Annotated in this window: 58 protein-coding genes, 2 tRNA genes, 1 other RNA gene and 1 pseudogene; 23 read left to right on the top strand and 39 right to left on the bottom strand. The window is 71.0% G+C overall.

Annotated elements, in window-relative coordinates:
• The first annotated feature begins 142 nt into the window (after window positions 1-142).
• Window positions 143-817, top strand: coding sequence for a Crp/Fnr family transcriptional regulator (locus ACWCXH_RS25430; protein ID WP_030240972.1), 675 nt, complete (start codon window positions 143-145; stop codon window positions 815-817).
• 65 nt (window positions 818-882) lie between these two features.
• Here ACWCXH_RS25430 and ACWCXH_RS25425 read toward each other — a convergent pair whose 3' ends face one another.
• The 5 genes from ACWCXH_RS25425 to ACWCXH_RS25405 form a co-directional block, all read right to left on the bottom strand.
• Entirely contained in the window at window positions 883-1,716 is an 834-nt protein-coding gene (locus ACWCXH_RS25425) for an MBL fold metallo-hydrolase (protein WP_449803783.1), read from the bottom strand.
• Complete coding sequence (locus ACWCXH_RS25420; protein ID WP_449803782.1) at window positions 1,713-1,886, bottom strand: hypothetical protein; 174 nt, start codon at window positions 1,884-1,886, stop codon at window positions 1,713-1,715. Before ACWCXH_RS25420 ends, ACWCXH_RS25425 begins: the two co-directional genes overlap by 4 nt.
• A gap of 84 nt (window positions 1,887-1,970) precedes the next feature.
• Window positions 1,971-2,834: an NUDIX hydrolase gene (locus ACWCXH_RS25415; protein WP_449803781.1), complete on the bottom strand. Its 864-nt coding sequence runs from the start codon at window positions 2,832-2,834 to the stop codon at window positions 1,971-1,973.
• A 71-nt stretch (window positions 2,835-2,905) separates the two neighbouring features.
• Entirely contained in the window at window positions 2,906-3,373 is a 468-nt protein-coding gene (locus ACWCXH_RS25410) for a RidA family protein (RefSeq protein WP_449803780.1), read from the bottom strand.
• The gene (locus ACWCXH_RS25405) at window positions 3,370-3,528 is read right to left on the bottom strand and encodes a DUF4177 domain-containing protein (protein WP_195911064.1); all 159 of its coding nucleotides are present in this window, start codon (window positions 3,526-3,528) and stop codon (window positions 3,370-3,372) included. The genes ACWCXH_RS25410 and ACWCXH_RS25405 overlap by 4 nt, the downstream gene beginning before the upstream one ends.
• Window positions 3,529-3,738: 210 nt before the next feature.
• Here ACWCXH_RS25405 and ACWCXH_RS25400 point away from each other — a divergent pair, with 210 nt between their 5' ends.
• Both ACWCXH_RS25400 and ACWCXH_RS25395 read left to right on the top strand, forming a co-directional pair.
• Complete coding sequence (locus ACWCXH_RS25400) at window positions 3,739-4,866, top strand: ArsA-related P-loop ATPase (protein WP_449803779.1); 1,128 nt, start codon at window positions 3,739-3,741, stop codon at window positions 4,864-4,866.
• Window positions 4,867-4,871: 5 nt separating this feature from the next.
• A complete protein-coding gene (locus ACWCXH_RS25395) occupies window positions 4,872-6,095 on the top strand; it encodes an ArsA family ATPase (RefSeq protein ID WP_449803822.1) in 1,224 nt (407 codons plus the stop codon).
• Between the two features lie 187 nt (window positions 6,096-6,282).
• Here the strand turns inward: ACWCXH_RS25395 and ACWCXH_RS25390 are convergent, their stop codons facing one another.
• Window positions 6,283-6,606, bottom strand: coding sequence for a WhiB family transcriptional regulator (locus ACWCXH_RS25390; RefSeq protein WP_195911063.1), 324 nt, complete (start codon window positions 6,604-6,606; stop codon window positions 6,283-6,285).
• Window positions 6,607-7,032: 426 nt separating this feature from the next.
• Here ACWCXH_RS25390 and ACWCXH_RS25385 point away from each other — a divergent pair, with 426 nt between their 5' ends.
• Complete coding sequence (locus ACWCXH_RS25385) at window positions 7,033-9,384, top strand: transglycosylase domain-containing protein (RefSeq protein ID WP_449803778.1); 2,352 nt, start codon at window positions 7,033-7,035, stop codon at window positions 9,382-9,384.
• A gap of 120 nt (window positions 9,385-9,504) precedes the next feature.
• Here ACWCXH_RS25385 and ACWCXH_RS25380 read toward each other — a convergent pair whose 3' ends face one another.
• Window positions 9,505-9,960, bottom strand: a complete 456-nt coding sequence (locus ACWCXH_RS25380; RefSeq protein ID WP_449803777.1) for a GatB/YqeY domain-containing protein — start codon at window positions 9,958-9,960, stop codon at window positions 9,505-9,507.
• Between the two features lie 90 nt (window positions 9,961-10,050).
• On the opposite strand from ACWCXH_RS25380, the gene ACWCXH_RS25375 reads away from it, so the two are divergent.
• The 3 genes from ACWCXH_RS25375 to ACWCXH_RS25365 all read left to right on the top strand — a co-directional run bounded on the left by ACWCXH_RS25375 (window position 10,051) and on the right by ACWCXH_RS25365 (window position 11,874).
• The gene (locus ACWCXH_RS25375; RefSeq protein WP_449803776.1) at window positions 10,051-10,731 is read left to right on the top strand and encodes a CGNR zinc finger domain-containing protein; all 681 of its coding nucleotides are present in this window, start codon (window positions 10,051-10,053) and stop codon (window positions 10,729-10,731) included.
• A gap of 24 nt (window positions 10,732-10,755) precedes the next feature.
• Window positions 10,756-11,700, top strand: a complete 945-nt coding sequence (locus ACWCXH_RS25370; protein WP_449803775.1) for a metallophosphoesterase — start codon at window positions 10,756-10,758, stop codon at window positions 11,698-11,700.
• A 100-nt stretch (window positions 11,701-11,800) separates the two neighbouring features.
• Window positions 11,801-11,874 (top strand) — tRNA-Pro (locus tag ACWCXH_RS25365).
• Between the two features lie 131 nt (window positions 11,875-12,005).
• Here ACWCXH_RS25365 and ACWCXH_RS25360 read toward each other — a convergent pair.
• The 11 genes from ACWCXH_RS25360 to ACWCXH_RS25310 form a co-directional block, all read right to left on the bottom strand.
• A complete protein-coding gene (locus ACWCXH_RS25360; RefSeq protein ID WP_449803774.1) occupies window positions 12,006-13,544 on the bottom strand; it encodes a LacI family DNA-binding transcriptional regulator in 1,539 nt (512 codons plus the stop codon).
• A gap of 15 nt (window positions 13,545-13,559) precedes the next feature.
• Window positions 13,560-13,922 carry a helix-turn-helix domain-containing protein gene (locus ACWCXH_RS25355; protein WP_449803773.1) on the bottom strand — a complete coding sequence of 121 codons (363 nt, stop codon included), beginning with the start codon at window positions 13,920-13,922 and terminating at the stop codon, window positions 13,560-13,562.
• Window positions 13,919-14,926 (bottom strand): AAA family ATPase, encoded by a 1,008-nt coding sequence (locus tag ACWCXH_RS25350; RefSeq protein ID WP_449803772.1) that lies wholly within the window; start codon window positions 14,924-14,926, stop codon window positions 13,919-13,921. Before ACWCXH_RS25350 ends, ACWCXH_RS25355 begins: the two co-directional genes overlap by 4 nt.
• A complete protein-coding gene (locus tag ACWCXH_RS25345) occupies window positions 14,923-15,816 on the bottom strand; it encodes a bifunctional DNA primase/polymerase (RefSeq protein WP_449803771.1) in 894 nt (297 codons plus the stop codon). The genes ACWCXH_RS25350 and ACWCXH_RS25345 overlap by 4 nt, the downstream gene beginning before the upstream one ends.
• Before the next feature lie 149 nt (window positions 15,817-15,965).
• Window positions 15,966-16,148, bottom strand: a complete 183-nt coding sequence (locus tag ACWCXH_RS25340) for a hypothetical protein (RefSeq protein ID WP_380444171.1) — start codon at window positions 16,146-16,148, stop codon at window positions 15,966-15,968.
• Between the two features lie 24 nt (window positions 16,149-16,172).
• The gene (locus ACWCXH_RS25335) at window positions 16,173-16,424 is read right to left on the bottom strand and encodes a hypothetical protein (RefSeq protein WP_449803770.1); all 252 of its coding nucleotides are present in this window, start codon (window positions 16,422-16,424) and stop codon (window positions 16,173-16,175) included.
• Window positions 16,425-16,560: 136 nt separating this feature from the next.
• Entirely contained in the window at window positions 16,561-18,762 is a 2,202-nt protein-coding gene (locus ACWCXH_RS25330) for a cell division protein FtsK (RefSeq protein WP_449803769.1), read from the bottom strand.
• 88 nt (window positions 18,763-18,850) lie between these two features.
• Window positions 18,851-19,183, bottom strand: a complete 333-nt coding sequence (locus ACWCXH_RS25325; RefSeq protein ID WP_449803768.1) for a hypothetical protein — start codon at window positions 19,181-19,183, stop codon at window positions 18,851-18,853.
• Window positions 19,184-19,203: 20 nt separating this feature from the next.
• The gene (locus tag ACWCXH_RS25320; RefSeq protein WP_449803767.1) at window positions 19,204-20,493 is read right to left on the bottom strand and encodes a hypothetical protein; all 1,290 of its coding nucleotides are present in this window, start codon (window positions 20,491-20,493) and stop codon (window positions 19,204-19,206) included.
• On the bottom strand, window positions 20,490-20,789 hold the full coding sequence (locus ACWCXH_RS25315) for a hypothetical protein (protein ID WP_449803766.1): 300 nt from the start codon (window positions 20,787-20,789) through the stop codon (window positions 20,490-20,492). The genes ACWCXH_RS25320 and ACWCXH_RS25315 overlap by 4 nt, the downstream gene beginning before the upstream one ends.
• An 85-nt stretch (window positions 20,790-20,874) precedes the next feature.
• Window positions 20,875-21,249, bottom strand: a complete 375-nt coding sequence (locus ACWCXH_RS25310) for a hypothetical protein (protein ID WP_449803765.1) — start codon at window positions 21,247-21,249, stop codon at window positions 20,875-20,877.
• Window positions 21,250-21,432: 183 nt separating this feature from the next.
• On the opposite strand from ACWCXH_RS25310, the gene ACWCXH_RS25305 reads away from it, so the two are divergent.
• Together ACWCXH_RS25305 and ACWCXH_RS25300 are read left to right on the top strand one after the other, a co-directional pair.
• The gene (locus tag ACWCXH_RS25305; RefSeq protein WP_449803764.1) at window positions 21,433-22,221 is read left to right on the top strand and encodes a GntR family transcriptional regulator; all 789 of its coding nucleotides are present in this window, start codon (window positions 21,433-21,435) and stop codon (window positions 22,219-22,221) included.
• A 5-nt stretch (window positions 22,222-22,226) separates the two neighbouring features.
• Window positions 22,227-22,985 (top strand): glycosyltransferase family 2 protein, encoded by a 759-nt coding sequence (locus ACWCXH_RS25300; RefSeq protein ID WP_449803763.1) that lies wholly within the window; start codon window positions 22,227-22,229, stop codon window positions 22,983-22,985.
• A 163-nt stretch (window positions 22,986-23,148) separates the two neighbouring features.
• Here the strand turns inward: ACWCXH_RS25300 and ACWCXH_RS25295 are convergent, their stop codons facing one another.
• The 4 genes from ACWCXH_RS25295 to ACWCXH_RS25280 all read right to left on the bottom strand — a co-directional run bounded on the left by ACWCXH_RS25295 (window position 23,149) and on the right by ACWCXH_RS25280 (window position 25,084).
• Window positions 23,149-23,565, bottom strand: coding sequence for a hypothetical protein (locus tag ACWCXH_RS25295; protein ID WP_449803762.1), 417 nt, complete (start codon window positions 23,563-23,565; stop codon window positions 23,149-23,151).
• Window positions 23,562-23,975: an ATP-binding protein gene (locus ACWCXH_RS25290; RefSeq protein ID WP_449803761.1), complete on the bottom strand. Its 414-nt coding sequence runs from the start codon at window positions 23,973-23,975 to the stop codon at window positions 23,562-23,564. The genes ACWCXH_RS25295 and ACWCXH_RS25290 overlap by 4 nt, the downstream gene beginning before the upstream one ends.
• Window positions 23,972-24,682, bottom strand: coding sequence for a GntR family transcriptional regulator (locus ACWCXH_RS25285; RefSeq protein WP_449803760.1), 711 nt, complete (start codon window positions 24,680-24,682; stop codon window positions 23,972-23,974). The genes ACWCXH_RS25290 and ACWCXH_RS25285 overlap by 4 nt, the downstream gene beginning before the upstream one ends.
• A gap of 102 nt (window positions 24,683-24,784) precedes the next feature.
• On the bottom strand, window positions 24,785-25,084 hold the full coding sequence (locus tag ACWCXH_RS25280; RefSeq protein ID WP_449803759.1) for a hypothetical protein: 300 nt from the start codon (window positions 25,082-25,084) through the stop codon (window positions 24,785-24,787).
• 80 nt (window positions 25,085-25,164) lie between these two features.
• On the opposite strand from ACWCXH_RS25280, the gene ACWCXH_RS25275 reads away from it, so the two are divergent.
• The 5 genes from ACWCXH_RS25275 to ACWCXH_RS25255 all read left to right on the top strand — a co-directional run bounded on the left by ACWCXH_RS25275 (window position 25,165) and on the right by ACWCXH_RS25255 (window position 30,605).
• Window positions 25,165-25,920, top strand: coding sequence for a GntR family transcriptional regulator (locus ACWCXH_RS25275; RefSeq protein ID WP_449803758.1), 756 nt, complete (start codon window positions 25,165-25,167; stop codon window positions 25,918-25,920).
• Window positions 25,921-26,189: 269 nt separating this feature from the next.
• Complete coding sequence (locus ACWCXH_RS25270) at window positions 26,190-26,759, top strand: hypothetical protein (RefSeq protein WP_449803757.1); 570 nt, start codon at window positions 26,190-26,192, stop codon at window positions 26,757-26,759.
• Window positions 26,760-27,069: 310 nt separating this feature from the next.
• The gene (locus ACWCXH_RS25265) at window positions 27,070-28,212 is read left to right on the top strand and encodes a hypothetical protein (RefSeq protein ID WP_449803756.1); all 1,143 of its coding nucleotides are present in this window, start codon (window positions 27,070-27,072) and stop codon (window positions 28,210-28,212) included.
• Entirely contained in the window at window positions 28,209-29,945 is a 1,737-nt protein-coding gene (locus ACWCXH_RS25260; protein WP_449803755.1) for an Hsp70 family protein, read from the top strand. The genes ACWCXH_RS25265 and ACWCXH_RS25260 overlap by 4 nt, the downstream gene beginning before the upstream one ends.
• A 27-nt stretch (window positions 29,946-29,972) precedes the next feature.
• Window positions 29,973-30,605, top strand: coding sequence for a hypothetical protein (locus tag ACWCXH_RS25255; RefSeq protein ID WP_449803754.1), 633 nt, complete (start codon window positions 29,973-29,975; stop codon window positions 30,603-30,605).
• Between the two features lie 348 nt (window positions 30,606-30,953).
• On the opposite strand, the pseudogene ACWCXH_RS25250 reads toward ACWCXH_RS25255, so the two are convergent.
• A pseudogene (locus tag ACWCXH_RS25250) lies at window positions 30,954-31,232 on the bottom strand (N-acetyltransferase family protein); the annotation flags it as partial.
• A gap of 245 nt (window positions 31,233-31,477) precedes the next feature.
• On the opposite strand from ACWCXH_RS25250, the gene ACWCXH_RS25245 reads away from it, so the two are divergent.
• Complete coding sequence (locus ACWCXH_RS25245) at window positions 31,478-31,900, top strand: hypothetical protein (RefSeq protein WP_449803753.1); 423 nt, start codon at window positions 31,478-31,480, stop codon at window positions 31,898-31,900.
• Between the two features lie 249 nt (window positions 31,901-32,149).
• Here the strand turns inward: ACWCXH_RS25245 and ACWCXH_RS25240 are convergent, their stop codons facing one another.
• Together ACWCXH_RS25240 and ACWCXH_RS25235 are read right to left on the bottom strand one after the other, a co-directional pair.
• Window positions 32,150-34,576, bottom strand: a complete 2,427-nt coding sequence (locus tag ACWCXH_RS25240; RefSeq protein ID WP_449803752.1) for a PKD domain-containing protein — start codon at window positions 34,574-34,576, stop codon at window positions 32,150-32,152.
• Window positions 34,577-34,764: 188 nt separating this feature from the next.
• Complete coding sequence (locus ACWCXH_RS25235; protein ID WP_449803751.1) at window positions 34,765-37,476, bottom strand: ATP-binding protein; 2,712 nt, start codon at window positions 37,474-37,476, stop codon at window positions 34,765-34,767.
• 154 nt (window positions 37,477-37,630) lie between these two features.
• On the opposite strand from ACWCXH_RS25235, the gene ACWCXH_RS25230 reads away from it, so the two are divergent.
• Both ACWCXH_RS25230 and ACWCXH_RS25225 read left to right on the top strand, forming a co-directional pair.
• Window positions 37,631-38,008, top strand: coding sequence for a nuclear transport factor 2 family protein (locus ACWCXH_RS25230; RefSeq protein ID WP_449803750.1), 378 nt, complete (start codon window positions 37,631-37,633; stop codon window positions 38,006-38,008).
• Between the two features lie 209 nt (window positions 38,009-38,217).
• Window positions 38,218-40,059, top strand: a complete 1,842-nt coding sequence (locus ACWCXH_RS25225) for a S9 family peptidase (RefSeq protein WP_449803749.1) — start codon at window positions 38,218-38,220, stop codon at window positions 40,057-40,059.
• Between the two features lie 621 nt (window positions 40,060-40,680).
• Here the strand turns inward: ACWCXH_RS25225 and ACWCXH_RS25220 are convergent.
• From ACWCXH_RS25220 to ffs, 10 genes are all read right to left on the bottom strand, one after another.
• On the bottom strand, window positions 40,681-41,472 hold the full coding sequence (locus ACWCXH_RS25220; RefSeq protein WP_449803748.1) for an SURF1 family protein: 792 nt from the start codon (window positions 41,470-41,472) through the stop codon (window positions 40,681-40,683).
• Window positions 41,473-41,554: 82 nt separating this feature from the next.
• The gene (locus ACWCXH_RS25215) at window positions 41,555-42,811 is read right to left on the bottom strand and encodes a hypothetical protein (RefSeq protein WP_449803747.1); all 1,257 of its coding nucleotides are present in this window, start codon (window positions 42,809-42,811) and stop codon (window positions 41,555-41,557) included.
• Window positions 42,804-43,349 (bottom strand): SigE family RNA polymerase sigma factor, encoded by a 546-nt coding sequence (locus ACWCXH_RS25210; protein WP_449803746.1) that lies wholly within the window; start codon window positions 43,347-43,349, stop codon window positions 42,804-42,806. Before ACWCXH_RS25210 ends, ACWCXH_RS25215 begins: the two co-directional genes overlap by 8 nt.
• Before the next feature lie 322 nt (window positions 43,350-43,671).
• Window positions 43,672-44,742, bottom strand: coding sequence for an aspartate-semialdehyde dehydrogenase (locus ACWCXH_RS25205; protein WP_449803745.1), 1,071 nt, complete (start codon window positions 44,740-44,742; stop codon window positions 43,672-43,674).
• A complete protein-coding gene (locus ACWCXH_RS25200; RefSeq protein ID WP_449803744.1) occupies window positions 44,739-46,019 on the bottom strand; it encodes an aspartate kinase in 1,281 nt (426 codons plus the stop codon). The genes ACWCXH_RS25205 and ACWCXH_RS25200 overlap by 4 nt, the downstream gene beginning before the upstream one ends.
• A gap of 341 nt (window positions 46,020-46,360) precedes the next feature.
• Window positions 46,361-47,107 (bottom strand): DUF5063 domain-containing protein, encoded by a 747-nt coding sequence (locus ACWCXH_RS25195; protein WP_449803743.1) that lies wholly within the window; start codon window positions 47,105-47,107, stop codon window positions 46,361-46,363.
• Window positions 47,100-47,699, bottom strand: a complete 600-nt coding sequence (gene recR, locus ACWCXH_RS25190; protein WP_449803742.1) for a recombination mediator RecR — start codon at window positions 47,697-47,699, stop codon at window positions 47,100-47,102. The genes ACWCXH_RS25195 and recR overlap by 8 nt, the downstream gene beginning before the upstream one ends.
• A gap of 234 nt (window positions 47,700-47,933) precedes the next feature.
• Entirely contained in the window at window positions 47,934-48,275 is a 342-nt protein-coding gene (locus ACWCXH_RS25185) for a YbaB/EbfC family nucleoid-associated protein (RefSeq protein ID WP_449803741.1), read from the bottom strand.
• A gap of 78 nt (window positions 48,276-48,353) precedes the next feature.
• Entirely contained in the window at window positions 48,354-50,501 is a 2,148-nt protein-coding gene (locus tag ACWCXH_RS25180) for a DNA polymerase III subunit gamma and tau (protein WP_449803740.1), read from the bottom strand.
• A gap of 83 nt (window positions 50,502-50,584) precedes the next feature.
• Window positions 50,585-50,681, bottom strand: an RNA gene (ffs, locus tag ACWCXH_RS25175) — signal recognition particle sRNA small type.
• Window positions 50,682-50,789: 108 nt separating this feature from the next.
• Here ffs and ACWCXH_RS25170 point away from each other — a divergent pair.
• The 5 genes from ACWCXH_RS25170 (at window position 50,790) to ACWCXH_RS25150 (ending at window position 52,778) form a co-directional block, all read left to right on the top strand.
• Window positions 50,790-50,874, top strand: a tRNA-Ser gene (locus tag ACWCXH_RS25170).
• 232 nt (window positions 50,875-51,106) lie between these two features.
• Window positions 51,107-51,550 (top strand): ATP-binding protein, encoded by a 444-nt coding sequence (locus tag ACWCXH_RS25165; RefSeq protein ID WP_449803739.1) that lies wholly within the window; start codon window positions 51,107-51,109, stop codon window positions 51,548-51,550.
• Between the two features lie 121 nt (window positions 51,551-51,671).
• Complete coding sequence (locus ACWCXH_RS25160; protein ID WP_449803738.1) at window positions 51,672-52,028, top strand: winged helix-turn-helix domain-containing protein; 357 nt, start codon at window positions 51,672-51,674, stop codon at window positions 52,026-52,028.
• Between the two features lie 92 nt (window positions 52,029-52,120).
• Window positions 52,121-52,534 (top strand): STAS domain-containing protein, encoded by a 414-nt coding sequence (locus tag ACWCXH_RS25155; protein WP_449786975.1) that lies wholly within the window; start codon window positions 52,121-52,123, stop codon window positions 52,532-52,534.
• Window positions 52,535-52,544: 10 nt separating this feature from the next.
• Window positions 52,545-52,778: a DUF6296 family protein gene (locus ACWCXH_RS25150; protein ID WP_449803737.1), complete on the top strand. Its 234-nt coding sequence runs from the start codon at window positions 52,545-52,547 to the stop codon at window positions 52,776-52,778.
• Window positions 52,779-52,877: 99 nt separating this feature from the next.
• On the opposite strand, the gene ACWCXH_RS25145 is transcribed toward ACWCXH_RS25150, so the two are convergent.
• On the bottom strand, window positions 52,878-53,303 hold the full coding sequence (locus tag ACWCXH_RS25145; RefSeq protein ID WP_449803736.1) for a CBS domain-containing protein: 426 nt from the start codon (window positions 53,301-53,303) through the stop codon (window positions 52,878-52,880).
• 302 nt (window positions 53,304-53,605) lie between these two features.
• Here ACWCXH_RS25145 and ACWCXH_RS25140 point away from each other — a divergent pair, with 302 nt between their 5' ends.
• Window positions 53,606-54,007, top strand: coding sequence for a DUF5994 family protein (locus ACWCXH_RS25140; RefSeq protein WP_449786974.1), 402 nt, complete (start codon window positions 53,606-53,608; stop codon window positions 54,005-54,007).
• A gap of 83 nt (window positions 54,008-54,090) precedes the next feature.
• Here ACWCXH_RS25140 and ACWCXH_RS25135 read toward each other — a convergent pair whose 3' ends face one another.
• The 3 genes from ACWCXH_RS25135 to ACWCXH_RS25125 form a co-directional block, all read right to left on the bottom strand.
• Window positions 54,091-54,393, bottom strand: a complete 303-nt coding sequence (locus ACWCXH_RS25135) for a hypothetical protein (RefSeq protein WP_449803735.1) — start codon at window positions 54,391-54,393, stop codon at window positions 54,091-54,093.
• A 148-nt stretch (window positions 54,394-54,541) separates the two neighbouring features.
• Entirely contained in the window at window positions 54,542-54,790 is a 249-nt protein-coding gene (locus ACWCXH_RS25130; protein WP_449803734.1) for a hypothetical protein, read from the bottom strand.
• Between the two features lie 55 nt (window positions 54,791-54,845).
• Window positions 54,846-55,051, bottom strand: a 206-nt coding sequence (locus ACWCXH_RS25125) for a DUF5994 family protein (RefSeq protein WP_449803733.1), incomplete at its 5' end; no start/stop codon positions are given.

The raw sequence follows: 55,051 nt of genomic DNA, 5'->3' as shown, positions 1-55,051 counted from the left end.
CGAATGGCCCCGCGAACCACACCTCGGTGTACCCCCTCCTCATATGATCGGAGCGACATGCGCCATGCTTGGTGATGCAGAACACTGAACGGAACTTGCGCCGGACGGCCCACCCGCCAACCGGCCGAGAAGGAGGAAGCACGTGGACGACGTTCTGCGGCGCGCCGCACTCTTCGCGGCACTCGACGACGAACAGGCCGGCGAGCTGCGCGCTTCCATGACCGAGGTCACCCTCGCCCGTGGTGAGTCGCTGTTCCACGAGGGCGACCCGGGCGACCGGCTGTACGTCGTCGCCGAGGGCAAGGTCAAGCTGCACCGCGCCTCGCCGGACGGGCGCGAGAACATGCTCGCCGTCCTCGGCCCCAGCGAGATGATCGGCGAGCTGTCGCTGTTCGACCCGGGCCCGCGCACCGCGACCGCCAGCGCGCTGACCGAGGTCAAGCTGCTCGGCCTCGGCCACGGCGACCTCCAGCCCTGGCTGCACGCCCGTCCCGAGGTCTCCATCGCGCTGCTGCGGGCCATCGCCCGCCGCCTGCGCCGGACCAACGACGTGATGTCCGACCTGGTCTTCTCCGACGTGCCCGGGCGCGTCGCCAAGGCCCTGCTCGACCTCTCCCGCCGCTTCGGCGTGCAGTCCGAGGAGGGCATCCACGTCGCCCACGATCTCACCCAGGAGGAGCTCGCCCAGCTGGTCGGCGCCTCCCGCGAGACGGTCAACAAGGCGCTCGCCGACTTCGCCGGCCGCGGCTGGCTGAAGCTGGAGGCGCGTGCCGTCGTCCTGATGGACGTCGAGCGGCTTTCGCGCCGCTCGCGCTGACGCTCCGAGCGTTCCGAAGGGCCCGTCCTCCGCACCGGAGGGCGGGCCCTTCGGCGCTCCGAGGGTCAGCCCAGGTCCGGGATCAGCCCGTGCTCCTCCAGGTACTCCAGCTGCGCCCGCACCGACAGTTCGGCGGCCGGCCACAGCGAGCGGTCCACGTCCGCGTACACCCGGGCCACCACCTCGGCCGCGGTCCGGCAGCCCGCCTCGACCGCCGTCTCCACCTGGGCGAGCCGGGTGGCCCGGTGGGCCAGGTAGTAGTCGACGGCGCCCAGCGCGTCCGCGAGCACCGGCCCGTGACCGGGCAGCACGGTCCGCACGCCGTGCTCGGAGGCCATCGTGTGCAGGCGGCGCAGCGAGTCCAGGTAGTCGCCGAGGCGGCCGTCCGGGTGGGCGACCATCGTGGTGCCGCGGCCGAGGACGGTGTCGCCGGTGAGAATCGCGCCGTCGGCGGGCAGGTGGAAGGTCAGCGAGTCCGAGGTGTGCCCGGGGGTGCCGACCACCCGCAGGTCCAGTCCGCCCACGTCCAGGCGCCGCCCGTGCACCAGGCCCTCGGAGCCGAGCCGGTGCGCCGGGTCCAGCGCCAGGACCTTGCTGCCGGTGAGCTCGGCGAAACGGGCCGCGCCCTCGGAGTGGTCCGGGTGGCCGTGGGTGAGCAGGGTGAACGCCACGCGCTTGCCCTGCTGTTCGGCGAGGTCGATCACCCGGCGCAGGTGGCCCTCGTGCAGCGGGCCCGGGTCGATCACCGCCGCGAGGTCCGAGCCGGGCTCGGAGAGCAGCCAGGTGTTGGTGCCGTCCAGCGTCATCGGCGACGGGTTCGGCGCCAGCACGCACAGTGCCCGCGGGGTGGCCTCGCCGCCGACCTCGGCGGCGGGGTCACCCGGGAGGAGTCCGCTCACCGGCTGCCCTCGCCGTCGCGGTGCAGGGCGCGCAGCGGCAGCACCCGGACGAGGGCCCGCTGGGCCACCTCGACGAACGGGACCGGCTCGTCGCAGGCCGGGGTGCGCGGGATCAGGCGGCGGGCGGGCATCTCGGGTGCCGTCCGGCGAGCCACGTCGTTGTGGGTCATCGGGCGTCGGTCCTTTCTCTGCGGTGAGGCTCGGGTCTTTTGTGAGACCCGGGTCTGCGGTGGGGCTCAGGTCTGCGGTGGGGCTCAGGTCTCGGGGAAGTCCCCGTCGATGGTCAGCTCGTCATACCCGGGCCATCGAACGGTCATGCGGTCGCCGCGGACTTCGGCCCGGCCCAGGACCGGGTCCAGCGTGCGCCGCCCGGCTGCGGTCAGCGCGTCGTCGGCGGTCCGCACCGACGACAGCTCGCGCAGCACCGTGACGGTCGGCGGCAGCATGCCGAACCGGCCCTCGTCGTAGCCGCGGACGGCTTCGGCGGGCGCCATCCAGGCCACCCGGTCCGCCTCGCCGACCTCCAGGGCGGCGCGCTGGCCGGACGGCAGGGCGGCGACGAAGAACCAGGTGTCGTACCGGCGCTCCTCGAACTCCGGGGTGATCCACCGGGCCCAGCCGCCCAGCAGGTCGCTGCGCAGCACCAGGCCGTGGGCGCGGAGGAAGTCGGCGAAGGACAGTTCGTGCGCCTCCAGCGCGGCCCGCTCGGCGCTCCAGTCGCGCGGCTCGGCGATGCTCCGCGCGTCCGGGCCAGCCAGCAGCACGCCGGCCTCCTCGAAGGTCTCGCGGACGGCCGCGCAGACCACCGCCTGCGCCGTCCGGGCGTCCACGCCGAGGCGCCGCGCCCACTCCTGCGGGCCGGGCCCGGCCCAGGCCGGCTCGGCCTCGGCGTCCCGCGGGTCCACCCCGCCGCCCGGGTAGGCGTACATGCCGGCGGCGAAGGCCATCGAGGTGCGCCGGCGCAGCAGGTAGGCCTCCGGCCCGGTGGCGGCGTCGCGCAGCAGCACCACCGTCGCGGCGGGCTTGGCCGCCGGCGGGGTCACCGCGCCGGAGTCGACCGCCCGGATCCGGGCGGGCCAGCCGGGCGGCATCGGGAGCGTCGTGGCTCGATGGTCCATGCCCGGATGCTAAGCGCACGAAGGCGGGGTTGGACAGGCCCGACCCCGCCTCGTGATCACGACCGGAGCGGTCAGGCGCTCTTGACCCGCACCTGCAGCTCGACCTCGACCGGGGCGTCCAGCGGAAGCACCGCGACACCGACCGCGCTGCGGGCGTGCACGCCGGCCTCGCCCAGCACCTTGCCGAGCAGCTCGCTGGCGCCGTTGATCACGGCCGGCTGGCCGGTGAAGTCGGGGGCGGAGGCGACGAAGCCGACGACCTTGACGACCCGCTCGATCAGGTCGAGGTCGCCGATCACCGACTTGATGGCGGCCAGGGCGTTCAGTGCGCAGGTCCGCGCGAGCTCCTTGGCCTCCTCCGGGGACACCTCGGCGCCGACCTTGCCCGTGCTCGGCAGCTTGCCGTCGACGACCGGCAGCTGGCCGGAGGTGAACACGAACTCGCCCGCGCGCAGGGCCGGCACGTACGCGGCGACCGGCGCGGCCACCGGCGGCAGGCTCAGCCCCAGGTCGGCGAGCTTGGACTCGACCTTGCTCATGCGTTCTTCTCCCGCTTGAAGTAGGCCACCAGGGTCTCCGGGTTGGGGCCCTGCACGACCTGGACCAGCTCCCAGCCGTCCTCGCCGAAGTTGTCCAGGATCTGCTTGGTGGCGTGCACCAGCAGGGGCGCCGTCATGTATTCCCACTTGGTCATGGCCAGACTCTAGACGAGCCGCCGCGGCGATCGGCCCCGCCGGCGGACCGGCGTGTGAGGTGGCCCACAAAGGGGGCATGATTCAGGCCCGGTCCCCCCAGTGCTCCGGGCATCCGGCGCGCTCCCTGGTTACTCTCGCGAGAGGGCAACCGGAGAGCGGGCCGGCCGACGGAGCGGCCCCCGGCCCTCGGAGACGGACGGAGACGGAGCGTGGCACGCACCCCCGGCCAGGCGGCCCGGCGCGACCCCGACTGGGAGGGCGTCCGGCTGCACGTGGTCAGCGGCAAGGGCGGCACCGGGAAGACCACGCTGGCCGCCGCGCTGGCGCTGGCCCTCGCCGCCGAGGGCGGCCGGGTGCTGCTGATCGAGGTGGAGGGCCGGCAGGGCATCGCCGAGCTGTTCGGGATCGCCGCGCTGCCGTACGAGGAGCGCCGGATCGCCTCGGTCTCCCGGAGCCAGCTCGGCCTGCCGGCGAGCGCCGACGGTCCCGGCGGCGGCTCGACGGGCGGCAGCTCGACGGGCAGCGGCTCGACGGGCGGCAGCGGCGAGGTCTTCGCGCTGGCCATCGACACCGAGCAGGCACTGCTCGAGTACCTGGAGATGTTCTACAAGCTCGGCCGGGCCGGCAAGGCGCTGCAGAAGGTCGGCTTCGTCGACTTCGCGACCACCGTCGCCCCCGGCGTCCGGGACGTCCTGCTCACCGGCAAGGCCTGCGAGGCCTCCCGCCGCAAGGGCCCGGACGGCCGCCGCAGCTACGACGCGATCGTGATGGACGCGCCGCCGACCGGCCGCATCACCCGTTTCCTGAACGTCAACTCCGAGGTGGCCGGACTGGCCAGGATCGGGCCGATACATACCCAGGCGCAGGCCGTGATGCGGGTGCTGAAGTCGCCTGAGACCGCGGTGCACCTGGTCACCCTGCTGGAGGAGATGCCGGTGCAGGAGACGGTCGACGGCTTCGCCGAGCTGCGCGAGGCCGGTCTCCCGGTCGGTGGCGTGATGATCAACATGGTCCGGCCGCCGCTGCTGGACGCGGCCGCGGTCGCCGCGGTGGACGGGGACCACCGCGAGGAGGTGGCCCTGGCCCTCGGCGAGGCCGGGCTCGGGGGGCGCTCGCGCAAGCCGGACACCGTCCGGGCCGCGGTGGACCCGCTGCTCGACCCGCTCCTGGAACAGGCCAGGGAGCACGCCGAGCGGGTCGAGCTGGAGCGCGAGCAGCGCGCCGACCTCCAGCAGCTGAAGCTCCCCACCTACGAACTCCCGCTGCTGGGCGAGGGCGTGGACCTCGGCGGGTTGTACCGGCTGGCGAGCGAACTCAAGCGGCAGGGGGCGGCGTGAACGCGATGGGCGACGACAACGGGGTGCGCGGCACGGGCAGCCGGCTCGCGGTGGACGCGCTGATCGACGACCCGAAGACCAGGATCATCGTCTGCTGCGGCTCGGGCGGGGTCGGCAAGACCACCACCGCCGCGGCGATCGGGCTGCGCGCCGCCGAACGCGGGCGCAAGGTCGTCGTCCTGACCATCGACCCGGCCCGCCGGCTCGCCCAGTCCATGGGCCTGACCGAGCTCGACAACACGCCTCGCGTGGTCAAGGGGGTCACGGCCATGGAAGGGGCGCCGCTCTGCGGCTCGGACGAGGGTGGCGGCGGGCGGCGGGAGGGCGAACTCCAGGCCATGATGCTCGACATGAAGCGGACCTTCGACGAGGTCGTGCTCGCCCACGCCGAACCCGAACGGGCCAGGGCGATCATGGAGAACCCGTTCTACCAGTCCCTGTCGGCGGGCTTCGCGGGCACGCAGGAGTACATGGCCATGGAGAAGCTCGGCCAGCTGCGCGCGGCCGAGGAGTGGGACCTGATCGTCGTCGACACCCCGCCGTCCCGCTCCGCGCTGGACTTCCTGGACGCGCCCAACCGGCTCGGCTCCTTCCTCGACGGCAAGGTGATCCGGATCCTGACCGCCCCGGCCAAGGTCGGCGGCCGCAGCGCGATGAAGTTCCTCAACGTCGGCATGGGCCTGCTCACCGGCACCCTGGGCAAGATCTTCGGCACCCAGCTGCTCACCGACGTGCAGACCTTCGTCAGCGCGATGGACTCGATGTTCGGCGGCTTCCGCGAGCGGGCCGACCGCACGTACCAGCTGCTCAAGGCGCCGGGCACGGCGTTCCTGGTGGTGGCCGCGCCGGAGCGGGACGCGCTGCGCGAGGCGGCGTACTTCGTCGACCGGCTGGCCGCGGACCGGATGCCGCTGGCCGGGCTGGTGCTCAACCGGGTGCACGGCTCGGGTGCCCCGCAGCTCACGGCGGAACGGGCGCTGGCGGCGGCCGAGGCGCTGGAGGAGAACGGCTCGGAGCACTCGTCGCCCGAGGCGGAGCTGCTCGCGGCCGGACTGCTGCGACTGCACGCCGAGCGGATGCAGATCATGGCGAGGGAGCGCAGGACCCGGGACCGCTTCGTGTCGGTGTACCCGGACGTGCCGATCGTGGAGGTCGCCGCGCTGCCGGGCGACGTGCACGACCTCGACGGGCTGCGGGCCATCGGGGACAGGCTGAGCGGCGCGGTGTAGGAGGCCGCTGGGCGGCGTAAGCCGCGGCGTGGCGTCGCGGGGGGGGCAGCACCGTCGCGGGGACGGCGGCGTCGAGCGGACGCGCGTTTCGGTGCGAAGGCGTGGGGCGTCGCACGGGTGCGGGGCGTCGCACCTGGTGTGGGCCCGGGCCGGTGGGGCGGCCCGGCGCGAGTGATCGCGTGCCGGGTCAGCCCGCCTGGGCGTAGTCCGTCAGTATCACCCCGGTGGCCAGGGACTCCTCGTACTCCGTCCGGGCCGTCTCCAGCAACTTGCGCCAGGAGATCACCGTCGGACGGCGGCGCAGCAGCGCCCGGCGCTCGCGCTCCGTCATCCCGCCCCAGACCCCGAACTCCACGCGGTTGTCCAGCGCGTCCGCGAGGCACTCCGTACGGACGGGGCAACCGCTGCACACCGCCTTCGCGCGGTTCTGCGCCGCCCCCTGGACGAACAGTTCGTCCGGATCACTCGTGCGGCAGGCGGCCTGCGCACTCCAATCGTCAACCCAGCCCATGCCGGCGCCGTCCTCTCCCGCTGTTTCGAGGCTCCCCCACGGCGGCAACGGCATATTCACCGTTGCCAGTTGAGGACGTTACGGAAGAACGACAGCTTGCAACAGCCCCTTCGGGCTCAATCTCGAATGACCCGATTGGACTATGGGTGTCGGCCAGCTCACTCGTTGGAGTGACCGCAGGTCGCAAGCCTTGCCGACCGCAACACGGCAACGCTCTCCACGCGCGCCGTCACGGAGCGCTACCGTTCACCCGGATACAGCGGGCCGCAGCCGCCTCAAAATCCACCAGGAAAAGGGCAATTCGGGCAAGTCTCCCCACTCACAAGAGTGAGTCATGCTGACGCACCGAAGCTGTCGCAAGCTTGTGACAAGCCTAGGCGAACACCTGCCCCTATGGAGGGGATTCGGCGACGTAGGGTTCTCCCCATGGCACCGAAGCGCCCCCAGGCACCCCAGCCCCCAGGCAACACCGGAGCTCCGCGCGGCAAGCGGCGCGGGTCACCGCTGGACTTCGCGGGACACGGAGTGAAGTTCCTGGGCGTCAGCGTGCTCTCCGGAGTCCTGCTGGCGGGCCTCGCCCTGCCTGCCGTCGGCGCACTCGGGCTCACCGCCAAGGACACGGCCGAGAGCTTCGAGAACATCCCCGACGATTTCAAGACGCCTCCGCTGACCCAGGCGACGCAGATCTTCGACGCCAAGGGCGGCCTGATCGCCAAGGTCTACGAGCGCGACCGCACCGTCCTCACCGCCGACCAGATGTCGCCGTTCATGCGGCACGCCCAGGTCGACATCGAGGACGCCCGCTTCTACGAGCACGGCGCCGTCGACCTCAAGGGCATCCTTCGGGCCGTCAGCAAGAACGCCGAGAGCGGCACCGCGTCCCAGGGCGCCTCGACGCTGACCCAGCAGTACGTGAAGAACGTCAACGTCGAGAAGGCCGGCGACGACCAGGCCGCCGTCCTGGAGGCGCAGCGCAAGACCCTGGGCCGCAAGATCCAGGAGCTGAAGGTCGCGATCAAGCTGGAGGAGGACCTGACGAAGGACCAGATCCTCACCAACTACCTCAACATCACCTTCTACGGCCACCAGGCCTACGGGGTCGAGGCCGCGTCGCAGCGCTACTTCAGCAAGAGCAACAAGGACCTCACCATCGCCGAGGCCGCCACCCTCGCCGGCATGGTGCAGAACCCGTCGTCGTACGACCCGGTGCGCTACCCCGACAACACGGTCAAGCGCCGGAACGTCGTCATCGACAAGATGCTCGAGAACAAGCACATCACCGCCGACCAGGCGAAGGAGGCGAAGGCCGCCCCGCTGGGCCTCAAGTACAAGGACCCGCAGAACGGCTGCATCACCGCCCAGGCCGGCATGGGCTTCTTCTGCGACTACGTGCGCCACGTGGTCAAGCAGGACCCGGCGTTCGGCAAGTCCGAGGCCGACCGCAAGAAGCTGTGGGACACCGGCGGTCTGAACATCTACACCACGCTGGACCCGGACAAGCAGGCCGCCGCGCAGAACGCGGTGACCAAGCTCGTGTACGTGACCGACCCGGTGTCGGCTGCCGCCACCATGATGGAACCCGGTACGGGCAAGATCCTCGCCATGGCCCAGACCCGTCCGTACGGCCTGGACCCGAACAAGAACCAGACCGTCGTCAACCTCAACGTCGACGCGGCCATGGGCGGCGGCAACGGCTTCCAGCCCGGCTCGACGTTCAAGCCGATCGTGGCCGCCGCCGCTCTGGAATCCGGGGTGCCGCCCACCCAGCAGTACAAGTCGGAGAACCGCATCGAGTGGCCGACGATGAAGACCTGCGAGGGCACCTGGAAGAACACGGCGAAGGGCAAGGACCGGACCGTCCCCAACGAGAACGAGAACGAGAAGGGCCCCTACGACCTCAAGTCGGCCATGGCCCTCTCCGTCAACACCTACTTCGTCGAGATGGAGGCCGACATGGGCCTCTGCCCGGTGAAGCAGATGGCCAACAAGCTCGGCATCACCACCAAGGCCAGCGGCAAGGCGCTGGAGGAGGTCCCCTCGATGGGCCTCGGCGTGCAGGAGATGTCCCCGCTGACCATGGCGAACGTCTACGCGACGTTCGCCGCCCGGGGCAAGTACTGCACCCCGATCGCCATCAACAAGATCACCACGGTGGGCGGCAAGGACGTCCCGGTTCCGCAGGCCTCGTGCAGCCAGGCCTTCTCGGAGAACACGGCCGACGCCATGAACACCGTGCTGAGCGGCGTGACCGAGAAGGGCACCGGTAAGGACCTCGGCCTGGACGACGGCCGTCCGATCGCTGGCAAGACCGGCACCTCGGACGAGAAGCGCGCCGCCTGGTTCAGCGGCTACACCCCGCAGCTGGCCACCTCGGTCTGGCTCGGCGGCCCGGCCGGCGGCGTGCCGATGAAGAACATCAAGATCGGCCCGACCACCTTCCCCGAGGTCTTCGGCGCCACCGGCCCCGGCCCGATCTGGCGCATGGCGATGAACCAGGCGCTGAAGGGCGCTCCCGTGGAGCAGCTGCCCACCGCGAGCATCCCGGACATGCCCAAGCCGGACCCGACGCCCAACCCGGCGGCCGGTGCCACCGCGCCGGCCGCCGACCCGGGCCCCCAGCCCGGCGGCAACCCGCCGCCCCCGGCCAACCCCGGCGGCAACCCCGGCGGGGGCAACAACGCCGGCGGGATGATCGGCGGCGGGTTCACCTTCCCGCCGGGCTTCATCGGCGGGAACGGCAACGGCGGCAAGCACGGCGGCGGCGGTAACGGCGGCTGAGCCGGGCGCCGGCAGGTAGTAGGTAGTGGTACGACGAAGGGCGTCTCCCGAGTGATCTCGGGAGACGCCCTTCGCGTTCTCCTGTGCTCTTCGGCCCGCGGTGGACCTGCGTTCCGCGGCTCAGCCGGCCAGTGCGGCCTTCACCGCGGCGGCGACGCGGCCGCCCTCGGCCAGACCGTCCACCTTCGGCCGCAGCAGCTTCATCACGGCGCCCATGCCCTGCGGACCGGTGGCCCCGCTCTCCGCGACGGCGGCGGCCACGATCGCGGCCAGCTCCTCGTCCGAGAGCTGCTTGGGCAGGTACGAGGCGAGCACCTCGCCCTCCTGCCGCTCCCGGGCGGCCTGGTCGGCCCGGCCCGCGGTGTCGAACGCCTCGGCGGCCTCCCGGCGCTTCTTCGCCTCGCGGGTGACCACCTTGAGCACCTCGGCGTCGGACAGCTCGCGCTTCGTCTTGCCCGCCACCTCCTCTGCGGTGAGGGCGGCGAGCGTGAGCCGGATGGTGGACGAGCGCAGCTCGTCCCGGTCCTTGATGGCAGCCGTGAGGTCCTCCTGCAGCTGCTCCTTGAGCGTCGTCATGGCCCAGAGTCTCCCACCTGCGGCGTTCGGGTGCCCGGCATTAACCGCCGCGGGCTGTCGGCAAGTCCTGTAACCCATTAGAGTGGTTACATGACCGAAGGTGCCGAGGCCGAGCCGACCGCCGCCCCCGGGCTGGTGCTGACCACCCCCGGAGGCGCGAGCTTCCACTTCGACCCCGGCGCGCTCTGCCTCGAACTGCTCCCCACCGGCGGCCCCGGCGCCTATGCCCGCCGGGAGGTCCTGCACGAGCCCGCCGACCTCGCCGCCTGGCTGCCCGGCACACGGCTGCGCCTGCCCCCCGACGCCGTCCGGATCACCCCCGCCCAGCTCACCACCGCCCGCACCCTGCGCGACGCCCTCTGGCGGCTCACCGCGGCCCGGGCCCACGGCGAACACGGCGACGCCGCCGACTACGCCGTCCTCAACCGGGCCGCCGAGCACCCCCCGCTCGTCCCGCGGATCGCCCCCGACGGCACCGCGGCGGCTCCCCTGCCCGCCGACGGCGACCAGCTGGCCTCCACCGTCGCCCGGGACGCGATCGCCCTGCTCACGGGCCCGTACGCGGAGCGGATCCGGGAGTGCGGCGCGCACAACTGCTACCTGATCTTCGTCGACACCTCCCGGCCGGGCCGGCGCCGCTGGTGCTCCATGGAGCGCTGCGGCAACCGCAACAAGGTCCGGGCACTGCGGGCCCGACGGGAACCGGAGCAGTCGGGGGATACCCCGCCCCGGCCCGTATCCCTTCCGGGCGGACAGGCGTTCACCAGCTGATCCGCCGTCTGAGAGCATGGAGCGATGCGACCGCTGTACTCCGTCCCCCTCGGAATCGCCGCCACCGGCGCCGCCTGCCTCGCCTACTCCGCCGGGTACGAGGTCCGCTCCTTCCGGCTGCGCCGGGTAGAGGTCCCCGTCCTGCCCCGGGGCGCCCGTCCCCTCCGGGTACTGCAGGTCTCCGACATCCACATGGTGAGCGGCCAGGGCAAGAAGCAGCGCTGGCTGCAGAGCCTCGCGGGCCTGCGCCCCGACCTCGTCGTCAACACCGGCGACAACCTCTCCGACCCGCTCGGCGTCCCCGCCACCCTGGACGCGCTCGGGCCGCTGATGGAGTTCCCCGGCGTCTACGTCTTCGGCTCCAACGACTACTACGGCCCGGCCCGCAAGAACCCGGCCCGCTACCTCCAGGCCATGCGCAGCGGCATCCACGGCATGAACAACCCCGACGGCACCGCCCGCCGCGGCATCACCGGCGCCGTCCACAACCCCTGGGAGAAGCTCCGCGACGGCTTCGACGCAGCCGGCTGGCTCGACCTGACCAACACCCGCGGGCGCCTCACCGTCGGCGGCCTCGACCTCGAGTTCACCGGCCTCGACGACCCGCACATCCGCCGCGACCGCTACAGCGAGGTCGCGGGCGGCCCGTCCGCCGACGCCGACCTCTCCCTCGCCGTCGTCCACGCGCCCTACCTGCGCGTCCTCGACGCCTTCACGGCCGACCGCTACCCGCTGATCCTCGCCGGCCACACCCACGGCGGCCAGCTCTGCATCCCCTTCTACGGCGCCCTGGTCACCAACTGCGACCTCGACGCCAAGCGGGTCAAGGGCCTCTCCACCCACACCGCCGGCGGCCGCCGCTCCTACCTCCACGTCTCCGCCGGCTGCGGCACCAACCGCTACACCCCCGTCCGCTTCGCCTGCCCCCCCGAGGCCACCCTCCTCACCCTCACCCCGGCCCCCCACTGACCTGCCCCGGACGCCCGCCGGGAATCGGATTTCGTGTCTCGGCGAGCGTCCGGTAGAGTTCTACTCGTCGCGAAGGAGACGGAGCGACAAACCGCAAGACCGGGGTGTGGCGCAGCTTGGTAGCGCGCTTCGTTCGGGACGAAGAGGCCGTGGGTTCAAATCCCGCCACCCCGACCCAGTAAGACCAGCTCAGGGCCGGTCTCCCGCAAGGGAGATCGGCCCTGACTGGTTTCTTGGCGCCCTTGAGGGCCACTGGGGAGTGAGTTGGGGAGTGGATCTTGGAAGGTCGCTCAGGAGCGCGACTTCTACTGACTCCCCCTCAGTAGGGCGTCGAGCACGGCCACGGGTGACCGAGGACACATCCGCCGACGGGCGGCGAGCGCCTCCTCCCAGATCCGGGTCAGACCCTCCATGAGTTCGTCGCGCATCTCCTGAGTGACGTGGGAGTAGCGGGCCCCGACCGAACCGTCGAGATGGCCCATCCGCTCGTCGGTCAGCACCTTCGGGGTCTTCAGCCAGTCCAGCATCACCTTGTGCGCGTGGCGCTCGCCGTGCGGCGTGAGCCCTTGGGCGATCGGCAGCCAGCAGGCCTCCGCCCGTGCCGCCGCGCCTCGTCCCCGGGCAGGGATCCCGGGCCAGGGTTCGGCCAGCACCGGAACCGGGTGCGCCGGCTGCGGGGACTTCTTGGGGTACCACCCGGTCGCCGTCGGCTGGAACAGCCACTGCGCGAAGCCGCTCCGCCGCCAGTGCGCCGCGTTCTCCCCGCCGACGCCGTTGCGGAGGTAGCCGAGATCCGCGATGGCCTTGGTGACGCGCAGCCGCGTGACCTCCGGGACCGTCTCGGGCCGGTTCAGCACGTTGGAGACCGTGCCGGCGGAGACCCCAGCCCGCTGGGCGACGTCGACGAGCTTCACGCCGGTGCGGCGAGCTGCGCCGTTGGCGGCCCCGTGGCCGCTGAAGACGTAGGTCCGCCCGTGGCAAGCGCAGGGCTTCGGCTGGTTCCGCTCGATCTGCCTGGCCAGCAGGGCCGAGAGGAAGGGCGGGGTGTCGATCGTGCGGTACGAGTCGTCCTTGGGCGGACAACGGTGAAGTTCACCGTTGTCCAGCTCGTAGAGCTGCCACTCGATCCGCACGCTCGTGGGCCGGACGTACTCCGTCTCCAGCCCGACCAGCTCGCCCCACCGCTTGCCCGTGAATCCCTTGGAGACCACCGCGACGAACTCGTCGTCCCGTCCGGAGAGCAGGGAGGCGCGCTCGCCGATCAGCAGGATGCCGAGAGCATCGGTCACTACCTTTTCGGGACCGCGGTTGCGCGACCGGCCGGCGCGCTTCCCACGGCCCCGCCGCCGGGCCGCCGGGTTCGAGTCGCGAATGCCGTCCTCCACCGCATCCCCGAGGACCAGGTGCAGCGTGCTGCGCCAGGTCTTGATGCTGCTCACCGCGTAGCCGCGCTCCCGCTCCGCCTTGGCCCACGCCTCGATCCGGGCGCGCGTCATCTCCACGATAGGAACCGACTCGAACTCGGGGAGGAGGTGCTGCTCGATGTGTCGCTTGTAGTTCTGCATGGTCGAGGCCGCCAGGTCCTGCTCGCCGTACCAGGTGCTGGCGTACTCGCCGAAGGTGAGCGGCGTCGGCGCGGGCTCCGGTTCCGGCGCGGGCTTGGGCGCCGGCGGCAGCGTCCCGGCACGGACCAAAGCCTCCTTGTCGTTGGCCGCCTTGGCCGCCTCCCGCTTGGTGCGGAACCGGATCGTGGCACCGTTCTCGTCCGCCACGGTGGCGAGCTTGCCCGGCGCCAGCCAGTACCTGCCGCGGTAGTAGTCGCCGCGTTTCTCTCCGAACCCCATTGTTGTTCCCTCCCCCTACGCAACCGCGGCCGTCTGGAGCTCACGAAGGCGCCGACGCGGCGGCCTCGCCTTGAGGCGCGTCTGCGGCGCGGAAGCCCGCTCAGGGCCGACAGGACAGGCCGAGCGAGCCGGCTGCGGGTCGACGGCGACCGGGGGTGGGCTCACCTGCGGGCGCACTTCGAGGAGCCTGACGATCTCGGCCAGGTGCTCGGCCGTGAACCGGTAGCTGTTGCCGACCCGGCAGTACGGGATGCGGGTCTTTCTGGCCTGCTCCCTGACCCACCACTCCGAGCGTCCGAGCATCGCGGCGACCTGGTCCGGGTGGTACAGCGCTTGCGGCGTGACGGGTGTGACACTGTGACGGCTGTGACTGGTCATCCCTGTCCCCCGTTCTCGTCCGGGACGGCGTAGCCGCCGGCCCGCCTCAAAAGCTGAGCGTCGTTGGCCATCCGGGAGCAGGTCTGTCGGACGAGGGCCGGCTCCAGGCCGGTCCCCTCGGTGATCTGCTTCGGCCTGGCCCCGGGGTTGGCGCGCACGTAGCGCAGGATCGTGGCGCGGGTGTCGCCGATGGTGTGGTCGGCCGCGGTGCCTTCGAGGAGCTGCCAGGCACCCGCCTCCGGGTGGAAGCGGAGCGCGTACTCGGTCTCGTCCACGTCGCGGCCGGTGACGTGAAGGACCCCGTCGGCCTGACCCCGGGCGCGCTTGAGGACCAGGGTCGCGTCGGCGGCGCCCGCCAAACCGTTGGTGCCCGAGACCTCGGCGAGGAAGTCGTCCGAGCCGGCCTTGCGGACGTGGTGGACGAGCACGATCGCGATGCCGTAGTGGTCGGCGATCCGCTTGGCGTGCCCCACGGCCGCGTAATCCGCGTCGTAGGCGGAGGCACCAGGCATGGACGGTCCGCGCATCTTCGCGAAGACGTCAATGATGACCATCCGGGCGTCCGGGTGGCGCTCGACCCACTGCGCGATGGCCTCGCTTCCGCCCTGCGGCAGCGCGGGGCACGAAGTGGCGAGCGTCAACGTGGACGGCGCCGGAGTGGTACCGAGGATCTTGCGCATCCGGGTCTGCAGGCGGCGCGCGGTGTCCTCCAACGCCAGGTACAACACCGGGCCGGAGTCCACCCGGACCCGCTCAAGGGCCTGGCCGCCAGCGGCGACCGAGAGCGCCAGTCCGAGCGAGAGCCACGACTTGCCGACCTTGGGCGGCCCGGCGAGGAGGTTGACCCCCTCCGAGATGATGCCGGGCACCGCCCAGCGCGGCTCGGGGAACTGAGCCGCCATCAGCTCGTCGGCGGTCCAAGCCGTACGGATGCGCTGCTGCGCAGGCTGCAACGGCAGGGGGTCCGGCGAACCGGCTCCCGGGATGTACGAGGACTCGCTCACGCCGCCCGCCCCCTCGCGACCGTACGCGGACGCTTGGCCCCGGCGCGGAAGCCCGAGGCGACGGTGGCGCGGGCTTCCCGCTCGGTCAGACCCTTCGCCAGGGCCGTCGAGACGAGCCGCTCGGCGACCTCGGAGGCGGGCAGCTCGCCACCGGCCACAAGCTGCCCCAGCGCCGCGGAGGCGAGGTACAGGGCCTGGTTCCGCTGCCCCGGGCGGGCGCTGGTGACGCGCTCCAGCTCACGTGCCTCCGCAGCGTCCAGGTAGGCGCGGTGGCGGTCGCCGACCGTCAGCTTCGTGGTGACGTGCACCTGCGGCGGCAGCGACCTCGGCACGAGAAGCTCGCAAATCCAGTCCGGCAGCGGAGCGGGTTCTTCGTCGCGGAGCACCAGGTAGCGGCTGCCGTCCACCGTGCTGCCGGCGCCGACCACGTAGCCGCCACAGGCCCGGGTGTCGACCTTCCACCCGAGGACCGAGACGGTGTTCCGCAGTTCCACACCTGCGGGGGCCGCGAAGTAGAGGTGGAGCCCGCGGCGGGTTCGAACGGTGTGGGTCTCGCCCGGGAACGGCTTCCCGGCTCGCTCGGCGAGGTGAGCAAGGGCGTCACGGCCGTCAGCCACTCCGGCCGGTGTCCCGGCCGGCGGCCGGTCCTGGCTGTGCTTGGGCACGTCCAGGTCGATGACCACCAGCCGGGAGGGACCCGTGGCGACACCGACGTTGTAGCGACCCGCGGTCCAGCACCGGGCGGCACGGTGGCGGTCGATCGTGGCGCGCGATTCCCAGTCCCTGACCGCCGGACGCTTCTCGCCCGGCACCAACGGGAAGACGCGCCAACCGCGTTCGATGGCCTTGAATGCGGCCCGCAGCAGCGGGGAGGGGGTGGTGTGGTGCATCCTTGGAGCACCTCCTTATTCCTGGATGGGATGGAGGCCGGGGCAGCGGGCTTCCTGATCCGTCGTCTGCTGCCCCGGGTATTGCCGACGCGTCAGCGGCCGGGCTTGGTGCCGGTCGGGCGTCGGCTGTCACCGAGTCGGCTGGTGGCTCAGTGCCCGGCCGTGGTGAGCGCGGTGAGCAGGGCGTGGATGGGGCTTGCCACCACGGTCGCGGCAGCGGTGAAGCCCGACAGCCAGATCGCAGCGGCGGCGAGGATGCTGACTCGCTTGGCCCAGACAAGGACCGCGGTGATGGCGAAGAAGATCAGTGCGGTGGAGACGGTGACGGCCAAGGCCGGACTCCCTTCGTGAGGACGTCAGCGGGCGCCGGCCCGAAGGCGGCGCGCGAGGTTGTAGAGGTGGCGCCCGACGCGGATGCGCTTGCCGATGCCGTCGCAGCGACGGCAGTGCTTCCCGCGGGAGGGTCGACCGCGGCGGTCGTACTTGAGGTGGAAACCGAAGCCGCGGCACCTGCGGCAGTCGCCGAACGGGCTGGCCACACAGAGCAATGCGTAACCAAGCGTGATGAGCAGCAGGACGGGGCTAGCGGACAGCAGGGCGCTGGACATGCGTCCTCCCTGGTATTTACGGGCACCCCGAGATGCGGGGCGCTAGGCGATAGATCCCTGTTCAGGGCGGTTTGAGCGTGCTAGCGGGGCCGCTAGGTCTAGCGAGTACCGGTGCTAGACCTAGCGCCGACGGCGGTCAGGCCGCGTCGCGCTTCTGATCACGCTTCGTAGCAGCGGCGACGATGTGAGCCCGGGTGATTCCGCGCCGGTTGGCGCCCTTGCCGTCCTCGGCGGTGCCCCAGACCTGGCCGGTGCTGATGCCGTGCGGCTTGAGCGCGGCGGTCAGCTGGTCGGGCGCCCACCCGGCGTAGACCTCCGAGCGGAGCTCCGCGAGCCGGGCGACGACGGTCTCCGACCACACCTTCGCCTCGGAGGCCGGGACGACGGCGAGGATGTCCGCCAGCAGGTCGTAGGACGGCCCGGCGGCCGACTCGCTGTCCTTGCCGGCGGCGTATCCGGCGAGCAGGCCGGCCCGCTCTCGCACTGCTCGGGCGCGGGTGGCGATGGCTTCGGCCGTGGGGGCGTCGATGTTGACGGCCCGCACGATCCGGGCGTCCGCGCCTTCGCCGACGAAGTAGGCGATGCCCTTGTCGGCCCACGCGAACGTGGTGGCCCGGATGCCGTTGCGGTAGGAGCTGGTGCCCAGGACCATGTCGTTCTCCAGCTGGCCCATGACCTTGAGGCACAGCCGGACGGAGGCATTGGCGCTGATGCCGGTCGGCAGCGACTTGGCGTCCGGGCGCTGCGTGGCGAGCAGGAGAACGATGCCGGTCGCCGGACCGCGCTTGACGAGGTCCGTGCAGATCTCCTCCAACTCACGCCCGTAGAGCTGGTGTTCAAACCATTTCTGGCACTCGTCGACGCCGATGATAATCGGGTGCAGGCCCAGCGACTTCTTGTCGGCCAGCTCGCTGGTGACCTTGGACTCCGGGCAGATGTCTCGCGGAAGGGAGCGGATCACCTTGGCGCGGCGGCGCAGTTCCTCGCGGATCGCGCGCATGTCCTCCAGGGCGTACTTGATGTCCTCGTCGTCCTCGCCGGCCCGGTGGCGGTGCGAGACCTTCTCCCCGACCGGGTCCAGATCGCCGGTGCCTTTGAGGTCGTAGGTGTGCAGCTCGGCACGCGGGTCCAGGGCCGCGATCAGCAGGAGCAGGCGCAGTAGGAAGGTCTTGCCCATGCGCGGGATGGCGCCGATGACGCCCGCGACATACATCAGGGTGACGTCGACCCAGCGCCCGCGCTGGTCGGTGGCGAAGCCCACCGCCTTGAACAGGTCCACGGTCCCGGCCTTGAGCAGCGGCCACTCCGGCTGGCGCGTCTTGTTCATGTCCTGGTCGCCGACCCAGAGCGCCATCATGCCCGGGTGCTCGCCCGCCATCGGCTCCGGCCACACGCAGCCCAGCGGCCGGCGCAGACCGGAGGCCAGCTTGTCGCGCTTCTCCATCACCTCGCCGACCGTGACTCCGGGCGGGAGTTGGACGTCGGCGCGCCAACCGGGCCCGTCACGGGTGATCGGGGCCGTGAACTCCATGCGGCCACCCTTGGAGAGGTACTGAGTGATACCGCTGATGGCCAGCACGGACAGCGCCCGTTCAACCATCTCGGAGGTCAGTCGCTGCACCGTCGCCGCGATCACCGCGCGGGAGATCAGCGGCTGATCGGCCGGTGCCCCTGCTGCGCCGAGGCCGAGCACAATGGCGGCGACGAGTGCCAGTTGGATCCAACCGGGAGTGCCCAGCACCAGCAGCGGGACGAACGCAGCGGCGATCAGGATGTACAGGACGGTGAGCCAGCCCCGCGCGGCAACCCGCCGGTCGCGTTGACGGGTCAGCTTCAGGTACAGCTCGGCGTCCTCGGTGGCAACGGCGTACGCGCGGACCGGCTCGCCTTCGAGGTCGCGCGTCCACCGACGGAACTCCCGCATCGCGCGGGACGCACCGCGGGGCGAGCGCACCGCGAGCTTGCCCGCGTAGGCTGGCAGACGGGCCGCGTGGAAGGCGATCGTGTGGGCGTAGTGGCCCACCGTCCAGCGAGCTGCAGCCTGGAACTCGGCCTTGCTCCGGAGCCAGGCCGGGACCACCGGGCGCCGCTTCTCCGCCTGGACGCGCTCCAGCCACCCCGGACCGGCGGGCGCGGGCTTGTCGACCGGCGCGGCAGGTGCGCTCTCGTACACCGAGTCCGTCTCCGGGTTGCCGTGGCTGACGGCCAGGGCCGGACCGGCGCCGTGCTGCTCGCCCTGGCCGAGGCCGGCCGGGCTGCCGGTGCGGTCGGCGTTCAACTCGGCTTCGAGGCGCGCGAACAGCTCGCGCGCGTCGTCGTCCTCGTTGTCATGGTTCACTGTGGATCCTTCCTCACATCGGTGGCGAAGGGGACCCGGAACGCGCTGTGCTGCCAGGCGGGGCGCGTTCCGGGAGTTCGTCGGCGTCTCAGAGCGAGCGCGCCGTGTCGGCTTCGGCGACGACGTCCGGGACGTTCTCCGGCTCGACTCCGCCCGGCCGGTCCAGCTGCCACGGCTGCGCCCCAGCGGCGTAGTCCCGAGCCAGCTCCAGGAACGTGTTCGCCGCCCTGGCCAGCGACTCCGCGAACGCGAGGTGCGCGGCGGGACCGTCGAACCTCGGGTTCGGGCCGAAGATGTCGACCTCACTCGTCGCGGTCGCCAGTGTCAGAACGGGGCAGCCGTCGGCCTGTCGCTTCCCGGTGACAGCGAGCTCGGGAGTGGCGTGCACGTACGTCACGATGAGGCTCATCGCATAGTCCATTCAGCTTGGGTATGACTCGGTCACTTGCTGGTCGCGTCGACGGGGCCGGATCGACGTTCCGTCCGCACGGTCCGGATCTGCTTGGCACCCCACTCGGGGGACATGCCGTGGGTCCGCCCGATCTCGGTCGGCGAAGGAACGCGGCCGTCGGCGAGGGTGCGCCGGATCGAGGCCCGTGCCGCACGGCGCTTCGCCTCCATCCCGGCGTCGTCCGGCGCGGCCGGTACGGAGGTTGTACGGGGCGTACGTGGTGCGCTTGTACGGCCCCTGAGCTGGCTGTACGGCGTTGTACGCCCTGCCGGCGGCACGGCCGGTGCGGAGCCGCTGGCGTCGGCCCGCAGGAGTTCGGCGACCGGACGGGCAACAGCGAAGCCGGCTTCCACAGCAGTCCGCACATCGGTCGTCCCCAGCGTGGGCCAGCTGGCGGCTGGCCGGGCGAGCAGTTCCACGCCGGCCCGGTCCCCCGGGCGCAGATGCTTCGCCACGGCCCCTGACGCCTTGGCGTGCGCGACGAGCAGGTCCGCGGTGACCCCCGGATCGGCGCCGTGCACCGCCCGCCAGGCCAGCGCCCACAACTCCTCCGGCGTCAGCTCCGAAGGCAGAGCGCTGGCTAGCCACCTCGCGGTCTGCGCCACCTTGCGGTGATGGCGCCTCCGCTCGCGGTCGCGCCGTGCCTGGCGCGGGTCGCTGACGTCCTGCCGCTGCGAGTGCAGGTACATGTGCCAGGTGATCGGCGCGGCGAGCGAGCCGCACGCGGCCACGACCGCGAAGCCGGTCCCCCACATCTGCGCGCCGTGGGTGAGATTGATGCCCGCGGCGACCAGGGCGGCGACCCAGATGCCTGCGTGGTGCACTGCCGCGGACAGGCCGCGCGCGTCCCGCACCCGGCCTTGCAGCGCGAAGACCCACGTCAGGGACTCCAATGCGCCCCCACCGGCCAGCGCCATCGGCAGCGGCCAACGCTGGGCGAGAAAGCTGATCTGCCCCGGCAGCGCCACCACCACGAACAGCGCGATCACCGCCAGAGTGACCAGCAGCACCGCACGACCGGCCAAGGCCTCCCGGCGGACGGCCCACCTTCGTGCCCGCTCGGCACGCCGCCGCGCCCTGCGCCGCTCGCGCTCGGCCTCCGCGACCGCCCTCAACTCGGCCAGCACCTCCTGGCGCTCCCGCTCGGCGGCCATACGCGCGCTCAGCGCCAAGGCCTCGGCCTCGGCGCGGTCCCGCCCGGCCTGTGCCCGCGCGAGCTCCACGGCGACCGCGTCCAACTGCCGTGCGGCCCGCGGACTGTAGACGGTCGGCCGACTCATGCGGCCCTCCCCGCCCGGAAAGACCGGCAGTCGGCGCAGCGGGTCACGAACGTGGCGGCGTCCAGCAGCAGCTCCGCGACGTACGCGACCAGCTCAGGCGCGTCCTCGCGGAGATCCGCCAGGATGCCCCGGGCAGCGTCCACGCGAACAGCGCGCTCAGTGTCAGACTCGCCCGCCCGGCCGACGAACAACTCGCGGAGAAACTCTGGGAGTTGCTCGCCGTCCGACAGCGAACCGGCCTGCCCCTCGAACTCATCAGCCCTGTCGGGCCGTCGATCGTGTAACGAAGTGCGCATGCTTCTCCTACTCCTGGAGGGATGGAGAGAGCCAGGGCAGCGGGCTTCCTTGATCCGTCGACCGCCGCCGCCGGCAACGAATTACTCAGACGTGGATGCGCCGAGGGGCGGCCATCCGCTGCACGGCCTGGAAGGCCGCCATGACGGCAGAGGAGGACCCGAGGCCGACCAGGAAGGCCAACAGCCAGCCACCCCCGGAGGCCAGCTCGGCTCCGCCGCCGAGCGTCGCCACGGCGAACGCGACCGTACGGACGCCCCACGACGCCACACTCCCGCCGTCCGGCTCCGACTCGGGTCGGCGGCCCACCAGCTCCAGGTCGTAGCGCCGAACCTGGCGCAGCTCCCCGCCGGAGAGCTGGATCACCACGACGCTGCCGTCCGCCTGTTCGGCGGAGCCGGCCACCGTGCCCAGCGCCATGTCACTCCGGTCGCGGACGACGTCACCGATTGCGAGTTGCATTTGGCCCCCCTCGGGATCGGAAGCGGGTCCAGCCGTGCGCAGCCGCCCGCAACTCCTCAAGAGATCATGTCTTCAGGTCCTCTTTAGGAGTTCCATGACTATGAGCTACGCCACCCCAACTCGTCAAGTCCTCTTGAGGACTCGTATGCTGGTGTCCGCTAGCCGACTAGGACGGTGAACACCATGGCGAAGGCGTACGAGCGCATCGCGGACGACCTGCGCCAGCTCATCCGGGCCGGCGAGCTGAAGCCCGGCGACCGGTTGCCGGCAGAGACGAACCTCGTCGAGCGGTACAGCAAGAGCCTCCCGACCATCCGCCAGGCCTTGGCCCTCCTGCAGTCCGAAGGGCTGATCGAGAAGCAGCACGGCCGCGGCAACTTCGTCCGCAAGGCCCGCAAGCTCGTACAGCGCAGCAACGACCGGCACCAGTGGGAGAAGGACCGAGCGCGCGGCTCGCTGACGGAGCGCCAGCAGACTGGTGCGACGGAGCGCGACACCGGCCTGGAGCTGGACGACCTGGTTTTCGCTGCCGAGTATCGGCGGATCACTGCGGATGCCGAGTGGGCCGACGCCTTCGGAGTGTCGGAAGGAACGACGCTGCTGGAGCGCACCTTCCGTACGCGCTACCGCACGGAAACGGCCCCCTTCAACCTCACCCGTTCGTACCTGGTCCACGACATGATCGCGGGCAACCCCGACCTTCTGGACTCCACGAAGGAGCCCTGGCCCGGCGGAACGCAGAACCAGCTCCACACGGTCGACATCGAGGTCGACCGGGTCGTCGAGCGCGTCACCGCCCGGCCCCCGACGGCCGAGGAGACCGAGGAACTGGAGTTGCCGCCCGGCACCGCCGTCCTGGTCCTGCGCAAGACGTCCATCGACGTCAAGGGGCGCGTCGTGGACATCGCTGACGTCACCCTCCCGGGCGACCGCACGGAGCTGACCTTCACCACTCAACTGGAAAGGTGGTGAGGGCCGTGCAGCGGCGCATCATCATCGTCACCGCCGTCCACCCGCCGGCCGCGCCGTTCCTGGCGGACGCCTACAAGTCACTCTGCGAGCAGGAACTGCCGGAGGACTGGGACTGGCTCTGGTTGATCCAGGAGGACGGCAAGAGCGACCAAGTCGCCCCCTACGTCCCCGACGACGTCCGGATCAGCTTCCGTCAGGGCCGACCGGGCGGTGCGGGCATGGCCCGGACCATGGCGCTGGCGCGGGCCGAGGGCGAGTACGTGAAGGTGCTGGACGCCGACGACATGCTGGCCCCCGGCGCCCTCGCTCGCGACATCGCCGCGCTCACCTCGAACCCCGAGATCGGCTGGACGACCTCCCGCGTCCTTGATCTGCTCCCAGACGGCTCGTTCGTCGGCTTCGACCAGGACCCGCCCGCCGGCCCCATCGAGCGCGGTGCCGTCCTGGATCACTGGAAGGCCCACAACTACCGCGCCCAGGTCCACCCAGCGACGCTCTGCATGCGCCGCGACCTGCTGATGGCCCTCGGCGGCTGGATGGCCCTCCCTGCCTCCGAGGACACCGGACTCCTCCTCGCGCTCAGCGCGGTGAGCCGCGGCTGGTTCGCGGCGGAGGTCGGCCTGCACTACCGCAAGTGGCCCGGCCAGGTGACCAGCCAGGCCGCCCACGTCGAAAGCGCGGAGCGCGAGGCCCGGATGGCGGTCATCGAGGCCAGGGCGGAGCTGCTCGCGGGGCTGGCGTGGCAGTACCCCACCGGGGCCTGAGCGTTTCGTCCCGCGACCGGAGCGGCAAGAGCCCGGACACCTCTCCGTCCTGGAGATGTCCGGGCTCAGCCGTAGTCAGCGCCTCAGGGATGGGGTGGCCTGGCCGGCCTCCGGGCACGATCGGCCCGGAGCGGCTGCACTTCCCCTCCCTGTTCGAAGTCCGTCAGCCGAGTGCGCTGGGCTGAACAGAAGCCTGCGTCTTCATCTCGGTGCCGCCCGTATGGGCCGGACGGATCCTGATCATGTGGGGCTCCGCAGGCTCCGACAGGTCGCCGACGTAGAGCGCCAGCGCCCAGCTACCCGTGCCCCACACCTGACCCGCGATGAACTCCGCCGCACCCGGGCGACCGAGGCCGCACTCAATGAAGTCCCGGTGCCATGCCCACACCGTCAGCTGCTTGACCTCTCCGAGCAGCGCCGCAAGCGCGTCGGGGAGCCGGTCGAACTTCGCCTCGGGCATGATGCCGTCGATCGAGGCCATGACCGGGCCGAAGGCCTTGATCTCTCCGTCGTTCATGCTCAACACCGGCGTGTCCTCCTCGGCCTCTCGCTGATGCTGCACGGTCTGATCAGTGCTCACGACGCACCCCCATCCGCCGGGGCAACCAACGCCCAGACCGACTTGCCCACACCCTCACGGGGAAGCACGCCCCACTCCTTCGCGAGTTGGTCAACCAACCGCAGACCGCGGCCGGACTCGTCCTCACTGCCCGCCGTGCGCATCTTCGGGATCTGCCGACTGGCGTCGTGAACCTCGATGCACAGCAGCCCGGGCTCCATGTCGAATCGGACGAAGATCAAACGACCCGGCACCCGAGCGTGTTGCACGGCATTGTTGACCAGCTCGGACAGGACCAACTCTCCGGTGCCCAGGAACCGGTGGCCGTCATCGACATCGGCCAGAAACTCCCGGAGCAGGCTCCGGGCGGCGCCAACCGACTTCTGATGACGAGACAGCCAAGCCTGAGACGTTCCGATGAGCCTCGTCACTTCCCGACTCCCGTCAGCTCTGGCCCGCCGGTCGAGAAGACCGCCTCGGCTCGGTCGCTGGGGAGCACCAACAACACGCCCATCACCACGCGACCGGCGCTATCAGTCGACGTACGCTCGATCGCCAGGACGGGAATCCGGGCAACGATGCGAAGCGCATCGGCCTCTTCGGCGCTCGGAAAGCGCGCAGTGACGCGCTCGGCAGTCGCCACGCACGGGATGCCGCGCGCGAGCAGATGCGCGCGGACGTCGTCGCCCCAGGGCGACCACGGAGCTTCCGGGAGGGGAGCGTCCAGCGCACGCGGCACGTAGACCCGCGCCAGACTGCACGGGCGACCGGCGTGCTCGCTGAGGTAGACGCGCTCGACCACCGGCGTCTTGGCGCGGACCCTGAGCAACGACTGGAGTTCGCCCTCCGCCTTCACCTCGGTCTCGGTGACCTCGATCCGCAGCGCAGGCGAGTAGGCCGCTGACGGGTCCTGCGAGTGGCGCCCGCCGGCGTAAGTGATCGGCTGGACCGGGCGGCGAACGAAGTTCCCGTTGCCGTGGAACTTCTCGATCAACCCCTCGGACTGGAGCTCGTCCAGAGCCCGACGGAGGGTCGGCAAGCCGACTTCGTAGGTCGCGGCAAGCTCACTCTCCGAGGGCAGCTTGCTGCCGGCCGCGAGTACCCCGGAGCCGATCCGGCGCCGGAGGTCCTCGGCCACGCGTACGTATCGGACAGCCATGGCGCGCTCACCACCTCCGGCTGTCATCGGTGGAACTGCAGTACTGCGGCAGGGCGGGACAGATAAGGTCGAACACGCTGATCAGCTCCCATACAGCTGACGGCACTGCCCCGCGACGGCGACTGCATCGTCCGTCGCGGGCGCATCCATGCGGACGGCGGCCCATGCGATCAGGCCACGGCTGGCGCTGCTGACAAGTCCGAACTGGTCGGCCGTCTCCAGCAGCGCCAGAAGAACTCCCCACGACTCGGCCGTTGTCGAGTCCGGCACCTCCATCTCTATGCAGGCGTGATTGCCGTGATCCTTCATCTGCGGATCGAGCCCGAGGGCCAAGAGACCGGCAGCGATGCCGTCAGCACGTGCCTGATCGCACGAGGACACAGGACACCCCTCCGTAGCTTCTTGGCCACCTAGAGCGAAGCTAGTTAACTAGATTAGACCTAGTGGACTAGATTTTCCATATGCGTGAGCAACCTCCGTACCTGCGCATCGCAGACGCCCTGCAAGAGCGCATCGCCAGCGGGGAATGGTCACCGGGCGACCGTCTGCCCTCGCGCGCTCAGCTCGCACGCGAGTTCGGCGTAGGTGACAACGTCGTGCGTCGCGCGCAGGAACTGCTCATCCTCCAGGGCGCTTTGGAAGGCCGTGCGGGCTCGGGCACCTTCGTCGCCGAACCGCGCCAGCGACTGCGACTGGTCCGCTCCCGGGCACGCGAGGACCGCGGAGGCTCGCCCTTCCAGGCCGACATGACCAGCCTCGGTCGACGGGGAACCTGGGAGAGCCGCACCGACGCCAAGGTTCCAGCGCCGGCGGACATCGCGGCCCGCCTCGGCATCGGCGAAGGCGACCTCTGCGTCCGCACGTCCTACGAGTACTTCGCTGACGGCAAGCCGATCCAGCTGTCCACCAGTTGGGAGCCCTACGACCTCACCGCGGGAACGATCGTCGTCCTGCCGGAGGGCGGACCACTGGCCGGCCGCGGCGTCGTGAGCCGCATGGCGGAGATCGGCATCACGGTCAGCCACTTCACCGAGCAGCCCGAGCCGCGACACGTAACCGACGAGGAAGCCTCACTCCTCGGCGTGCAACGCGGCTCGCTCGTCACGAACATCCGGCGCACGTACGTCGCCGACGACGGCCGCGCAGTCGAGACAGCCGACATCGTGCTTCCCGCAACCCTCTGCGAGCTGGTCTACGAGGTACCGATCAGCCCCTGAGCAACCCCGGACCTCCGCACGCAGCGGGATTCGCCTCCGTCCGAGGTCCGGCTGAAACATCGGGCGCGGCCGTCACAGCTGTCACAGTGTCACGCGCCCGTCCCGGATGCTCCAACGCCAGCTGACTCAGTCCCCCAATGTTTCAGCCTGGATGCCCACAGCGTGAGCCGACAGACATGCGCCAAGTCAGCCGTTCGTAGGGCGGCGCATCCCGTCCAACTCCTAGAATCCCCAAGACATCAAGAGAACTTCATGTCTTGGGGGGCGACTTGGCCGCGGCCGAGCAGCTTGTGACGATCGCAGCCGTCCTCGTGGGTGCGCTGACGACGCACCTCACCAACCACGCGATGGAGCGGCACCGGAAACAACACGAGCTGCTGACCCGGTGGGACGAGAAGAAGCTCAACGCGTACGAGGGCTATATCGACAAGATCAGGTCGTGCGTCTACCTCGCCGTACAGCTCTACGAGCACAAGGAAGGCATCCACACAAGCAACAAGAGCGAGCACGAGCTCACCGTCGAATTAGCCGAGGCCAGTTGGCAGCGGGGCCGCGCCTTCGAACGCATCATGCTCCTCGGCGGAGACGATGTCGTAGAGGCAGCCCACCAACTCAACGCCGTGGCCATTCAGGTCGACTGGCAGGCCGGCGGTAAGGTCCACGGCACACTTGACGAGTGGCGCACTCGCAACCGCGCCGTCTTCGGCGCCATCAACGAGTTCCACGATGCTGCCCGCCAGGACCTCGGCGTCCAGGGCAACGTCACCGGCGAGAGCCACCCGGAGCGTGACCTGTTGTTGCCGCCCCCGCGAGGTTCCGCGCACGGCACCCAGCCTTAGCAAGACTTGTTAACCACCTACAGGCAAACGTTCGACATTCGAACGGGAAGCCTGGTCTCCGATCGGCGGCTACCAGAGGCGCCATTGCACCACCACAGGCACCCGGGCTCACCTTGATCAAATCTGGACATATAGGTTAAAATTCACATGATCTCCTTCACGGTTTGACCAAACACCGCCGCGGGCAGAAGAAAAGCTCTAGCATGCGGATACCGCCTACAAGCGCTGCACGGAGGTTCCTCAGTTGATTTCCCCAGGGCTATTTAGCAGCCTTTCCGGCCTGAGTGGGAACCTTCTAACGCTTTACAAGATGAAGCAGGACGGGAGTTTCAGCGCCCAACAGGAGTTGCTGCACACCCTGCGCGATCAGGAGTCCGAAAGCGCCCATGATAGGGCTCTAGAGAGAGACGAGCGAGCTGCAGGCGACAAGCTTCGCGAGCTAGGGGTGTCAGCCGAGTACGAAGCGCAAAGAGACTGGAGACTCGCACAAATTGGCCTTGATGTAAAGCAGATTCAAGGCCGGATAGACCGAGAGCTCGGCGAAGCCCCCTTCGCCTTTACGGCCGACGAATTCTACGGGCTGGTCCACGCGGCTACCGAGGGCGGCAAAGTGCCCGCCCTGCTAATCGCCCCATTTGTGCGCGACGATCTAAGTGGGCAAGAGAATGATTCAGCCCCGCACTCGTTTCGCGTCTCCATTAGGCGATCCTGGCTGCGCGAATCTTGGTCTAACGATCTAGTCCCCTTGGATGGCTTCCTTAAGCGACCCCTTCGAAACACAGATCTGGACATTCTGATCATCCAAAGGGCTCTGCGCGATCTTCCTGTGGTACTGGTTCACGGCGAGGTCCAGTCTAATCAGCGCGCATGGTATTCATTGCACGCCTGGAACATCGTCGACTCGCCGGAGCTTCGCTCAGTTCAGATGAACTTTCCGCCCTTGTCTCTGCCTCAAGCGGATCCGCCTGAGGGGCGAGCTGCTCGTCTACTAGCTTTCGAGGATGAGCTCGGCGGGTCCACGGCAATTATTGCTGGACTTATTGCCGAGTGGTTCCATCTCGTAAAATATGGCAGGCGACCGCGGCTGCATACGCTCATACCCGACAGCATGGGGCCAGAACAACGGGCTATTGCCGCAGGACTTGCCGCCTCATACGAGGTAGCGCTGGAGCGCCAGCGAATCGATACCTTGGCGGCGCGAGTGGGTCAAGCACAGATCTACCGGGAGGCCGGACTATTGGATCGCGCCTCTGAATTCGCAGAGCAGGCCCTATTTGAAGCAGAGTCCGCCATCAGAGTACGCGAATCTTCGGTTTCTACCGAGGCTCTGCGCGAGCTGATAGCAGTGCTGGATTCCGTCGCCTCCAATGAAAACATGCTCAGGGCGCAATCAATTCTTGAGCCATTGGCACGTGACGCCGTCCGTCGTAGTTTCGGTTGGGGGAGCAGTTGAAGAAGCAGCGGGTAATCGTCGCCGTTGATTTTGGTACACATGGCACGGGTTTTGCGTGGACGACTATTGATGACCTCCACAAGGATCCGAAACGCCGGCAGATCTGGGTCCGAACACGTTGGAAGGACCACCCCTCTCCGTACCCCAAGAATCTTTCAGCATTGCTGCTTGACGAAAATGAAGCAATTATTGCATGGGGCTATGAGGCCCGTCGGCGATGGGCAATGCTTTCGGCGCAAGGCAAGCCTGAGGAATGTCGATATGTCAGCAGCTTTAAGATGTCGCTGGCTCCAGACCCCGAAAGAAGCACTGGCGAGATCTCCGGGGGAACTCTTAAGCCCGAGGAGTCTCGGGCACTTGCCACGCTAATTCTCAAGAGTATCTCGTCGCTGGCCATCGAGGAAGTGCAAAAGAGTGGGTTCTCTGCTGACGAAATCCGATGGTGTCTCACAGTTCCGGCTATCTGGGACGACTATCAGAAACAACTGATGAAGGAAGCTGCCGTTGCTGCCGGTCTCCCGGAGGACCCACGCAGGATGCAACTCGTTCTAGAGCCCGAAGCTGCTGCGTACCACGCGCGTGTATCGACCGTGCGAACTGCACATGCTAGCGGTGGACGGGCAAGCCTGCTGTCACGTGGCTCAAGGTTTCTCGTGGCGGATTGCGGCGGTGGGACGGTGGACCTGACCGCCTACCGCACAGACAACACGAATAAGCTGGTAGAAATTGGGCGAGAATATGGCGGAAAATATGGCTCGGAATATGTAAATCAGGCTTTTCTGGAGATGGTCCTAACGCAACGCTTCGGGTCTTATGCCGCCATAGACCAGATCAACTCTGCCGCTCCCGCGTCTCTGCTCGAACTCATGGACTCGTGGGAGAAAGCAAAAGCGGTATTTGACGGGAACAGCGACGACGACATCTACCTTCCGCTGCCGGCCGCTATTGATCGCCTGCTCGACGACGAATCGCGCAAATCGCTCCGGGAGCAGCAGGATGGTGTGATCGACTTCATCGTTGTCAAGGCATCGGAGGCGAGGGCAGTATTCGAGGTCGTAGTTCCCGAAATTCTTTCCCTTGTTGATAAGCAGCTGGCAGAGATGAAGCTTCAGCGGAGGAATGCCCCCGGGCGAGAACTGGTGATCCTTGTCGGGGGCTTTGGAAACTCTCCGTATCTTCAAAAGAGGTTTGAAGGGCACCTGGCCGGACGGGCAGACCTTCTTGTGCCCCCGGAGCCCGAAGTCGCGGTTCTCCGCGGCGCCGTTCACTACCTCTACGACCCGCAAACTAAGTCTCGTCGGACAAAATACACGTATGGCTGCGACTCGGCTCTTCCGTTTGAGCCCGGCCGAGACCCTGTGGGGTCAAAGTTCATTTCTCATGATGGCAGGGTGCTGTGCAAATCCCGCTTCAGTAGGTTCGTTCATGCTGGCCAGAGCATTCGGGTCGACGAGGCAATAGAGCATTCCTTCCTGCCGTTGCGCCCTGATCAGGAAAGTCTTCGGTTCGACCTCTTTATTACCAATGCTGTCTATCCTCGATACGTCACCGATGAAGGTTGCCGCAAAGTGGGTGAGGTAGAAATCGACCTGTCTGAGGTGATGAGCCTTCCCCTCGACGAGCGATCAGTAGATCTGCAGATGTTGTTCGGCGAGGTTCAAATCAGAGTTACGGCTACGGTAGCAAAGACCGGCAAGTCAACCACAGTCGATCTCGACTTCATGCCGGCATAGGAAGTTTTCGCCGAAACGGAGGACCGGGTGGGTCAATCGGAAGAGAACAAGACCGAGATCGCATCTTCCCAGCTTGACGCGGTAATTCATGAAGTTAGACAAGTCCAGGATCAAATCCGGGGTTTGGAAGAAAAGCTCCATGCCGTATTGGCTGAGTGGACGCGCAGCCGAACAGACCTGACTGGCAGTTCAGATGAACTCCATCGTCGAACTGCTGGAGAACTTGAGCAGTTTATCAATCAGAAGCTTCAACCACTGGCTCTCGTGGCATCTGCAAACATCAATGACGGGACTCGCCGGAGGAAGAGGATTGCTCAACTGATCAACCGGCTCTTCCTTTGTTACCTGGCTCCGTCTGGGGTTGACCTTCGACGCGCGCGACGGATCCTTCAGTGTCGGAAAGGAGACGACATTTGGCTTTCTGCCGGAAATGCTGCACTTCGCGCCAAGCAGATCCTTGATACCGCTAGGAATCTCGGGGTGGAATTCGTCTGGGACTACGGGTTCGATCCAGAGTTCCCCGTAAATGACGACCGGCAGAAGGTCTGGTCAAGCTGCGACCCGTCTGGCGACATCGCCTTCGTAGTGACGCCGGCATACGTTGCCGATGGTGAGTGCTTCCTGCACCAGCAGGTCTATACCGACTCTGGAAGCAGGTAGCTCGGCGCGGGCCTGGCAAGAGTGGGGAGTGCGCTGGGAGTAGATCTTGAATCCTGGTCCACGAAGGCGCGATGGAAACCAACGCTGCCCAACGGTCTTATCTGCGTGTTCTTCGACTCGCGCTGGTCGACGAGACAGTCGGACCTCATTCGGGACGAAGAGGCCGTGGGTTCAAATCCCGCCACCCCGACCCAGGTCAGAGGCCCTATCGGAGAGATCCGATAGGGCCTCTGGCGTTGTGTACAGCACGAAAGTACAGCAGCCGCTCCGACCCTCCCCGACCGCCGGCAACGCTCGCTGAGGAAGCGTCGGCAGGGCGGGTGGCTCTGCCAGCGCCGCCCGAGTGATTCAGGACACGGCAGGGCTACGGTGTTCAACGAGGGTGCCGGCACGCCAGATGCCGTGGTGGTTGCCGATGCGTTCGCGGGTGCCGATGACGCGGAACCCGGAGCGGGCGTGGACGGCGAGGCGGGCGGTGTTCTCGGGGAAGGTGCCGACGGCCTCGGTGGAGGGGACCGGCGAGTCCAGGAGCGCGGCGCCGAATCGGCCGCGCGCGTCGGGGTGGACGTAGACGGAGCGCTCGACGACACCTGCGTACGCGCACCGCTGCCTTGATGCCGAGGCCGACCATCAGGCCGCGGATGCGCTGCTCGATCTCGTCGCGGGGTGGGGTGGGGCGCAGTGCCAGCGGCTGCAAGGCCGAATCAGCGGGAGCACCGGACAGGCCGTCCGATGGTCCCGCACACGGTCTCGGAAGCGGGGCAGCGTGTGCCGATCAGCTCGATGAGGTTTTCCGTTATTCGGATCACTCTCCTTGGTCCCCTGAACGTCGGCAGCCCCCTGTCCCTCATCTGCCGACGAGGAGAGTGATCGTGGATCAGAACCAAACGGCCCACCGGCACCGGCGTCGGCAGCGGCAGCGGCAGCGGCGTCCGTTTGCCCTGATGGTGGCAGCGGTCGCGGCGGGAGCCGTCGTCGTCGGGATCGGTGTGGCGAGCGGCTCGCTCGAGTCCCACCCGGCGGCCGCCACCAAGGCGGCGGGAGCGGCCACCCGAGGCGCGGCCGCGCCTGGGAAGCCCGCGCACGACGATGGCAACCATGTCCCGCTGACGGTCGTTCCGAAGAGCGATCCGGCCAAGGGGCTGGTGTACAGCGGGTTGGTCATCGCGCCGGCGAACGATCCTTGCGCGGGCGAGCTCATACCGGCCAGACGCATCGCTCTCTCCTCGCAACCGGCGCCACGGCCCCGCGCCCCGACAGCGAGCCGCGATGATCTGGGATCGGCAGAACCGTGAGCTGTGAAGAACTGGGAACAAGCGATGTATACGTCACACTGGCGAAGAGTCGGCGAGACACGCCCCCACCACGGCCGAACGAGGATCACCCCTTTATCCAGGCCACTTGACGTTCCCTCACCCATCAGGGGTAGGCCCTGGAAGGATCTGCAAGGAACAGCGGGCCGTCCGGCACTGGCCGCCAGTGCAAGGCCCGGCGCCCCTGGGGTGGGGCACCGGGCCTGCGGTGGGTTCGGGGTGTGGTGCGGGTTACTGCATCCCGGGCGGGGCGACCGAGGTGATGGCGAACACGGAGTCGGCAGCGCCCGCGTAGGCGTTGTCGAGGGCGAAGACCGCGCCGGCCGGGCGGTAGATGCCGAAGGTGGTACGGCCGCGGCCCAGCCAGTCGCCGACGACCGGGAAGTCGCCCGGGGAGCCGTAGGTGGCGGTGGAGATGCTGCCGTCGTCGTGGCGCAGGGCGAACGTGTTGGTGCTGACCGGCTGGTTCCAGCGGAGGATGCCGAGCTGGGCGTGGCCGACGCCGTCCCAGTCGCCGACGACCGGGAGGTCGCCCGTGGCGCCGAAGGTCGCCGTGGTGACGCTGCCGTCGTCGTGGCGGACGGCGAAGGTGTTGGTGCTGGGCCGGTAGATGGCCAGCTGGGCGTGGCCGTTGCCGTCCCAGAGCGCGGGCACCGGGATGTCGCCCGGCGCGCCGAAGTTCACCGCGGTCACGCTCGCGTCGTCGTGGCGCAGCGCGAAGACGCCGTTGCGGTAGATGCCGAGCTGGTCGTGGCGGCCGTCCCAGGAACCGGTCACGGGGACATCGCCGCTCTGGCCGAAGTTCGCCTGGGTGACCGGGCCGCTGTTGTCGTTGGTGGTGGCCAGCGACCACGAGCCGTTGTAGAACACGCCGACGTGGGTGCTCGCGCCGCCGTCCCAACGGCCCGTCACCGGGGTGCCGCTGCGGACCCAGCCGTCGATCCGGACCTGCTGCGAGTACGTCAGCGAACGCCCGTGGTCGTCGAGGAAGGTGGCGGTGACGGTGTAGGTACCGAGGTGGGGGTAGGTGTGCGGAACGTCGGCGGTCCGGCCCTTCACGACCGTGCTGGTGCCGTCACCGAAGTCGACCGTCGTGCCGGCCAGCGGCCACGGGCTGGTCACGCCGGCGTAGAGCTCGACCTGCGTCACGCCGTTGGCGCTGTTCTGGACCGCCGAGATGGTCGGCGAGGACAGCGGGCCCACCTGGGCGACGGTGATGTCGGTGGTGGCGGTCTTGGTGCTGCCGAGCCCGTCGGTCGCGGTGAGCACGGCGTGGTAGGTGCCGGGGCCGGGGTAGGTGTGCGTCAGCGAGCCGCCGGTGTAGGGCTGGGGGCCGCTGCCGTCGCCGAGGTCGAGCGTCGCGGTGGCCCGGGACCACGGCGACCAGATGGTGCCGTAGACGGCCGCGTCCAGCGGGTGTCCGGCCGGGACCTGCGTCTGCCAGTCCGGGCGCACGCCCACCGCGAACGGGTTCTGGTACTCGATGGCGCCGCGGTCGTAGTACGTCGCCGTGCCGGTGCCGGTGTTGTCGACCAGCGGGTCGTCGACCCGCTGGTTGCCGAAGAGGTCGGTGGTCAGCTCGCCGGGCGCGTCGGCGTCGGCGGAGTCCATGGCGGCGCCGTCGCGCAGCGGGGTGAGGTCCTCGTTGGCCGAACCGGAGAGCCTGAAGCCCGGGTCGGTGGCGAGGTCGTGCGCGCCCTGGGCGGTCGCCGCGGTGAAGGCCGCGGGCGAGGCGTAGGCCGTGCCGTTCCAGGAGTAGCTGGTGCTGCTGGGGCCCGGGTGGACGACGTTGTAGTCGGCCTTGGTGCCGGTGACCGAGCCGGCGGAGACGGCGAGTTCGGTCGGGCTGCTCTGGGGGCACCTGCTGGTGCTCGGGTTGGTGGCGGTGACGATGTTGTTCTCGATCACCGCACCGCTCGACGCGCCGGCCAGCGAGATGCCGGTGCCGCAGTTCTCCGCGACGGAGTTGCTGGTCACGACGGTGCCGGGGGCGTCGGTGACGAGGATTCCGCCGCCGTTGTTGGCGGTCAGGACGTTGGTCGTGACGACGGCGCCGGAGACCTTCGGGTCGACGACGATGCCCGCGGTGCCACTGCCGCCGATCCGGTTGCGGCTGACGGTGCTCGCGGTGGTGGCACCGGTGAGGCGGATGCCCGGCGCGGACTGCTGCCCGGCGGCGACCAGCATGTTCCCGTCGATGACGATCCGGTCCGAGTCGGCGACCAGCACGGCCTCCTGGCCGGTCGCGAACACCAGGCCCTGGATGGTCACGTCGTGGACCTTGGAGAGCGAGAAGCCGTGCGCCCCGGTGCCGCCGATCTGGGCGGTGGGGAGCTTGTCGGTGTCCGGCAGGCCCTGGAAGGTGATCGGGTGCCCGGGGGTGCCCGAGTGGGTGACGGTGACCTGCTCGGCGTAGTTGCCGGTGCCCTCGGCGATCTGGACGGTCTGGCCGGGCTGGGCGGCGTCGGCGGCGGCCTGCACGGTGCAGTACGGCTGGGCCTGCGTGCCCGTCCCGGCGTCCGAGCAGTGCGCGGACGGGCCGTTGTTCACGTAGAGCGTGGTCGCGTCCGCGTTCGCGGCGCCCGCCGACAGCGTGGATCCGGCGATCGCGGAGCTCACCAGAGCTGCGGCGATGCCGATGTGACGTCTTATGGACATGTCCATCCCCCAGAACGTTCCAGGAATTTCGAGTGACGCGGAACAGCGCCGACGCGTCCCGGCCCGGGACCGCGCGGAAGTGATCATCGACCGGCGCGCAGAGCAGTATCCACCCTGCTCGTCCGCGCGTTCCATCGGGATTCCCCTCTGAGCGCGGCGGCGTGGTCCAACGGGCGTCCGACGGTGGGTCAGAGCAGGTCGGCCAGGGCGGTTCGGGAGGTAATGCCCAGTTTGGGGTAGGCCTTGTAGAGGTGGTGCCCGACGGTGCGGGGGCTCAGGAAGAGCTGGGCGGCGATGTCGCGGTTGGTGAGGCCCTGGGCGGCGAGGCGGGCGATCTGGAGTTCCTGCGGGGTGAGGGCCGCGAGTGGGGAGTCGGTGGCCGGCGCGACGGGGGCGGTGGTGCCGGTGGCGGTGAGTTCGGTGCGGGCGCGGGCGGCCCAGGGGTGGGCGGCGAGGCGTTCGAAGGTTTCGAGGGCGGCCCGCAGGTGGGGGCGGGCGTCGGTGCGGCGGCGGGCACGGCGGAGCCACTCGCCGTAGAGGAGGGCGGTGCGGGCCTGTTCGAAGGGGCGGTGGGTGCCCTCGTGCCGGGAGAGGGCGGCGCGGTAGGCGGATTCGGCGAGCTCATCGGGGCCGAGGAGGGCCTGGCAGCGCAGGCGCAGGGCCTCGGTCCAGGGGCGGCCGGCGGCGGCGCTCCAGCGGGCGAAGCGTTCGTACGGCTCGGCGGCGCGGTCGGGCGTGCCGAGGCGGACGGCGGCCTCGACGAGGTCGGGGACGGCGCGGGTGGCGCTGACGTGGTGCCGGTAGCGGCCGGTGGCGAGGGTGTGCAGGCGGTCGGCGGCGTCGCCGGCCCGGCCGTGGCCGAGGTCGTGGAGGGCGAGCGCCCAGTGGGCCCAGGGTTCGCCGGAGGCGGGGGCGGCGGTCTGCGGCCCGGTGGTGGCGAGGGCTTCGGCGGCGAGGCCGGTGCAGGTGTCGGTGGTGCCGGCGAGGGCGGCCAGATAGGCGAGCAGGGCGGTGAGTTGGCTGACCCACTGGTGCTGGCCGGTGTCGCGGGCGAGGCCGAGGGCCTCGGTCGCGGTGACCTCGGCGTCGCGGTGGCGGCCGTGGAAGAGCTCGGCCTCGGCGAGGAAGAACCCCAGGGTGGGCAGCACGCCGACGGCGCCCTTGGCGCGGGCCTCGGCGACGAGTTCGCCGGCGAGTTCGGCGGTCTCGTCGTCCCGGCCGAGGACGAGGGTGGCGCCGCACAGCTGGACGAGGTCGGCCGGGGTGTCGGCGCCGGCCGCGCGGGCGGCGTCGGCGGTGGCGCGGGCGGTGGGCAGTGGCGGCGCGGGCCGGCCGAGGGCCGGGAGGACGGCGGCCGACAGGTGGCGGGCGAGCGGGGTGAGCGGGTCGCCGTCGGCGAGCGGGAGGGCTGCGAGGCGGTCGAGGACGGCGGCCACCGGTTCCTCGCCCGCGTACCAGGCGGCGTGGAAGGCCTGGAACAGCATCCGGGCGGCGTGCGGCGGTTCGACGGCGGTGCCGGCGGCGTCGAGCAGCAGGCGGTAGGCCGTCGGGTAGGAGCCGCGCCAGAAGTGCGCGGTGGCCCGGACGTGGTCGAGCATCGCGTGCGCGAGGACGCTGTCCGTACGGGCGGCGGCCTGGTCGGCGAGCGCCTCGGCGTGCGCCAGCCTGCCCTCCTCGGTGGCGGCTTCGGCGGCGAGGACGAGGCGGCGGGTGGCGGCGTCGCGGTCGGGGGTGAGCCGGGCGGCGCGCTCGTAGGCCGCGGCGGCGCCGCCGTGGGCGCCGCGGGATTCGGCGCGGACGGCGGTGTGTTCGAGCGCGTCGGCGAGGTCGGCGTCGGGGGTGGTGGCGGCGAGGGCGAGGTGCCAGGTGCGGCGGTCGCCGTCGGGCAGGGCCGCGCCGATGGCCCGGTGGGCGGCCAGGCGCTGGAGGTGCGGCGCGCGCTGGAGGACGGCGGCACGCAGGAGCGGGTGACGGAACGTGAGCCTGCGGTCGGGGGCGATCGCCACCAGTCCCGACTCCTCGGCGGGGGCGAGGTGTTCGGCGCCGACGCCGAGCGTCTCGGCGGCGGGCAGGACGACGTCGAGTTCGCCGTTCTCCTCGACGGCCGCGACGAGGAGCAGCGTCTGGGTGTCGGCGGGCAGCCCGGTGACCTGGCCGTGGAAGGCGATGAGGAGCCGGCTGGTGAGCGGCAGACTGCCGGGGGAGGCCGTTTCCGGGCCGGTGACGGGGAGTTCGGTGAGGGCGAGCGGGTTTCCGGCCGCCTCGGCGAGCAGCCGGCGGCGGACGGGGGCGGGCAGGTCGGGGCCGGCGCGGCGGGCGAGCAGCCGGGCGGCGTCGGCCTCGGCGAGGGGCGCCAAGTGCACTTCGGGAAGGCCCAGTTGTGCGACCGGTTCGGTGCCGTCGGTGCGGGCGGCGAGCAGGAGGACGACCCCTTCGGCCTGGAGGCGGCGGGCGGCGAGCAGCAGGGCGTCCCACGAGGCGCGGTCCAGCCACTGGACGTCGTCGACGATGCACAACAGCGGCTGGTCGCAGGCGAGTTCGGCGAGCAGTCCGAGCGTGGCGAGCCCGGTGAGCAGGCGGCTGGTGGAACCGGGCGGCGCGGCGAGGCCGAACACCGCCTCCAGCGCCAGTCGTTGCGGCCCGGGCAGCGCGGACAGCCGGTCGAGGCCGGGCGCGAGCAGCAGACTCAGTCCGGCGAAGGGCAGTTCGGCCTCGTACTCGATGCCGGCCGCCCGGATCACCCGGAATTCCTCCCCGGCCTCCGCGACCGCGTGGTCCAGCAGGGCGGTCTTGCCGATCCCGGCCTCCCCGGCCAGCAGCAGCACCCCGCTGCGGCCGTCCCTCGCCCCGTCCAACAGCCCGTCCACGACGGCCTGCTCGCGTTCCCTCCCGTACAGCATGGGTCCGACCCTACCCACCCCCGGTGGACGGTGACCGGCGAACGTACGCACCCCCTTACCCATACGTGACGGATTCGCCCGCGCCGGCCCCTCCCTACCTTTGTGAGCAGCGGGAACGACCCGCCAACACCCCACCGGGACAAGGACGAAGACGATGACCGAGATCACCACCGCCGCCCTCCAGCAGCTCGCCGAGCGCTACCTCGCGGTCTGGAACGAGACCGACCCGGCCGCCCGCCGCAAGCTGATCGACGAGGTGTGGGCCGAGGACGGCCGCTACACCGACCCGCTGGCCGCGGTGACCGGCCGGGAGGCGATCGACGCGCTGATCGGCGCCGCCCAGGCGCAGTTCCCCGGACTGGAGTTCACCCTCGGCCCGGTGGACGCGCACCACGACATCGCCCGGTTCACCTGGAACCTCGGCCCGGCCGGCGCCGAGCCGATCGTGATCGGCTTCGACGTCCTGGCGGCCGGCCCGGACGGGCGGATCGCGTCGGTGTTCGGCTTCCTGGACCGCGTCCCGGGCGCCTGAGCGGCCGCGGCGGGTGCCGGTTCCGTGTCGCCCGGACTCCGAGACGGCACGGAACCCGGCGCGGGATCGACGCGGAACCGGCGCGGGACCGGCGCGGAACCGGCGCGGAACCGGCACGGGACGGACGCGGAACCGACGCGGAACGGACGGACGGTCCGAAACCCACCCGCCCGTTCCGCTTCGTCCCACCCATCGGGTTGGATGGTCGGATGAGCGAGGAGAAGAGCGCCGTCCCGGCGTGGGAGCAGCGGTTCCGGGCGGCACGGGTGTCCCTGCCGGACTGGGCCGAGGACGCCCCCGACCGGGCGCTGTACGTGTCCAACGCGACCGGCACCTACGAGGTCTACGCCTGGGACCGCGCCACCGGCACCCACCGGCAGGTCACCGACCGCCCGAACGGCACCACCGACGCCGAGCTGTCCCCCGACGGCGACTGGATCTGGTGGTTCGACGACCACGACGGCGACGAGTTCGGCGTCTGGCGCCGCCAGCCGTTCGCCGGCGGGCCCGACGAGCCGGCCGTACCCGGCCTCGAACCCTCCTACTCGGCCGGACTGGCCCTCGGCCGCGACGGCACCGTGGTCGTCGGCCGATCCACCGACGAGCACGGCACCACCCTGCACCTGCGCCGCCCCGGCGCCGACGGGGCCGTCGAGATCTACCGGCACGAGGAGTACGGCGGCGTCGGCGACCTCAGCCACGACGGCACCCTGCTCGCGATCGACCACACCGAGCACGGCGACGCGATGCACTCCGCGCTCCGGGTCGTGCGCCTGCGCCCCGAGGGGGGCGCGGTCATCGAGACCGTCGCCGAGCTCGACGAGGTGACCGGCCGGGACGAGCCGCGCGGCGTCGCCTGCCTCGGCTTCGCCCCGGTCGCGGGCGACACCCGTCTGCTCGTCGCCCACCAGCGCACCGGCCGCTGGGAGCCGATGATCTGGGACGTCGCCACCGGCGCCGAGACCGCCCTCCCGCTGCGCGACGAGCAGGGCCGCGAGCTGCCCGGCGACGTCTCCGCGCAGTGGCGCCCCGGCGCCGGGGCGCTGCTGATCGAGCACGAGTACGAGGCGCGCAGCGAGCTGTTCTCGTACTCGCTCGCCGACGGCCGGCTCACCCGCCTCGACACCCCGCGCGGCACCGTCGGCGGCGCCACCGCCCGCCCGGACGGCACCGTCGAGTACCTCTGGTCCTCCGCCGCCGAGCCGTCCGCCGTCCGCTCCACCGCCGGGACGGTCGTCCTGCGGGCGCCCGGCCCGGTGCCGCCCGGCTCGCTCCCGGTCGAGGACGTGTGGGTGGACGGGCCCGGCGGGCGCGTCCACGCCCTCGTGCAGCGGCCCGCCGGGTTCGGCGCGGGCCCGTTCCCGACCGTGTTCGAGATCCACGGCGGCCCGACGCACCACGACAGCGACTCCTTCGCCGCCGGCCCCGCGGCCTGGCTCGACCACGGCTTCGCGGTGGTCCGGGTCAACTACCGCGGCTCCACCGGCTACGGCCAGGCCTGGACGGACGCCCTGCGCGAGCGCGTCGGCCTGATCGAGTTGGAGGACATCGCCGCGGTCCGCGAGTGGGCGGTCGCGAGCGGCCTCGCCGACCCGGAGCGGCTGGTGCTCACCGGCGGCAGCTGGGGCGGGTACCTGACCCTGCTCGGCGTCGGCGTGCAGCCGGAGCTCTGGACGCTCGGCGTCGCCGCCGTGCCCGTCGCGGACTACCACACCGCGTACGCCGACGAGATGGAGGCGCTCAAGTCGCTCGACCGCACGCTCTTCGGCGGTACCCCGGAAGAGGTCCCGGAGCGCTTCACCGCGTCCTCGCCGCTCACGTACGTCGAGCAGGTGCGGGTGCCGGTCTACATCAGCGCCGGGGTCAACGACCCGCGCTGCCCGATCCGGCAGATCGAGAACTACGTCGAGCGGCTGGAGCGGCTCGGCAGGCCGCACGAGGTCTACCGGTACGACGCCGGGCACGGGTCGCTGGTCGTGGAGGAGCGGATCAAGCAGCTGCGGCTGGAGATCGGCTTCGTCCGGCGCCACCTGGGCGGGGGGTCGGTGTGAGACGTCGGCTGACGCTGGCGGGGGTGGGGGTGGCCGGGGCGCTCGTGCTCACCGGCTGCCACGGCGGGCTCCGCGACGAGGCGGACTGCCCGCCTCCGGCGGGGCCGGCCGGCCCTTCGGCCACCGCGACGGCCCCGGCCGTGGCGACGGCTTCGGCCGGAGCGGCGGCCACGGCGACGGCTTCGGCCGTGGCGACCCCGGCGAGCGCGCACTTCGGGGCCGCGGTGATGCCGGCGGCCTACCTGGCGAAGTCGGGTGGCAGGTCGAGGGGCTCCGGCGGGGGCGGGTCCAAGGGCTCCGGCGGGGGCGGGTCCAAGGGGTCCGGCAGCGGCTCGAAGGGGTCCCGGGGCGCGAGCGGCGGACGGTCGGTGCACCACCACATCGACCATTACGAGTCGGCCGACGGGTACGGCGCCCGCAGCCGGTGCCACAACGGCCCGACGCCGGGACCGTCCGGCACGTCGACCTTCGCTCCGTGGGGCCCCCCGTCCGGGGCGCCCTCCCCCACGGCTCCGGCGGCTCCGGTGACCGCGGCAGCTCCGACGGCGCCGTCGCGGCCGGCCGTGCCGCCCGCAGCGCCGGGGAAACCGACGCGCTGACGGCCCTGCCGAGTCGGTGCCGTCAGTCGAGGACCGGGTCCAGTCCGAGGGCCCGGTCCTGCTCGGCCTCGCCCTCGCGGCGGACCAGGCGGTACCACATGAAGACCACGAAGCCCGCGAAGACGAACCACTCCAGGGTGTAGCCCAGGTTCTGGAACGCGCGGAGCGTGAGCCCGTCGCCGCCCTGCGGCTGGACCGTCGGCACCTCGGTCAGCCCGGCCGGGGCGGTGTCGGCGGCGACCCAGCCGTCGTACCAGCCGTCGTACGACAGCACGTTGAGCAGCGCCGCCCGGTTGATCGTGCCGAGCTGGCCGGCCGGCAGACCGCCCGCCACGGCGCCGTCGCTGCCGGTGGTCTCCCCGGCCTGGAGCCGGCCGACGACGGTCACCTCCCCACCGGGCGGGGGCACCGCCGCGGACGACCCGTCGGTGGGCGTGCCGGGGGCCCAGCCGCGCACGACGGCGACGGCGTGGCCGTCGGCGGTGCGCAGCGGCGTGAGCACGTAGTAGCCCTGCTTGCCGTCCACCGTGCGGTTGGGGACGAGGAGTTGGTGCGCGGTGTCGTAGCTGCCGGTCACCGTGACGGGCTTGCCGACGGTGTCCGTGGTGACCTGCGGGCCGGCCGGGGTGAGCAGGGCGTCGATCGGCCTGGTCTCACTCGTGGCGGTGACCGCCTTGCCGGCCTCCTTGTGCGAGGAGACCCGGTCCTCGAACCGGCCGAGCTGCCAGGAGCCCAGCCAGAGGCACACCGCGATGGCCACCAGGGCCAGCACGGTGCCGCTGAGCCAGCGCGGAGTGAGGAGGAACCGGTACACACCCCCACGGTAGCCACTCTTCACACGCCCTCCGACCACAGGGTGGCCGACACCACGCCCAGGCCCGTCGCCCGGGCCCCGCCTACCCGGCCGACGGCGTCCCCGACGGCTGCGACGCCGGCGCGCCCGTCGTCTGCAGGCCGCCCCGGTACACCGTCCCCGCGCACGCCCCCGGCAGGACGGCCGTGGCGGCCGACGGGCTGCCCGGGGCCGGGGTGTGCGCGATGGTGGCGGAGGGCGGGTTGGGGGTGGTCGGGTTGGGGGTCGGAGTGCCCGTCGGGGTGGGCGCGGTGGTCGGGCCCGCGGTGGGCGACGTGCTGGGCTGCGGGTTCGACGAGGGCGCCGCCGACGCGCCGGACGCGGGGGCGCCGGACGCGGCGGGGGCCTGGGTGGTCAGCGAGACCTGGCTGGCGCCGGTTCCGCCGGTCGGCGCCGCCGTGGCGATGCCCTGGCCCGCCGCGGGGCAGACCGGGTCGGGGATCCAGGCGAACGGCACCCGGTAGCCGCCCTGCGGGGCGAGGACGCGCGGGTCCGTGTCGGCGAGGGGCAGCCCGGTGGCCGGGTCGCCCGCGGTGTGGTCGGTGACCCGGATCCGGCTGCGGTCCGTCCCGGTGACCGCCGTCACGAAGACCGCGCCCGGCCCGCCGAGCCGGCAGGTGCGCCCGGAGACGTTGGTCACGGCGAACCACCCGTAGATCCGCCCCTCGGCGTCGGCCGGCCCGACCTGGGCCGTGCCCTGGCCGAGGTCGCCGCGGGTGCAGAGCGGGACGATCGGGCCGTCCCCGCTGCTGGCGGCCGTGGCGGGCGCGGTCGTCCCGTCGTCGGCGTGGACGCTGCTCGCGCCGGCGCTGGGCGCGGTGCTCGCGGTGCCGGACGGCTGTCCGGCGGCGCCGGGGACCGGGCCGGGGTGCGGGGAGGCCCCGAACGGGCCGGAGCCGTCGGCCGTCGCCCCGGCGGGAACGCTCGCGGAGGGGCCTTCGGCGTGCGGCGAGCCGGGACCGCCGGAGAGGCCGAGGTGGTCGGCGGTGTGCAGGGCGGGCAGCCCGATGGCGACGGCGGCGGCCAGCGCGACGGCCCCGGTCAGGGCGCCGCGGCGGGCGGCCCGGCGACGCGGTACGGCGGTGCGGATGCGGGGCAGGCCACCCGGGGCGGGCTGGATGCCGGCGACCGCACGGTGCATCAGGTCACGGACGATCAGTTCGTCGGTCGTGAGATCCGACGCGGGATCCGACGTGAGACCGGAGGCCGCCACGATGAGGTCGGGACCGGCCGCGGCTTCCTCCGCGCCGACCGGTTCCCGCTCGCCCGCGCCGTCGGCCTTGCCAACGCCGTCACCCATGGCCGGCCTCCATCTGAGTGCGCAGGGCGGCGAGTCCGCGCGAGCCGTACGCCTTCACGGAGCCGAGCGAGATGCCCAGGGCCTCGGCGACCTGCGCCTCCGTCATGTCCACGAAGTAGCGCAGCACCAGAACCTCCCGCTGACGGCGTTGCAGGCCACGGAGCGCGGCTTTCAACTGGTCACGCTCCAGCGCATCGTAGGCGCCTTCTTCTGCACTGGCCATGTCAGGCATCGGTTTCGGCAGCAGCCGCAGGCCGAGGATCCGGCGGCGCAGCGTGGAGCGGGACAGGTTGACGACCGTCTGCCGCAGGTAGGCCAGGGTCTTCTCGGGTTCGCGCACCCGGCGCCGGGCGGCGTGCACCCGGATGAACGCCTCCTGGACGACGTCCTCGCAGGTCGAGAGGTCGTCGAGGAGCAGCGCGGCGAGCCGCAGCAGGGAGCGGTAGTGGGCCTGGTAGGTCTCGGTGAGCAGATCCTCGCTGGTACCCGCGTCGGTACCGGCGCCGGAGTCCGCCGCACCGGGTGCGACCGCGGTCATCTGGCTTTCTTCCGGCCTACTCGCAGGCCACTGGGCGCGCGGCGGGAAGGTCACCGCGGCAGCCGCCGAGATGCCCGCCCCTGCCCCCACCATCACGTTCGCCACGCCCGTTGGACACTCGATCCCCTGTCATGGTTGCCCAGCCCGGGGGACATTCTTCCGTATCGGCGGAAGTGGCCTCCAGGGAATTCGAGAGGGTTTCCGGACGGATTGTGGGGAGGACGAGCCCATATCGGACAGGCCGGCCCCACATCGGGCGCACCGGAGGAGCCGATCCGGCATCAGGCGGACCTGCGCCGGAGCGAGGCCCGACCCCGGCGGGCTAGGCCGGCCGCAGTTCGCCCGCGACGAGTTCGGCGATCTGGAGCAGGTTGAGCGCCGCACCCTTGCGCAGGTTGTCGCCGCACAGGAAGAGGTCCAGCGCGGCCGGCTGGTCGAGTGCGCGGCGCACCCGTCCGACCCACACGGGGTCCGTTCCGACCACGTCGTTCGGCGTCGGGAACTCCCCCGCCCCCGGCTCGTCGTAGAGGACGACGCCGGGCGCGCCGCTGAGGATCTCCTGCGCGTGCTCCTGCGTCACCTCGCGCTCGAACAGCGCGTGGACGGCGAGCGCGTGGGTGCGGACGACCGGGATGCGGACGCAGGTCGCGGAGACCCGCAGGGCGGGCAGGTTGAGGATCTTGCGCGACTCGTCGCGGATCCCGACCTCCTCGGAGGACCAGCCGCCGTCCGTCAACGTGCCCGTCCAGGGCACCGCGTTGAGCGCGAGCGGGGCGGCGAACGGCCCGTGGTCGGCGATCGCCGCGCGCAGGTCGCCGGTCTGCCGGCCGATCTCCTGCCGCCCCACCTCGGTGCCGCCGACGAGCGCGGTCTGCTCGCGCAGGGCCGCCTCGCCGCGCCGGCCCTCGCCGGAGGCGGCCTGGTAGGAGGCGACGACGAGTTCGACGAGCCCGTACTCGGCGTGCAGCGCGCCGATGGCCGCGATCATCGCGAGGGTGGTGCTGGCGGGGCTGGCGACGATGCCGCGCGGACGGATCCGCAGCGCGGCGGCGTTCACCTCGGGGACGACCAGCGGGACGTCGTCGGCGGTGCGGAACGCGGCGGAGTCGTCGACCACGACGACGCCCTTGGCGGTGGCGATCGGCGCCCAGCGGGCGGAGACCTCGTCGGGCACGGCGAACACCGCCACGTCGATCCCGTCGAAGGCCTCCTCCGTCAGCGGGACGACCTCGACGGACTCCCCGCGCACGACCGGCTTGCGGCCGGCCGAGCGCGGGGAGGCGACGAGTCGGACCTCGCCCCAGACGTCCTGGCGCAGCGAGAGCAGGCCGAGCAGCACCTCGCCGACCGCGCCGGTGGCGCCGACGACGGCGAGGTTCGGCCGCCGGGTCATCGCCCGGTGCCTCCGTAGACGACGGCCTCGTCCGTCTCGCTGTCCAGCCCGAAGGCGCTGTGCACGGCGCGGACGGCCTCCGGCACGTCCTCGGCGCGGGTCACGACCGAGATGCGGATCTCCGAGGTGGAGATCAGCTCGATGTTGACGCCGGCGGCGGACAGCGCCTCGAAGAAGGTCGCGGTGACACCCGGGTTGGAGCGCATACCGGCGCCGACCAGGGAGATCTTGCCGATCGCGTCGTCGTAGCGCAGCGACTCGTAGCCGATGCCCTCCTTGACCCGGCCGAGCGCGTCGATGGCCTTCTGGCCCTCGGTCTTGGGCAGGGTGAAGGAGATGTCGGTCAGCCCGGTCGACGCGGCGGAGACGTTCTGCACCACCATGTCGATGTTGACCTCGGCGTCCGCGATGGCGCGGAAGATGCGCGCGGCCTCGCCCGGCTTGTCGGGCACGCCGACGACCGTGACCTTGGCCTCCGAGGTGTCGTGGGCGACTCCGGAGATGATGGCCTGCTCCATCTCGCCCCCTTCGGGCTGGTTCGGGTTGTCGTTGCTGACGATCGTCCCGGGAAGTCCCGAGAAGGACGAGCGTACGTGAATCGGGATGTTGTAGCGCCGGGCGTACTCCACGCAACGGTCGAGCAGCACCTTGGAGCCGGACGAGGCCAGCTCCAGCATGTCCTCGTACGCGATCCAGTCGATCTTGCGGGCCTTCTTCACGACGCGCGGGTCGGCGGTGAACACGCCGTCCACGTCGGTGTAGATCTCGCAGACCTCGGCCTTGAGGGCGGCGGCGAGCGCGACCGCGGTGGTGTCCGAACCGCCCCGGCCCAGCGTGGTGATGTCCTTGCTGGTCTGCGAGACACCCTGGAAGCCGGCCACGATCGCGATGTTGCCCTCGTCGAGGGCGGTGCGGATGCGGCCCGGCGTCACGTCGATGATGCGCGCCTTGTTGTGGACGGAGTCCGTGATGACACCGGCCTGGCTGCCCGTGAAGGACTGGGCCTCGTGCCCCAGGGATTTGATCGCCATGGCCAGCAGCGCCATGGAGATGCGCTCTCCAGCGGTCAGCAGCATGTCGAACTCGCGGCCGGCGGGGAGAGGTGACACCTGCTCCGCGAGTTCGATGAGCTCGTCCGTCGTGTCGCCCATCGCGGACACCACGACGACGACCTCATGGCCGGCCTTCTTGGCGTCAACGATTCGACGGGCCACGCGCTTGATGCCCTCGGCATCCGCAACGGATGAGCCGCCGTACTTCTGCACGACAAGGCCCACGTGCGCTCCTCGACTTGTGTCGTTTTCCGGGGGCGGATGGGCCCCCGGACCCCCGGGGGAGGGGGATCTGCGGTCCGCGCCAGTCTACCGAGCAGGGGTGCCGCGACCGGCGCCGCCATCCATATGATGAGACGTCCGTTTCAGTACGTGGTCGGCGGGCGGGCGGGGCACCGGCAGGTCTGCGGGGCATCCGGCACGGTTCCGAAGAATCGACGGACGGGCGGACGGCGCCACGGCCGGATTTCCTTCCGGGGCCGGTCGGTGAGGCCTTCGTCACAATCCGTCCCGGGGGGCCGGGCCCACGGCCCGACCGCTCGGGGCCTGGTCCACCGTGCCCCGCTCTACCGTCCGCCCAGCTCGGCCGCCATCAGGTCGCCGGCCTGCTGCTCCAGCTGCTCGTCGGTGAGCCCGTCGTCGTCCGTGTCGGCGCCGTCCGGCACCGCGCCGATCGGGCTGTCCAGCCGGACGTGCGCGATCAGCGACTGCAGCGCCCGCAGCACCGCCGAGCAGGTCGTGCCCCAGTTGGAGAGGTACGAGAACTGCCACCACCACAGCGCCTCGCTGACCCGGCCCTCGCGGTAGTGCGTCAGCCCGTGCTGGAGCTCGCTGACCACGCCGGCCAGGTCGTCCGAGATCCGGAACGCGTTCGGCTTCTCCGGCGGACCGTACGGGTCGAAGACCTCGTGGTAGACGTCGATCGGCGCGAGCAGCACGGCCAGCCGCTCGCGCAGTTGCTCGCCGTCCGGCTCCGGACCGGCGTCGGGCTCGAAGCGGTCGTCCGGGAGGACGTCCTCGATCGCGCCGAGCCGGCCGCCGGCCAGCAGCAGCTGCGAGACCTCCAGGAGGAGCAGGGAGACGGCACTGCCCGGCTCGTCGCCCTTGGCGACCTCGGTGACGGCGAGCACGAAACTCTCCACCGAGTCCGCGATCTGCACGGCGAAATCGTCCGGCTCCGAGCCGTGCGCGTGGGTGTGCGGGGTGTGGCTCTGCGGGTCCCCGTACGGCTGTGCGTGTGCTCGGCCGTGTGCCTCACCGTGGGACGGCTGGTGGGGGGTGTGGGGCTGCTGGTTGATCGTCCGGTCAGACATCGAGCAGTCGTCTCCCTTCGAAGGCGCGGCCGAGGGTGACCTCGTCCGCGTACTCCAGATCCCCGCCGACGGGCAGACCGCTCGCCAGACGGGTCACCTTCAGGCCCATCGGCTTGCACAGCCGGGCCAGATAGGTGGCGGTCGCCTCCCCCTCCAGGTTGGGGTCGGTGGCCAGGATCAGCTCGGTGACCGTGCCGTCCGCGAGGCGCGACAGGAGCTCGCGGATCCGCAGGTCGTCCGGGCCGACGCCCTCGATGGGGCTGATCGCGCCGCCCAGCACGTGGTAGCGGCCGCGGAACTCGCGGGTGCGCTCGATGGCGACGACGTCCTTGGGCTCCTCCACCACGCAGATGACGCCGAGGTCGCGGCGCGGGTCCAGGCAGACCCGGCACTGCTCGGCCTCCGCGACGTTGCCGCAGACCACGCAGAAGCGGACCTTGTCCTTGACCTCCAGCAGCGCGTGCGCGAGGCGGCGGACGTCCACCGGGTCGGCCTGCAGGACGTGGAAGGCGATCCGCTGCGCGCTCTTGGGCCCGACGCCGGGCAGCCTGCCCAGTTCGTCGATCAGGTCCTGAACCACGCCCTCGTACAACGTCGCGCCTTCCCTCGGATGGTCGGTGGTGCTCCGGCCGGTGCTCCGGTCGGTGGTGCTCCGGTGCCATCATCCAACGAATCGGGCGCCGGACACACCGCCCGACGCCCGACTCCCACACAAATCACACGGGCCCACCAGCCGAACTCCAGACCTGATCGCCCGGCTTCAGACCTGATCGCCCGCCCTCGAACCCGATCGCCCGGACCGGACCGGCCCCTCGACCGGCACCGACTAGAACGGCAGACCGGGGATGCCGCCGCCGCCCAGGCCCTGGGTCAGCGGGCCCATGCGCTCGGCCTGCATCTTCTGCGCGGCCTGGTTCGCGTCCCGGACCGCCGCCAGGACCAGGTCGGCCAGGGTCTCGGTGTCCTCCGGGTCGACGGCGGCGGGGGCGATGGTCAGCGCCACCAGCTCGCCGGCGCCGGTCACCGTGGCCTCGACCAGGCCGCCGCCGGCCGTACCGTTCACCTTCGCCTCGGCCAGCTCCTGCTGCGCCTTGGCGAGGTCCTGCTGCATCTTCTGCGCCTGCTTCAGCAGCTGCTGCATGTTGGGCTGGCCACCACCGGGGAACACGGCTCACTCCTTGCTGTCGTGCCTGTGCACGGGCTCGTGCGCGGGTCGTACGTCGTCATCGCCGAGCCTACGTGCTGCTCAGTTGCCGCGGTGGTGGATCTCCTCCAGGACCGTCGCGCCCAGTTCGCGGATGATCAGCTCCTGGCCGGAGAACGCCTCCTCGTTGAGGTCGGGGTCGTCCTCCTCCGGGATGTCGTCCTCCGGGGCCACGTGCGGCGCCGGGGGCGCGGCGGCGGGCGGCGGGCTCTGGACGGGCGCCGCCTGGACGGGTGCGGGGGCCGGGGCCTGGGGCTGCGGCCGAACGGGTGCCGGCGCCGGAGCGGAGGCCTGTACCTGGGGCGCGGCGGCGGCCGGACGCGCCGGGGCGCCCCAGCCGCTGGTGGTGGCGGCCGCGCCGGGGGCTCCGCCGCCGATGCCTCCGCCGGCTCCGCCGGACGGATCGACGATGCACTCGATCCGCCAGTCCACGCCCAGCGCGTCGCCGAGCGCCTGGCGCAGCACGTCGTCGCTGTTGCTGCTGACGAAGCTGTCGCGGGCGCCCGCGTTGACGAACGACACCTGGAGCACGCTGCCGTCGAAGCCGGCCACCTGGCCGTTCTGGCTGAGCAGGATCCAGGTGAAACGGCGGCGGTTCTTCACCGCCTCCAGGATCTGCGGCCACAGCTGCCGGACCTGCGCGGCGCCCTGCTGGGCGGCACCGGACGGCTGGCCGCCGGCGGGAGCCGGGGCCGCGGGCGCGGGGGCCGGAGCCGCAGGGGCCGGAGCGGGCGGGGCCGCCTGCGGCTGGGGCTGGGGCGGGGCCGCCACGGGTGCGTCCGGAACCGGTGCGGGGGCCGCGGGGGCGCCACCAGCCGGCGGGAAGCTGCGCGGGATCGGCCACGCGCCCGGCGCGGGCCCGGCGGGCGCCGGGGGCGCCACAGGGGCGGAAGCGGGGGCGGGGGCTGCCTGGACGGGCGCGGGGACGGGCGCCGGGGCGGGAACGTCCACCGGCGGCGCGGCCATCGGCGGTACCGCCATCGCGGACGCGGCCACACCGGGTGCGACCATCGGTGCGGCGAAGCCGCCGGCCGCCGCCCGCCGCTCCAGCTTGTCCAGCCGCGCCTGCAGCGACAACTCGTCGCTGTACGCGCCCGGCAGCATCACCCGGGCGCAGATCAGCTCCAGCTGCAGCCGGGGCGCAGCGTTGCCGCGCATTTCGGTCAGCCCGGTGTTGACGATGTCCGCGGCCCGGCTGAGCTCGGCCGCCCCGAAGGCGTCCGCCTGGGCCTGCATGACGGCGACCCGGTCGGCCGGGGCGTCGATCAGCCCCTTCTCCCCCGCCTCCGGCACTGTGGCGAGGATCACGAGGTCACGCAGGCGCTCCAGCAGGTCCGTGACGAACCGGCGCGGGTCGTGCCCGCCCTCGACCACCCGGTCGATCACCTGGAACACCGTCGCACCGTCCTGCGCGGCGAAGGCGTCCACCACCTCGTCCAGCAGCGCCGAGTCCGTGTACCCGAGCAGCGCGGTCGCCATCTGGTACGTCACGCCGCCCTCGGCGGCGCCGGCCAGCAGCTGGTCCATCACCGACATCGAGTCACGCACGGACCCGGCGCCGGCCCGGACCACGAGCGGGAACACCGTGTCCTCGACCTGGATGCCCTCCCGGCCGCAGACCTCGGCCAGGTAGTCGCGCAGCGTGCCGGGCGGGACCAGCCGGAACGGGTAGTGGTGCGTCCGGGACCGGATCGTCCCGATGACCTTCTCCGGCTCGGTGGTCGCGAAGATGAACTTGAGGTGCTCCGGCGGCTCCTCCACCACCTTGAGCAGCGCGTTGAACCCGGCCGAGGTCACCATGTGCGCCTCGTCCAGGATGAAGATCTTGTACCGGCTGTGCACCGGCGCGAAGAACGCCCGCTCGCGCAGCTCGCGCGCGTCGTCCACGCCACCGTGCGACGCCGCGTCGATCTCGATCACGTCGATCGACCCGGGCCCGCCGGTGGCCAGGTCGCGGCAGGACTGGCACTCACCGCACGGCGTCGGCGTCGGGCCCTGCTCACAGTTCAGGCAGCGGGCCAGGATGCGCGCGCTCGTCGTCTTCCCGCAGCCGCGCGGGCCGCTGAACAGGTACGCGTGGTTGACCCTGTTGTTGCGCAGGGCCTGCTGGAGCGGAGCGGTCACGTGCTCCTGCCCGATGACCTCCGCGAAGGTCTCGGGGCGGTAGCGGCGGTACAGGGCTAGAGACACACCACCGACGATATCGGGACGGACCGACAAACGCGGCACCCCTCGTCCCTCGTCCCACCCCGCGAACCCCCATGCCCCGGGTACGCAAAGACCCCTCGTGCACCCGCCAGAGCCCTCCTACCCTTGCTGCCTTCCGGCCCTGGGGGGGTTCAGAGAGATGACGCCACACGAGGGGCTGTTCCCAACAGTACCGGATCCGGGCCCCGACGATCCACAGGCCACCCCCGCCTCCCCACCTACGGGATAGCTGGTCGCGACCACCCCAAAACATGTACTAAGCTCTCCCACGGAGGATTCGCCTAGAGGCCTAGGGCGCACGCTTGGAAAGCGTGTTGGGGGCAACCCCTCACGAGTTCGAATCTCGTATCCTCCGCCTTTGCCTGGCAAGGCAGTTGAAGGCCCCGACCGGGTTCCCGGTCGGGGCCTTCTTCGTGTCGTGGTCTCAGTTCCGGTCTCAGTTCGTCGGCACGGGGTGAGCAACTGCTCCGGACCACCCCAGCGGCACCGGAGTCCCGGAGAACCCGACCGCTGCCACGCACATGATCCCCGCTTGAACGGGTAGCCGCGTGGTTCCAGGAGCTGCAACGGGAAGCAGGCGAACCGCCGTGGAGAGTCACCTCGACCCAGCAGCAGTCCACCACCACTGCCATCTGGATTTCACCGCCGGAAGTAGAGCGTCCCCCGTCAGCGAAGGGCGGGCGTTCACCCGTCAAACCCTGTCCGGTTGGCATCTCGCCCCGTCCGTTCTCGGCGACGACGTCCAGCTCATCGTCTCGGAACTGCTCACCAACGCCGCCAGGTACACGGCGGGCCCACTCGCACTGGATCTGGACCAGAACGGCCCGTGCCTGCGCATCACCGTCACCGACCCCCGCTCCGGTACCGCGCTGCCCGATCCCGGCGCACACCAGCCGACCCGGGTCGGCGGCCACGGCCTGTTCATCGTCGACCGCCTCGCCCTCTGCTGGGGCGCCCTCCCGAACGACGGCGGCAAGGCCGTATGGGCCGAACTCCTCGTCCCTTCCGAACAACCACCGTCATCGCCTTGAAGCCCCGCGCCGTGACACGGATCCGCGGGCGAAAACTCGACCCCGCGTTCCACGGTGTGGCCCATCAGCGGATTCTCAAGTTCGGCATTGCAAAAGCGGAATCCGGGTTCACACTTGGGGTATGTCGGATGAGCGAGAGCCGCGAACGAGCTGGACGTTCCTGACGCAGCACGCGCGTGTGCTGTTGATGATCTCGCGGGACGCGGACATCCGCTTGCGGGACCTGGCCGCGATGTGCGGTATGACCGAACGGGCCGCGCGGGCGATCGTCACGGACCTGGAGAAGGCCGGATACCTGACCCACACCCGACACGGACGCCGCAACCGCTACCAGGTAGTTCGCGGCACGTACTTCCGTCATCCCGCCGAAGGCCACCACGAGATCGCCGGACTGCTGGCCCTGTTCGCCGACCTCGCCCCCGACCTCGGCCGCCAGCCAGCGACCGCCACCGGTGATCATCATGATGAGCATCCGTGAACCCGCGCCGTCCCGCCTCCCGCACCCCTCCGCACCTTGTGCGCATCCCGGCCGCCAGGCCACCGCCCCCTCCCGTTGAGGAGGCGAGTCCAGTGCCCAACACCATCGGATCCACCCGGCACGAGTGCCCCGACCCCCTGCGCGTTGTCACTCCGCACCTGCGGATCACCACCACGAAGCTCCCCGGGACGGCCGTGATCGTCCGCCTCGACGGCGAAGCGGACCAGGAAGAGCGCCGCAAGCTGGACAACGCCCTCTCCCGCGCTCTCCAGGACCGCCCACCCCGGCTGGTCATCGACCTGGCCGGCCAGACCTTCTGCTACTCCGTGTGCCTCAACGCCCTCCTCGCCGCCCGTCTGGACGCGAGGGCCGCAGGGGTGGAAATGGTACTGGCCGCCCCGCCGGCCCAGACCATGCGATTGCTGGAGATCACCGGCACCGACGAGCTCTTCACCGTCCGGAGCAGTGTGCGCGCCGCCCTGGCGGGCATCAGGGAGATCGGGTGAGGAGCTCCAGATGGACACTCCGTCTCGCTACGCGGTGACCCTTCCGGGTGTACCCGGCAGGCACAGTCCGCTCGAGGTCGTCGTCGTTCATGCCACGGACGAGGTGACCGCGGACGGGGCCCCGGTCTACGCGGACAAGGCCGGCACCTTCCGCGTAGAGATCATCGGGGAGACGGCCCGATCGCTCGCCGAGCCGACCGGACAGGGACGGCACACCTGCCTGCACGCCACCCCGCTGCCCTGACCTCGCCGCAGTTTCGCTCCGGGCGTGGCCCGACCTGCCACCATGCTCGATTCCTGACCGGCGCAAACAGCCCGGACTTTTGAACGCGGGTACTCAGCCTCAGGCAGCTTTGCCAGCGAGGAGGCTGGTGACACGGTCAGCCATGAGGACACCGAGGATGAAGCCGTCCTCGTCGACGACGGGCCAGACCGCCAGGTGCTTGATCTGCATCGCGATCGCGGCCAGGGCCAGGGCCAGGGTCGGCCAGGCGAACGGGCCGCGCTGGTGCGAGGTGGCACTGATCGTGGTCCGCTCGGTGTACCAGGAGCGGGCCAGGAACGGGTGGATCCCGGTACGGGTGACCAGCCCCTCGCACCGGCCGTCGTGGTCGCGGACGAGCAGGTACTCGATGTCGGCGCCGCGGAAGATGTCATTGGCCTGCTCGACGGTGTTCTCGTCGGCTATCTGGTAGTCGCAGGGGTCCATGGCGTCGGCGACCGTGAGGCCGTGGCCGGGCCGTGCCGACTGCGGGGAGTGGGTGGTCACGGTGTTCACCGTTCCCGTCCCCGGCTGTCCGCTGGGGGCTGCCGGGCTGTCCTTCACCCAGAACGAAGCCGGAACGGGTACCGGAATGCGACATGCCCTGGATGTCTACGGCCCTACTCCCGTGGCGGGCGGCCCGGAGGAGACCGTTGCGGAGTAGCGTGGGAGACAACCGAGGACATTCCGCACACCGGCATCAGCGCCGACGTCGCCCTGGGTCGTAATGGGTCCCTCGTGGACCGGACGGGCGGCTTCGCATGATGCCGATTCCTTTCCCCATTTTTTCCTCTCCCGGGTCGTGGTCGGTGCCCGGTACCCCGCTGCTGCCGCGGCTGGAACTGGAGCCGACGATGTCGCGGGAGGGCGTCTTCGACGGCGCCTGGTGGCCGCGCTCGAACCACGTCCTCGCCGAACTGCCGGACCTGATCACCGCGCTCGGCGCCCACTTCGGGCGCATCGTCCGGGTCGGCCTCGACACCACGGCCTGGGATGGCGTGCCCCGGTCCGTCGCGGCGAACGGCCTGACAATCAGGATCAACTGGTTCGCCGGCAGCGATGCGACGATCAGCGTCACCCGGGGCTTCCAGGACCACTTCCTGCTGCTGGTGGTACCGCCCGGCACCGACCCGGTGACGGCCGCCTCGGCGATGGCCGGCGCCTCGGCGACCGGGAACCACACCCCGGCGGCAGAACTCCTGCTCGGCTGAGCGGTCCGGCACCGCCGCGTACCGAACGCCGGCCGAAGTCTTCTCTGCCGGGCTGCACGGCGCTCCCGCCGTGCAGCCCGGCGTCATGGCCGCTCGTCCAGGCGGGCGGCCGCACCGGCGTCGACCGAGATGGAAGTCCGGGGGCGCGCGACATTCGAGAGCGGCCTGGGGCCATCGGCATCGCCCCCTTCCCAGAGGCGGATTCTTATCACCCGGGGGCCGGGAGCAGGCCGGGAGAGCGTGCGCACGAACACCTCCCGCAGGTGGTTGGCCGCCCGCTGGGGCGGCCCGTCGTACTCCAGCGGATTCTGCATGGGATTGCCGTCCTGCCGGGACCAGTGGCCTTCGTCGTCCTGCGTCTCCAGAACCCATCGGTAGTGCCGCATCCTGGCCTCCCGTGCCGACGATCCCGCCCCCGGACACGACGGTATGGGCGGGACGGAGCAACCGCGACCGGTGGACTCCGCCCGGCTACCGCTGAGCAGCCGGGCAACCGCCGCCGACGGCCTGCGGTTCGCCCGGAACGGATCGCCGTCAGTACTCGGAGCCGCTTCGCAGGTAGGTGCCCACGACCTGGAGCCACGCCCCGGCGCTGAAGCACGCCTCGATCCGGTGCGGCGTGTCCTCGAAGACCCGCAGGACGCGCAGCGCGCCACTCGGATGCAGGTCGTACTCGAAGGTGGCCCCATCGGAGACGTCCTCGTACTGCAGGTCCAGCGGCCCCTTCGACGGCTCCGCCGGCGCCCCGGCGTCGACCGAGAGTTTCACGTAGTAGACGGACATCTCCGCGTCCCGCCTTTCCTGTCTGCCCGAGGAGCCCGGCCCACGAGGCCGCCCCTCAGGACGCTTCGGCCGGTGGCTCGGGACCGATGCCGGTGGCGATGAGGATCTGCCGTGCCGAGTCGGTTCCGCCGGCCTCGACCGCGCGGGCCATCGCGGCCAGGGCCGCCTCCTGGCTCGCCTGCGGGGGGACGACGAGCAGGCTGAAGTGATCGCGGTCGCCCCGCGTGATGATCACGGTGTCGTCGCCGACCGGGTACCGGT

The sequence above is a fragment of the Kitasatospora sp. NPDC001660 genome, from assembly GCF_053596725.1.
This window is presented reverse-complemented; position numbering and strand designations above follow the sequence as displayed.

Bases quoted from the DNA above. Each gene is read 5' to 3' on its own strand.
- ACWCXH_RS25420 (WP_449803782.1), bottom strand. From the start codon at position 1,886: ATGACCCACAACGACGTGGCTCGCCGGACGGCACCCGAGATGCCCGCC.
- ACWCXH_RS25415 (WP_449803781.1), bottom strand. From the start codon at position 2,834: ATGGACCATCGAGCCACGACGCTCCCGATGCCGCCCGGCTGGCCCGCC.
- ACWCXH_RS25410 (WP_449803780.1), bottom strand. From the start codon at position 3,373: ATGAGCAAGGTCGAGTCCAAGCTCGCCGACCTGGGGCTGAGCCTGCCG.
- ACWCXH_RS25405 (WP_195911064.1), bottom strand. From the start codon at position 3,528: ATGACCAAGTGGGAATACATGACGGCGCCCCTGCTGGTGCACGCCACC.
- ACWCXH_RS25395 (WP_449803822.1), top strand. From the start codon at position 4,872: ATGGGCGACGACAACGGGGTGCGCGGCACGGGCAGCCGGCTCGCGGTG.
- ACWCXH_RS25390 (WP_195911063.1), bottom strand. From the start codon at position 6,606: ATGGGCTGGGTTGACGATTGGAGTGCGCAGGCCGCCTGCCGCACGAGT.
- ACWCXH_RS25385 (WP_449803778.1), top strand. From the start codon at position 7,033: ATGGCACCGAAGCGCCCCCAGGCACCCCAGCCCCCAGGCAACACCGGA.
- ACWCXH_RS25380 (WP_449803777.1), bottom strand. From the start codon at position 9,960: ATGACGACGCTCAAGGAGCAGCTGCAGGAGGACCTCACGGCTGCCATC.
- ACWCXH_RS25375 (WP_449803776.1), top strand. From the start codon at position 10,051: ATGACCGAAGGTGCCGAGGCCGAGCCGACCGCCGCCCCCGGGCTGGTG.
- ACWCXH_RS25370 (WP_449803775.1), top strand. From the start codon at position 10,756: ATGCGACCGCTGTACTCCGTCCCCCTCGGAATCGCCGCCACCGGCGCC.
- ACWCXH_RS25360 (WP_449803774.1), bottom strand. From the start codon at position 13,544: ATGGGGTTCGGAGAGAAACGCGGCGACTACTACCGCGGCAGGTACTGG.
- ACWCXH_RS25355 (WP_449803773.1), bottom strand. From the start codon at position 13,922: ATGACCAGTCACAGCCGTCACAGTGTCACACCCGTCACGCCGCAAGCG.
- ACWCXH_RS25345 (WP_449803771.1), bottom strand. From the start codon at position 15,816: ATGCACCACACCACCCCCTCCCCGCTGCTGCGGGCCGCATTCAAGGCC.
- ACWCXH_RS25335 (WP_449803770.1), bottom strand. From the start codon at position 16,424: ATGTCCAGCGCCCTGCTGTCCGCTAGCCCCGTCCTGCTGCTCATCACG.
- ACWCXH_RS25325 (WP_449803768.1), bottom strand. From the start codon at position 19,183: ATGGACTATGCGATGAGCCTCATCGTGACGTACGTGCACGCCACTCCC.
- ACWCXH_RS25320 (WP_449803767.1), bottom strand. From the start codon at position 20,493: ATGAGTCGGCCGACCGTCTACAGTCCGCGGGCCGCACGGCAGTTGGAC.
- ACWCXH_RS25315 (WP_449803766.1), bottom strand. From the start codon at position 20,789: ATGCGCACTTCGTTACACGATCGACGGCCCGACAGGGCTGATGAGTTC.
- ACWCXH_RS25310 (WP_449803765.1), bottom strand. From the start codon at position 21,249: ATGCAACTCGCAATCGGTGACGTCGTCCGCGACCGGAGTGACATGGCG.
- ACWCXH_RS25305 (WP_449803764.1), top strand. From the start codon at position 21,433: ATGGCGAAGGCGTACGAGCGCATCGCGGACGACCTGCGCCAGCTCATC.
- ACWCXH_RS25275 (WP_449803758.1), top strand. From the start codon at position 25,165: ATGCGTGAGCAACCTCCGTACCTGCGCATCGCAGACGCCCTGCAAGAG.
- ACWCXH_RS25265 (WP_449803756.1), top strand. From the start codon at position 27,070: ATGAAGCAGGACGGGAGTTTCAGCGCCCAACAGGAGTTGCTGCACACC.
- ACWCXH_RS25240 (WP_449803752.1), bottom strand. From the start codon at position 34,576: ATGTCCATAAGACGTCACATCGGCATCGCCGCAGCTCTGGTGAGCTCC.
- ACWCXH_RS25235 (WP_449803751.1), bottom strand. From the start codon at position 37,476: ATGCTGTACGGGAGGGAACGCGAGCAGGCCGTCGTGGACGGGCTGTTG.
- ACWCXH_RS25230 (WP_449803750.1), top strand. From the start codon at position 37,631: ATGACCGAGATCACCACCGCCGCCCTCCAGCAGCTCGCCGAGCGCTAC.
- ACWCXH_RS25225 (WP_449803749.1), top strand. From the start codon at position 38,218: ATGAGCGAGGAGAAGAGCGCCGTCCCGGCGTGGGAGCAGCGGTTCCGG.
- ACWCXH_RS25215 (WP_449803747.1), bottom strand. From the start codon at position 42,811: ATGGGTGACGGCGTTGGCAAGGCCGACGGCGCGGGCGAGCGGGAACCG.
- ACWCXH_RS25210 (WP_449803746.1), bottom strand. From the start codon at position 43,349: ATGACCGCGGTCGCACCCGGTGCGGCGGACTCCGGCGCCGGTACCGAC.
- ACWCXH_RS25205 (WP_449803745.1), bottom strand. From the start codon at position 44,742: ATGACCCGGCGGCCGAACCTCGCCGTCGTCGGCGCCACCGGCGCGGTC.
- ACWCXH_RS25195 (WP_449803743.1), bottom strand. From the start codon at position 47,107: ATGTCTGACCGGACGATCAACCAGCAGCCCCACACCCCCCACCAGCCG.
- ACWCXH_RS25160 (WP_449803738.1), top strand. From the start codon at position 51,672: ATGTCGGATGAGCGAGAGCCGCGAACGAGCTGGACGTTCCTGACGCAG.
- ACWCXH_RS25150 (WP_449803737.1), top strand. From the start codon at position 52,545: ATGGACACTCCGTCTCGCTACGCGGTGACCCTTCCGGGTGTACCCGGC.
- ACWCXH_RS25135 (WP_449803735.1), bottom strand. From the start codon at position 54,393: ATGCGGCACTACCGATGGGTTCTGGAGACGCAGGACGACGAAGGCCAC.
- ACWCXH_RS25130 (WP_449803734.1), bottom strand. From the start codon at position 54,790: ATGTCCGTCTACTACGTGAAACTCTCGGTCGACGCCGGGGCGCCGGCG.